The sequence below is a fragment of the Streptomyces sp. WAC 01529 genome (genome assembly GCF_003945545.1).
GTDB classification, from domain to species: Bacteria; Actinomycetota; Actinomycetes; order Streptomycetales; family Streptomycetaceae; genus Streptomyces; species Streptomyces anatolicus.
In genome coordinates, this window is sequence record NZ_CP029617.1 from 1,965,080 (window position 1) to 2,022,750 (window position 57,671).

The following is a 57,671-nucleotide window of genomic DNA, read 5'->3' on the forward strand; positions in this document are numbered from 1 at the left end:
TCGTGCAGCGGGGTCCCCTGGCCCCACTTCGGGTCCGGCAGGGCGGCGGCGCGCTCGCGGTAGAGGACGTAGGGCTGCTTCGGCTCGGCCTCGACGGTGACTTCTCCGCCCGCCACGGAGACGTACGACTCGAAGACGCGCCCCTGGTCGGTGAGCCGGTAAAGGGCGATGCGGGAGCGGCCCGCCCACGCGCGCGGGAGCCGCCAGGTGCTGGTGCCGCCGGTCGGGTTGTAGTGGTACAGCTTGGCGGGGTCGGTGGCCTCGCGGGGCTCCCAGGGCAGGAGGTAGCGGCCGTCTTCGTAGACGACGCGTCCGTCGGTGGTGATGCGCCGCTTGCCTGCGGAGGCGTCGGAGACGGTCGTCCTCGTGGGACCGGAGAAGGTGATCTCGTGGTCGCCCCAGGTCTTGATGGGGTACGCCTGGAGGTACTTGGCGGGCAGCGAGTGGGTCCAGATCAGCTCGTAGAAGGCGTGCCAGTCGGTCTTGCCGACCCAGCCCTCGAAGTTGCCCATGCGGGCGATGCCGAGGAGGGTGGGCCACTTGTCGGCGAAGACGTCCTTCTGGTGGTTGCGGACGAAGCGGATCAGGCGGGAGTTGATGCCGCGCGAGGTGTCGCCGCCGTAGTCGGTCTCGGTCGCCCAGTGCGCCCAGACGGCGGAGCGTTCGAGGCCGTGGCCCCACTCGGTGGTGACGGTCCAGCCCTGTGCGCGCAGGGCCCGCTGGAGGCGGTCGGAGGTCCAGCCGGACTCGCGGAACACGTCGATGTAGAGGGTGTTCAGGCCGCGGCCGGTCTGGGCGCGCAGGTCGGCGAAGCGTTTGATGATGTCTCCGGAGACCAGGTCGCGGCGCTGGTCGATGCGGTAGCTCTGGTCGAGCCAGTCCCACTGCTCGTTGTCCTTGTCGACGAGCTTCTCGGAGAAGGCGTGGGCGACGGGGTAGGACTCGGTGGCGTTGACGTGCACGCCGAAGTCGCTGTGCCACTTGCCGCCCTCGCGGACGAGGGTGTTGAGGTCGTCGAGGCCGCCCGCGCGGGTGTTGTAGTTGCCCGCGTAGTCGGGGTGGGCGGAGTCGTGGCCCTCGGACTGGTAGCCCTTGAGGAGCGTGTACTGGCGCAGCCCGTCGGTGGCCAGGTGGATCCGCTTGACGTCGTCGAGGGTGGCGAGGAACGGGTTGGTGGCCTGTGAGGCGAAGTTGAAGGGGATGTGCGGGACGACCCGCAGATGCTGCTCGTCGGCGCCGAGGGGGTCGACCATGATGTCGCGGAAGGCGATCGCGGCGTCCTGCCAGTCGACCTTGCCGTCGCCGTTGCGGTCGCCGGTGATCACGACGGTGGCGTACGGCAGGGGCTCGGTGGCGTCGACGGGCGCGGTCGCGGCGCGGTGGGTCCACTGCCCCGGCGTCAACCGGGCCTCTACGTGGTCGCCGCTCTTCACGGTCTCGCGCCACAGGCGGCCGTTCTCCCAGGTGGTGCCCGCCTGGGAGGTGGGCTTGTCGTAGCCGGTGTTCGTCTCGATCGCCCCGCCGAGCGTGTCGTGCGCGACGACGGCGTACGCGCATCCCACGGGCGCCTCGGCGGGCGTGTCCTTGCCCGGCCGGACCAGGGTGTCGCCGCTCTTGGCCTTGTCGAGCTGCACCTTCGCGGCGAGGAGTGCGGCGCCGGGCTGGTCGTCGCGTACGGAGAGCAGGGCGAGGCCGGGGATCCGCAGGGTGCCGACGCGCAGCGTGTCGGTGTCGGCGATCCTCGTGACGCGCCAGTGGACCCGGTGGCCCTCGACCGCGATCTCGACGTCGATGCGGGTGCCGCCGTCGAAGGTGAGTACGTACGTGATGCGGGAGCCGCCCGCCGACGCGGTGACCCGCGGGGTGTGCTCGGTCTCGTCGATGAGGACGGGGGTGACGGCGGTGGCGGCGTCCGGCCTGCCGTACAGGAGCGCGCCGCTCGCGCGGTCGGTGTAGGAGACGACGCGCGGGAACGCGGTGGCGACGCGGACGTCCAACGCGCGTGAGCGCAGGACCACTTCGGCCGGAAGGGGCTTGGCCGAAGTCTCCCCGGCGTACGCGCTGGAGCCCACTCCGATGGCGGCTCCCACCCCGGCGAGCGCACCGGTGGCGACGACGGCTCTGCGGCTCGGCCCGGATGTGTCTGGCAGCGGCATGCGGCACCCCTCCATGGGACGGAATCGGTGCCGATCACGATGCGCCGGGCCGGGCGGACGCGCCTATGGACAAAGGAGGGACAGGTGTTGGACTTACCGCCGGGCGGCGGCCCGTGCCGGACACGCCGAAGCGGGGCACCCACGAGGGCACCCCGCCACAGCGGACCAAGCGTCAGGACGTCACAGCCCCGCCGCCGCCTTCTCGATGTCCGCGGCGAATGTCGACACCTCGGTGTAGACACCGGGGAACTGCGGCCGCGCACAGCCGTTGCCCCAGCTCACGATGCCGACCTGGATGTACGCACCGGCGTCGTCCTTGCGGAACATGGGCCCGCCCGAGTCGCCCTGGCAGGTGTCGACGCCGCCCTCGGCGAGCCGGCCGGCGCATATCTCCTCGGCGGGCGTCAGCTCGTTGCCGTACGCGGCCTTGCACTGGGCGTCGCTGACGAACGGGACGGTCGCCTTCAGGAGGTAGCGCTGCTGCGCGCCGCCTTCCCTGGCGGCGCCCCAGCCGGCGACGGTGAAGTCGCCGTTGTTGTACCGGGTGTCCTTGGCGATCTTCAGCGTGGGCAGGTCGATCGGCTTCGCCAGCTTGATGAGCGCCCAGTCCTTGCCCTTGCCGTTGTAGCCGGGGGCCTGGAGGACCTTGGTGGACTTGACCTTGATCGCGGAGGAGCTCCTCAGGTCCACGACGCCGGCGGTGGCGGTGATGCTCGTGTTGTTGCCGGAGCCGTCCACGCAGTGGGCGGCGGTCAGCACGATGTCCTTGGCGTACAGAGAGCCGCCGCAGCCCATCGACAGACGGACCATGAACGGGAACTCACCCTGCTTGGCGGGGGTACCCCCGACGACGCGCTCGCCCGGCTGGGGGCCGGGGTCGGGAGCGGCGGCCGCGGCCACCGGCTGAAGGCTGAGAGCGGCGAGCGCGATCGCACCGAGGGTGGCGGCTCTCTTGGCTCCACGCAGCTTGGTCTTCAATTGTCTTCCCTTCGTGGGGGGTTACTGAGGAAGCGCGCGCGAAGGACCCCTGCCGACCACACCGGTAGGACACCCGGCTGGCATGAGCCCGACAAAGCGTTGCTGCGGATTATGGAGATCGGCGTCCGCTCAGGACAAGGGGCGGTTTCCGGCCACGGCGTCCGCCACGGGCCGTTCCCGGCACGGCAGCCCCCGTACAGTGGAGGTGATTCACGGTGTACCGATGGCTGACATCAGGAGGTACGGGCGTGACGGTCGGCGGCGGTCCTGTGGTGCACGGCTACCCCCATCTGGAGACCGTGCGCGCCGCTCTCACCGCGCTCTACAAACGCCTTTCGTACGACACCGTCCACACCTTCGACACCAGCGTCGCCCCCGCGGACGTGGCCTTCGGCGACCAGGACGACCTCTATCCGGGCGTGCAGCGGGTGGCCCGCGAAATGGTGCGCCACCTGCGGCTGCCCGACGCGCGCGTGATCGTCAGCTTCCGCGAGATGGAGCATGCCGCGTACGTCGAACTGGCGGCGGGGCCCGAGTACTTCATCGAGCTGAACGACCGCTTCCGCACCCATCGGCGGGACATCGGCGCGGCGCTCGCCCACGAGGTGATGCACGTGTATCTGCACCGGCTCGACCTCTCCTTCCCCGGCACCCGCGACAACGAGATCCTCACCGACACCGCCGCCGCCTACCTGGGCGCGGGCTGGCTGCTCCTGGACGCCTACCGCGAGGACGGCGCCTCCTCCCAGAAGCTCGGCTACCTCACGCCGGAGGAGTTCGGTTACGTACTGGCCAAGCGGGCGCTGGCCTTCGGCGAGGCCCCGGAGACGTGGTTCACCAGCGCGCAGGCGTACACGGCGTACACGAAGGGGCTGGCCCAGGCGCGCCGCGACGCGCAGCAGCCGCCGCTGACGGCGGCCGGCTGGGTGGGCAAGCGGCGGTACGCGAAGGACCGGCGGTACGCCCTCGACCACGGCGGCGCGGTCGCGGCGGGCGGCCCCTACTCCTTCTCCCTCGACGGCGGCACGCTGCGGGTCACCTTCCCCTGCCCCACCTGCCACCAGCGGATCCGCGTCCCGGCGCGGGGGCGCGTACGGGCGCGGTGCACGCTGTGCCGGACGGTCCTGGAGTGCGACGCCTAGCGCTTGACGGCCGGCGGCCGGCGGGGGCGCGCTTCACCGGTCCTGGGCGGTCGTCCAGTGTCCGGGGCGGGCGAGAGAGCCGGACAGCTTCGTGCGCTCGTCTCCCCTGGCCGCGTTCACCTGCGACTGCGTGAGGAAGAGCGCGCCGGTGAGGTCGGCGCCGCGCAGGTCCGCGTCGCGCAGGTCCGCGCCGATGAGATCGGCCGTGCGCAGGTCGGCGTCGCGCAGGTCGGCTGCGATGAGGTAGGCGCCGCGGAGGTTGGCGCCCTTGAGGTCGGCGCCCTTGAGCCGGGCGCCGAAGAGGTCCGCTCCCCGGCGGTCCTTCTTCTTGCCGCCGCTGCCCTTGCGCACGAGTTCGCTGGTGCGCAGGAGGAGGGTGTTGACGTCCTGGCGGTGGGCGGCGACGTCGGTCTCGACGACGGTCTCGGGGGCGCCCCGCGTCAGCTCCTCGGTCCTGGCCAGGGCCTTTCTGAGGTCGGAGCGGATCGGCTTCGTCTGCGGAAGCGTGAGCGCCTCGGTCAGGTACCAGAGCAGTTCGTGGAGTTGCCGCATGATCGGGAAGACCTCGAACATCTGCTTGGCGGTGGCCGGATCCTTGCGCCAGTCGCGCCCGCCGAAGGTGTTCTGGGAGACGTGCTGGCCCGCGCCGAAGCAGTCGTAGACGGTGCAGCCCCGGAAGCCCTTGTCCCGTAGGTCGCGGTGGATACCGCAGCGGGAGTCCGCCCGGAGGTTGGCGCAGGGCTTGCCGGCGTCCTTGTCCACGGCGAAGTCGGAGGACGCGGAGAAGGCGAGGGCCACGCAACAGAGCCCGAAGCAGCTGCCGCAGTCGGCGCGGAGGCCGGCGGGGGCGCCTTCGAGCGGTATCAACGCGAGGGTCTCGCGCTCCGGGGCCATAGGGGGCGCTCCTTACTTCCAACTTTCAACGCGGGGTGACGGGTGGGTGGGTGGGGAAGCCCCCGCCGCGAAGCGGCGAAGACCCCCCACGGCGGGAAAGCCGAAGGACTACGCAGCCCGGCGACGACGCCCCTGGGGCGCCCCGCCCCGGGACCGCCGAGGCCGCCGCGAGGCCCCAGCGGGCTGCTGCGGCGCAGGCGTGTCGATGACGACCGGCACCCCGGACGGCTCCCGCGCCCCGGTGATCCGCACCAACTCCTCGTCCGAGGAGGAGACCCGCACCGCCCGGGGCTGGATCTCCGCGTCGGACATCAGCCGCGTCATGTCCCGCTTCTCCTCGGGAAGCACGAGCGTGACGACGCTGCCGGACTCCCCCGCCCGCGCGGTACGCCCGCCGCGGTGGAGGTAGTCCTTGTGGTCGGCGGGCGGGTCGATGTTCACGACCAGGTCGAGGTCGTCGACGTGGATGCCGCGCGCCGCGACGTTCGTGGCGACCAGCGCGGTGACCTGGCCGGTCTTGAACTGGTCGAGCGTGCGGTTGCGCTGCGGCTGGGAGCGGCCGCCGTGCAGGCCGGAGGCGCGTACGCCGTTGGCGAGGAGCCGCTTGGTGAAGCGGTCCACCGCGCGCTTGGTGTCCAGGAACATGATCACGCGGCCCTCGCGGGCGGCGATCCGCATGGCGACGGCCTTCTTGTCCGTCTCGTCGGCGACGTAGAGCACGTGGTGCTCCATCGTCGTCACCGCGCCCGCGGACGGGTCGACGGAGTGCACGACGGGGTCGCTGAGGAACATCCGGACCAGCCGGTCGATGTTCTTGTCGAGCGTCGCGGAGAACAGCATGGTCTGGCCGCCCCGCTCGACCTGCTTGAGCAGCGCGGTGACCTGCGGCATGAAGCCCATGTCGGCCATCTGGTCGGCCTCGTCGAGGACGGTCGTACGCACCCGCGAGAGGTCGCAGTCGCCGCGCTCGATCAGGTCCTTGAGACGGCCGGGGGTGGCCACCAGGATCTCGGCGCCGCGGCGGAGCGTGCCCGACTGCTTGGTGATCGACATGCCGCCGACGACCGTGGCCATGCGGAGGTTGACTGAGGTGGCGTACGGCGTCAGGGCGTCCGTCACCTGCTGGGCCAGCTCGCGCGTGGGGACCAGGACCATGGCGAGCGGCGACTTCGACTCGGCGCGCTGCCCGGCGGTGCGGGCGAGGAGCGCGAGGCCGAAGGCGAGCGTCTTGCCGGAGCCGGTGCGGCCGCGCCCGAGGATGTCGCGCCCGGCGAGGGAGTTGGGAAGGGTGGCGGCCTGGATCGGGAAGGGGGCGGTGACGCCCTGGGCGGCCAGCGTCTTCAGGAGGGCCTCGGGCATGTCCAGGTCGCCGAAGGCCTCGACGGCGGGCAGCGCCGGGGTGAGGCTCTCGGGCAGCGCGAACTCCCCGCCCTGCGCCGGCTTCGGCTTACGGCTTCCGGGCTTCTTCGCGGAGTGCGCGGAGCCCTTCGCCGGGCCCCTGCCCGCGCCGTTCGCCTGGCCCCGGCCCGCGCCGTTCGCCTGGCCCCTCGCCGAGCCGTTCGCCTGGCCGCTGCTCGGCCTGCCCTTACCGGCTGCGTTGGCGGGCCGCTTGCGGGCGGGACGTGCGGGGCGGTCGGAGTTGTTCATGCAGTAATGCCTTCCTGGTCGCTGGACTTTCCGGGACCTCTGAGCCTTCGGTGCGGCTCTGGGCCCCTAGGGCCCGATGACAGCGCAAGCCGAGGCCCGCACCTTCCGGTGCGGGCCTCGGCTGTGAGGTTCGCGCGCTGCGACGATCAGGCAGGAACGATGTTCTCGGCCTGCAGGCCCTTCTGGCCCTGGGTCACCTCGAAGGAGACCTTCTGGCCCTCGACGAGCTCACGGAAGCCGGAGGACGCGATGTTCGAGTAGTGGGCGAAGACGTCGGGGCCGCCGCCGTCCTGCTCGATGAAGCCGAAGCCCTTTTCCGAGTTGAACCACTTAACGGTGCCGGTTGCCATGTCAATCTCCTCAACAGGGGCAGAGTATGGAGAGCCACGGAATTGTGATTCTCCAGCGCTGCATTGACCCCATACCGGAGAGAACCGGAAAAACAATTAATGCGCCCTCGGAGCACTCCCGTCAGGCGCACACAAAGTTCATGGGTACCAAAACTGCAACACATAAAGCCTAACACGATCGCGCGCCCCCTTGTTCCCGCCCCCTCTCGGCCCCTCCCGACCCCTCCCGGCCTTGGCCCTTCCACTCTCAAGGTCACCTCGCTACCTTCTGCCAAACAATCGCTTGGTTGGGTCCCGATGTGTGGGAGGACCGATGCGCGTCCCTCGTACCCGTACCGCCACCGGACTGGCGGCCTTCGCGCTCGCCCTGGGCACCCTGCCCGCCTGGGCGGCCCCCTCCGAAGCCGCCGCGTCCCCCGCGCCCCCCGCGTACGCCACGTACGCCACGTACGCCGCTCACCCGCTGGACACCGTCCGTCACCTCCCGCTCCAGGGCGCGGTCAACGTACGCGACGTCGGCGGATACCGGACCTACGACGGCGAGCGGGTCCGGCACGGCCGGGCCTACCGCGCCGACGCCCTCGGCAAGCTCACCGACGCCGACCTCGGCACCCTCTCCCGGCTCGGTCTGACGAAGGTCATCGACTTCCGCGTGCCCGCCGAGGTGGCGTACGACGGCCCCGACCGGCTGCCCGCCGGGCTCGCCCCCACCTCCAGGCCGATCACCGACAACGGCCTGTTCACCCAGCTCGTCAGCGCGATCGGCTCCCGGGACCCGGTCAAGCAGGAGGAGATGCTGGGCGGCGGCAGGGCGGCCGCCTTCATGCGGGAGGTGTACCGCACCTTCGTCACCGACGACGCCAATCGCGCGGGGTTCGCCGCGACCCTGCGCGACATCGCGGAGAGCCGCTCCCCGCTGCTCTACCACTGCACCGCGGGCAAGGACCGCACCGGCTGGACGACGTATCTGCTGCTGCGGCTGGTCGGCGTGCCGGACAGGACGGCCGTCGGCGACTACCTGGCCTCCAACACCTACCGCGCCGCCCATGACGCGAGGCTGCGCGAGGCGCTGAGGCAGAGCGGGATGATGCGGAACCCGGACCTGATCATCCCGCTGCAAGAGGTACGGACCGACTACCTCGACGCGGCCCTCGCCGAGGCGACCGAGCGGTACGGCGGCCTCCACGGCTATCTGGCCAAGGGCCTCGGCCTCGACCCGGCCACCATCCTGAAACTGCGCCACCGCATGGTCGGCTGAGCCACCGCTGACCCGCGCCAGCAGGCGGGCTACTCCCCCGCCTGCCGCTGGAACGCCGGGAGTTCGAAGATCCGCGTCTTGGCCTCGTCGTCCATCAGCTCGACCAGCGGCATGACCAGCTCCCACAGGTTCCGCTTGTCGACCTCCAGGGCGAGCGCGTCCAGGTCGGAGGCGGGCAGCGCCCCCGCCGCGCCCGCGACGACCTTGCGGGATCCGTCCGGCAGCGCGCCCACGAGGGGCAGGAACTCCGCCCACAGGCCGGTGGCCACCACCGCCCGCACGACCCCGCCGAGGACCTCCGCACCCCGCAGCGAGGGCAGCGCCGCGACCGCCCTGCGCTCCTCCTCGCTCAGGAGCGCGACCAGCGGCAGCAGGGACTCCCACAGGTCCTGCTCCGCCACCGTGGCGACCAGGGAGTCGAGCCGGTCCTCGGGCTGCGCGGCGGCGAGCGAGGCGATGCGGCCCCGCTGCTCCCCCATCACCATGCCCGCGACGGCCAGCGCCTCGGGCCACAGTCCGGCCTCGGAGGCGGAGCCGATCACGGAGGCGAGGCGGTCGGGGCCCATCAGCTCGATGATCCGGCCGAGCCGTTCCGGTTCCTCGATCGCGAAGCCCGTCCTCAGCACGGCGGCGTCGTCGACCTGCGGCAGGATGCGGCGCAGCGCGGAGTCGGGCAGGTGGCCGACGAAGCGGCCCATCGTGAGGTGGTCGCGGCGCTCGGCGAGTGCCACCGCGATGCGGACGACGAGGTTCTCGTCGAGCCGGCCGACGATCCCCGGGATGCGGCGGGGGTCGAGGTGGCCGCAGGACTCGGCGGTGAAGGAGACGGGCAGCTTCTCGATGATGTCGGCGGCGCGGGCCGGTTCGAGCCGTCCGGCGACGGCGGCGGCGAGGCGCGGGCCGAGCGCCTTCTGCGAGATGGCGGCGGCCACCCCGGCGGGTACGAGCTTGGTCGCGGCCGCGATCCGGTCGAGCATGTCGGGTGCCCGGTCGTGGAGGGCCGCGACGCACTGGGCGCGGAAGCGGCGTACGTCGTCGACGGGCAGTGCCTGGAGGAAGGCGAGCGTGTCGGGCTCGACGTCCAGGAGGCGGGCGGTCTTGAGGGTCTCGGCCCTGGCGCGCAGCTTGTCCATGCTGACTCCTCGCTCGCCTCGGCTATCGGAAGAGGATCCGGCGTACGGGGCCGCGGGCGAGGGCGGGCACGAGTTTCAGTGCCTCCTCGGCGGCTTCGGTCAGTCCGGCGGCCCGGCTCGCGCGCTGCCGCTCCAGGGCGTCGGCCAGCACGGTGAGCCGGTCGGGCGTCAACTGGTCGAAGGATGAGGGTGGTTCGTCGCGCAGCTCGGCGCTCAGCCGCTCCCGCGCTGCCCGTGTCTCGGCGCTCACTCGACCTCCCGGGGTGGGTTCGGGAGGTCGAGAGTGGCGCCGTTTTGACTTTTAGTCAATAGAGGCGGCCGGCAGCCCGTGACCGAGCCCGCCGTCAGCCCTTGACCGCGCCCGCCGCGAGGCCCGAGCCCAGCTTCCGGTGCACGATCACGAAGAAGATCATCACCGGCACCGTGACCAGCGTGGAGCTGGCCATGACCGGACCCCAGGAGGTCGAGTTCTCCCCGAAGAACTGGTAGATCCCGACGGCGGCCGTGTACTTGTCGCTGCCCTTCATGAAGGTGTACGCGAAGACGAACTCGTTCCACGCCGTGATGAAGGCGAAGATCGAGGTGGCGACGAGCCCCGGCGCGACCAGCGGCAGCAGCACCGACCAGAACATGCGCGGCCAGGACGCCCCGTCGATGTACGCGGCCTCCTCGACCTCCTTCGGCACGGTGGCGACGAAGCCGCGCAGCGTCCAGATCGCGAAGGGCAGCGAGAGCGCGATGTAGACGATGCTCAGCCCGAGCAGGGAGTTGAGCATGTCGTAGTCCCGCATCTGGATGAAGAGCGGGATGACCAGCGCCTCCAGCGGCACCATCTGCACGATCAGGATCATGATCAGTACGGAGGTGCGGAAGCGGAACTTGAAGCGGGCCACCGCGATGGCCGCGAAGAGCGAGAGGACCCCGGCCGCGACGATCGTGGCGAGGCCGACGAGCGCCGAGTTCAGCAGATACGTACCGAAGTTGCCCTTCTCGAAGACGAACGTGAAGTGTTCGAGGCTGAGGCCGCTGGGCAGCACGTCCGAGCCGCGGGTGAGCGCCTTCGGGTCGAGCGCGGTGGAGATCATCCAGTAGACGGGGAAGAGGGTGAAGACGAGGAGCGCGGCGACGGCGACCGGTAGGCCGATGCGGCTCGCGAGGGTGGTGCGGTTGCGGGCGGTCACAGTTCCTCCTCCCCCTGCCGGAAGAGCGTACGGATGTAGACGACGGTGATGATCAGCAGCAGCACGGTGAGCAGCACCGCGGCCGCGGCGCCCGCGCCGTAGTCGTTCTTGGCGAACGCCTCGATGTAGGAGTAGACGCCGAGGTTGTAGACGTCCGGGTTGGAGCCGTCGCCGCCCGGCATCAGATAGATCTGGGTGAAGACCTTGAAGTCCCAGATGGTGGAGAGGATGGTCACCACCAGGAAGACGGGCTTGATCGTCGGCACGGTGATGTTCCAGAACCGCTGCCAGGCGTTGGCGCCGTCCAGCTCCCCGGCCTCGTACAGCTCCTTGGGGATCGTCATCAGTCCGGCGAGGACGGTGATGGCGACGAACGGGAAGCCGTGGTGGATGACGTTGAGGGTGGCGATGGCGTAGAACGGGCCGCGCTCGGTGAACCAGTTGGTGGTCTCCGGGTCGATCAGGCCGAGGGAGCCCGCGAGCTGGCTCGCCATGCCGTCCTGCGGCTGGAAGAGCCAGATCCATACGTACGTTCCCGTCACCGCCGGCATGGCCCAGGCGGCGAGGATCGCGATGGAGCAGATCAGCCGCCAGGTCGGCCCGAGGCGGTTGAGGAGCAGCGCCACCAGCGTGCCGAGGGCGACGGTCAGGCCGACGCAGGCGACGGCGAAGAAGACGGTGTTGGGCAGGACGGTCTTCCACAGCAGCTCGCCGGTGAGCAGGTCGCTGTAGTGGTCGAAGCCGGTGAACGTCCCTACGCCGCCGCCGAATTTGACCTCGTAGTCCTGGAGGGAGAGCTTGCCGACCTGGATGAGCGGCCAGAGCAGGAGGCCCGCGAGGACCACGAGGGAGGGGGCGAGCAGGAGCCAGGGGCGGGTGAGAGTGGTCAGTCTCTTGCGGCGGCGGGCGGCCTCGGCGCCGCCGTCGGGCCGCGGGGGGCCGCGGCGGGCGGGGGCCTTCGGTCCGCCGTCGACGAGCGTGTCCTTCACGACACTCGCGTCCTTCACAGTCGCGTCCTTCACAGTGCCGAACCAGTCCTCGTTCAGTTGTCCTTGGCGAAGATCGCGTCCATGTCCTTGGCGGCCTTGTCGGCTGCTTCCTGGACGGACGACTTGCCGGTGAGGATCGACTGGACCATGCGCGGGATGACCTTGGAGGCCTGGATCTCGCCGTACGCCTTGGTCTTGGGGACCGTGGCACCGGCCTCCAGCATCTGCTTGGCGAACGGCTCGACCAGCGGGTCCTTCTTCGCCGCGATCTTCTTCAGCTCGGAGTTCTGGCCGGGGAAGTAGTTCGTCTGCTCGGCCCACTTGGCGGCGAACTCACCGGTGGTGAGCATCTTCACGAACTCCCAGGCGAGGTCCTTCTTGTCCGTGTCGAACGTGGACAGATAGGAGCCGCCGAGGAAGGACTTGCTCATGCCGCCGTTCTGGCCCGGGATGGGGACCGCGCCGAGCTTGCCCTTGAGGGACGGGTTCTTGTCGACGATCGCCTTCGGGGTCCAGTTGCCGCCGATGGCCATCCCGATCTGGCTCTTGTTCCAGGCCTCGCCGACCTCCTTCTCCGTCCAGGTGCTGACCTTGGCCGGGGAGACCTTGTCCTTGGTGGCGAGGTCCGTGTAGAACTCGATGCCCTTGACGGCCTCGGGCGAGTTGATGCCGGACTTCCACTTCCCGCCGGACTCGGTGGCCAGTTCGCCGCCCGCGCCCCACACGAAGGGGGCCGCGAACATCTCCGCGCCACCCGCCACCGGGAAGGCGACCAGGTTCGGCTCCTTCTCCTTGAGCGTCTTCGCGGCCGTCCGCAGCTCCTGCCACGTGGTGGGGGGCTTGATGTCGTGCTTGGCGAAGAGGTCCTTGCGGTAGACGAGCGAGCGGACGCCCGCGTACCAGGGCATGCCGTACTGCTTGCCGTCGAGCGTGCCCGCGTCCTTCAGGCCCTCGACCAGGTCGTCGCCGAGCCCCGACTTCTTCACCTCGTCGGTGACGTCGATGAGCGCGTCCGTCCTGGCGAACTGCGGCACCCAGGTCGTGCCGACCTCCGCCACGTCGGGCACCTGGTCGGGACCGCCCTCGATGGCGGTCGTGAACTTCTTCTGGGCGGTGGCCCACTGCTGGTACTCGACCTTGATCTTGGCGCCGGTCTTCTTCTCGAAGGCCTCCCCGGCCTCCTTGAAGAAGGGCCGCGCGTCGGGGTTGGTGCCCTCCATGATCCATACGGTGAGGGTCTTGCCCTTGCCGTCGGTGGCCTTGCCGCCCTCGTCGCCGTCGTCGCCGCCACACGCCGTGGCGGTCAGTCCGAGACTCATGGCGATAGAAACAGCCGCGGTGACACGTCGCTTCATGCCGGCCCCCTCCAGGTTCCGATTGGTGGGAGCGATTGTGGTCACACAGGGCATAGGCGGTCTAGACCCATTGGGATAAGCGGCCGAACCGTAATGACGGTTGCGAGTGACGCAACATGCGCAGATGCCGTTGCGCACCATGCAACCCAGACGTCACACGACGGCGCCCGCCCTGGTCCGGTCGGGGACAAGGCGGGCGCCGCGTCAGTTCCGTACGCCGTTGTACGGGACGTATGGGGGACGGGGCTACGCCATCAAGGCGCGGTCCGTCGGGCGGATCGGGGCCGGAAGATCACTCGCACCGGTGAGGAAGCGGTCAACACCGCGGGCCGCCGAACGGCCCTCGGCGATCGCCCAGACGATGAGCGACTGGCCGCGGCCGGCGTCACCGGCGACGAAGACACCGGGCACGTTCGTCTGGAAGTCGGCGTCGCGCGCCACGTTGCCGCGCTCGTCGAGGTCCAGGGCGAACTGCTCCACCAGGCCGTTCTCGCGGTCGGTGCCGGTGAAGCCCATCGCGAGGGTGACCAGCTGGGCGGGGATCTTCCGCTCGGTTCCCGGCTTCTGGGTCAGCTTGCCGTCGATGAACTCGACCTCGACCAGGTGCAGGAACTGGACGTTGCCGTCCTCGTCGCCCTCGAAGTGCGTGGTCGAGACGGAGTAGACGCGCTCGCCGCCCTCCTCGTGCGCGGAGGTGACCTTGTAGAGCATGGGGAAGGTCGGCCACGGCTGGTGCGGCGCGCGGTCCTCGCCCGGCTTCGGCATGATCTCCAGCTGCGTCACGGAGGCCGCGCCCTGGCGGTGGGCGGTGCCCACGCAGTCCGCGCCCGTGTCGCCGCCGCCGATGACGACGACGTGCTTGCCCTCGGCGGTGATGGGGGGCGCCACGAAGTCGCCCTCCTGCACCTTGTTGGCGAGCGGCAGGTACTCCATGGCGAAGTGGATGCCGTTCAGGTCGCGGCCCGGGACGGGCAGGTCGCGGGAGATGGTGGCACCGGCGGCGATGACCACGGCGTCGTACCGCTTGCGCAGCTTCATCGCGTCGATGTCCCGGCCGATCTCCACGCCGGTGCGGAACTTGGTGCCCTCCGCGCGCATCTGCTCGATACGGCGGTTGATGTGCCGCTTCTCCATCTTGAACTCGGGGATGCCGTAGCGCAGCAGGCCGCCGATGCGGTCGGCGCGCTCGTAGACGGCGACCGTGTGACCGGCGCGGGTCAGCTGCTGGGCGGCGGCGAGGCCCGCGGGGCCCGAGCCGATGACCGCGACCGTCTTGCCGGAGAGGCGCTCCGGGGCCTGGGGCGCCACGTCGCCGCGGTCCCACGCCTGGTCGATGATGGAGACCTCGACGTTCTTGATGGTGACGGCGGGCTGGTTGATGCCGAGCACGCACGCCGACTCGCACGGGGCCGGGCAGAGACGGCCCGTGAACTCCGGGAAATTGTTCGTGGCGTGCAGGCGCTCCTGCGCGGCCGACCAGTCCTCGCGGTAGGCGAAGTCGTTCCACTCGGGGATGAGGTTCCCGAGCGGACAGCCGTTGTGGCAGAAGGGGATGCCGCAGTCCATGCAGCGCGAGGCCTGCTTGGAGATGATCGGCAGCAGGGACCCGGGAACGTAGACCTCGTTCCAGTCCCGCACCCGCTCGCCCACCGGGCGGGTCTTGGCGACCTCACGGCCGTGGTTCAAAAAGCCCTTGGGATCAGCCATTGGTCGCCGCCTCCATCATCTTCTCGGTGATCTCGGCCTCGGAGAGACCGGCTCGCTCGGCGGCGTCCTTGGCGGCGAGCACTGCCTTGTACGTGCTGGGGATGATCCTGCTGAAGCGCTCCACGGAGGCGTCCCACTCGGCGAGCAGCTTCTCGGCGACGGTCGAGCCCGTCTCCTCCTGGTGGCGGCGCACCACGTCGTGCAGCCACTGCTTGTCGGTGTCGTCGAGCGGCTCGACGGCCGCGAGGTTCCCGGCGTTGACGTTGTCGCGGTCCAGGTCGATGACGTACGCGATGCCGCCGGACATGCCGGCCGCGAAGTTGCGTCCCGTCTCGCCGAGGACCACCGCGTGGCCACCGGTCATGTACTCGCAGCCGTGGTCGCCCACGCCCTCGGAGACCACGGTCGCCCCGGAGTTGCGGACGCAGAAGCGCTCGCCGGTGCGGCCCCGCAGGAACAGCTCGCCGCCGGTCGCGCCGTACGCGATGGTGTTGCCGGCGATCGTCGAGTACTCGGCGAGGTGGTCGGCGCCGCGGTCCGGGCGGACGATGATGCGGCCGCCGGAGAGGCCCTTGCCGACGTAGTCGTTGGCGTCGCCCTCCAGGCGCAGGGTGACACCGCGCGGCACGAACGCGCCGAAGGACTGGCCCGCCGAGCCGGTGAAGGTGATGTCGATGGTGTCGTCGGGCAGACCCGCGCCGCCGAACTTCTTCGTCACCTCGTGGCCGAGCATGGTGCCGACCGTGCGGTTGATGTTGCGGATGGCGACCTGGGCGCGCACGGGCTGCGCGTCGGTGGCGCTGGAGGCGGCGAGCGCGTCGGCGGAGAGCTTGATCAGCTCGTTGTCGAGCGCCTTCTCCAGGCCGTGGTCCTGGACCGTGATCTGGTGCCGGACGGCGCCCACGGGCAGCGACGGCACGTGGAAGAGCGGCTCCAGGTCCAGGCCCTGCGCCTTCCAGTGCTTGACGGCCTTCTCGGTGTCGAGGAGTTCGGCGTGGCCGACGGCCTCCTCGATGGAGCGGAAGCCCAGCTCGGCGAGGATCTCACGGACCTCTTCGGCGATGAACTCGAAGAAGTTCACGATGTACTCGGCCTTGCCGGAGAAGCGCTCGCGCAGCGCGGGGTTCTGCGTGGCGATGCCGACGGGGCAGGTGTCCAGGTGGCAGACGCGCATCATGACGCAGCCCGAGACGACGAGCGGCGCGGTCGCGAAACCGAACTCCTCGGCGCCGAGCAGCGCGGCGATGATCACGTCGCGGCCGGTCTTCAGCTGGCCGTCGGTCTGTACGACGATGCGGTCCCGCAGGCCGTTGAGGAGCAGGGTCTGCTGGGTCTCGGCGAGGCCCAGCTCCCAGGGGCCGCCCGCGTGCTTGAGCGAGGTCAGCGGCGAGGCGCCCGTACCGCCGTCGTGGCCGGAGATGAGGACGACGTCCGCGTGGGCCTTGGAGACGCCCGCGGCGACCGTGCCGACGCCGACCTCGGAGACCAGCTTCACGTGGATGCGGGCCTGCGGGTTGGCGTTCTTCAGGTCGTGGATGAGCTGGGCGAGGTCTTCGATGGAGTAGATGTCGTGGTGCGGCGGCGGCGAGATGAGGCCGACGCCGGGCGTCGAGTGCCGCGTCTTGGCGACCCACGGGTAGACCTTGTGGCCCGGCAGCTGGCCGCCCTCGCCGGGCTTGGCGCCCTGCGCCATCTTGATCTGGATGTCGTCGGCGTTGACGAGGTACTCGCTGGTCACACCGAAGCGGCCGGAGGCGACCTGCTTGATGGAGGAGCGGCGCGCCGGGTCGTAGAGGCGGTCGGGGTCCTCGCCGCCCTCACCGGTGTTGGACTTGCCGCCCAGCTGGTTCATGGCGATGGCGAGGGTCTCGTGCGCCTCGCGGGAGATCGAGCCGTACGACATGGCGCCGGTGGAGAACCGCTTGACGATCTCGGAGGCGGGCTCGACCTCGTCGAGGGAGATCGAGGGGCGGCCGGACTTGAAGCCGAAGAGGCCGCGCAGCGTCATCAGGCGCTCGGACTGCTCGTTCACGCGGCCCGTGTACTGCTTGAAGATGTCGTAGCGGCGGCTGCGCGTGGAGTGCTGGAGGCGGAAGACCGTCTCGGGGTCGAACAGGTGCGGCTCGCCCTCGCGGCGCCACTGGTACTCGCCCCCTATGTCCAGGGCGCGGTGCGCCGAGGGGATGCCGGAGGCCGGGTAGGCCTTGGCGTGCCGGGCGGCGACCTCCTGGGCGATGACGTCGAGACCGGCGCCGCCGATCTTCGTCGTCGTGCCGCTGAAGTACCGCTCCACGAAGGCCTGGTCGAGGCCGATGGCCTCGAAGACCTGGGCGCCGCGGTAGGAGGCGACGGTGGAGATGCCCATCTTGGACATGACCTTCAGGACGCCCTTGCCGAGCGCGTAGATCAGGTTCCGGATGGCCTGCTCGGGCTCGATGCCGGGCAGGAACGTCCCCGCGCGGACGAGGTCCTCGACGGACTCCATCGCGAGGTACGGGTTGACGGCCGCGGCGCCGTAGCCGATGAGGAGGGCCACGTGGTGGACCTCGCGGACGTCGCCCGCCTCGACGAGCAGGCCCACCTGGGTGCGCTGCTTGGTGCGGATGAGGTGGTGGTGGACGGCCGAGGTGAGCAGCAGCGAGGGGATCGGCGCGTGCTCGGCGTCCGAGTGCCGGTCGGAGAGCACGATCAGGCGGGCGCCCGCCTCGATGGCGGCGTCGGCCTCGGCGCAGATCTCGTCGATGCGGGCGGCCAGCGCGTCGCCGCCACCGCCGACGCGGTAGAGGCCGGAGAGCGTCACGGCCTTCATGCCGGGCATGTCGCCGTCGGCGTTGATGTGGATGAGCTTGGCCAGCTCGTCGTTGTCGATCACCGGGAAGGGCAGGGTGACGCTTCGACAGGAGGCGGCGGTCGGCTCCAGGAGGTTGCCCTGCGGGCCGAGGGAGGAGTGCAGGGAGGTGACCAGCTCTTCGCGGATGGCGTCCAGCGGCGGGTTGGTGACCTGCGCGAACAGCTGCGTGAAGTAGTCGAAGATGAGGCGCGGGCGCTCGGAGAGTGCCGCGATCGGGGTGTCCGTGCCCATGGAGCCGAGCGGCTCGCCGCCGGTCTTGGCCATCGGCGCGAGGATGATCCGCAGCTCTTCCTCGGTGTAGCCGAAGGTCTGCTGGCGGCGCGTGACGGAGGCGTGCGTGTGCACGATGTGCTCGCGCTCGGGCAGGTCGGACAGCTCGATCTCGCCGGTCTCCAGCCACTCCTGGTACGGCTTCTCGGCGGCGAGGGCGGCCTTGATCTCGTCGTCCTCGACGATGCGGTGCTCGGCGGTGTCGACGAGGAACATCCGGCCGGGCTGGAGGCGGCCCTTGCGGACGACCTTCGCGGGGTCGATGTCGAGGACGCCGACCTCGGAGCCGAGGACGACGAGGCCGTCGTCGGTGACCCAGTAGCGGCCGGGGCGCAGGCCGTTGCGGTCGAGGACCGCGCCGACCTGGGTGCCGTCGGTGAAGGTGACGCAGGCCGGGCCGTCCCAGGGCTCCATCTGCGTGGAGTGGTACTGGTAGAAGGCACGCCGGGCCGGGTCCATGGAGGCGTGGTTCTCCCAGGCCTCCGGGATCATCATCAGCACGGAGTGCGGCAGCGAGCGGCCGCCGAGGTGCAGGAGTTCCAGGACCTCGTCGAAGGAGGCGGAGTCGGAGGCGTCCGGCGTGCAGATCGGGAAGATCCGGTCCAGCTTCTCGGCGCCGAAGAGGTCCGAGGCGAGCTGCGACTCACGGGCGCGCATCCAGTTGCGGTTGCCCTTGACGGTGTTGATCTCGCCGTTGTGCGCGACGAAGCGGTAGGGGTGTGCGAGCGGCCAGCTCGGGAACGTGTTCGTGGAGAAGCGGGAGTGGACGAGCGCGATCGCCGTGGCGAAGCGGCGGTCGGACAGGTCGGGGAAGAACGGCTCCAGCTGGCCGGTGGTGAGCATGCCCTTGTAGACGATGGTGCGGGCGGAGAGCGAGGGGAAGTACGTCCCGGCCTCGCGCTCGGCGCGCTTGCGCAGCAGGAACGCCTTGCGGTCCAGCTCCAGGCCGGTGCTCTCGCCGTCGGCGACGAAGACCTGGCGGAAGACCGGCATGGTCGCGCGGGCGGTGGCGCCGAGGAGTTCGGGGGCGACGGGCACATCGCGCCAGCCGAGGACGGTCAGCCCCTCTTCGGAGGCGATCGTCTCGATCTGTGAGACGGCGGCGTCGGTGGTGCCCGCGGTGTCGACGGGCAGGAAGGCGATGCCGACGGCGTAGGCGCCGGCCGCGGGAAGCTCGAATCCGGCCACCTCGCGCAGGAACGCGTCGGGCACCTGGAGGAGGATGCCGGCGCCGTCACCCGAGTCGGGCTCGGAGCCGGTGGCGCCGCGGTGTTCGAGGTTGCGCAGTACCGTCAGCGCCTGTTCGACCAGGTCATGGCTGGCAACACCGGTCAGGGTGGCCACGAACCCGACACCGCAGGCGTCGTGTTCGTTACGGGGGTCGTACATCCCCTGGGGGGCGGGGCGACCGTCCATGGGCGACCAGGCGTGGGTACGCATCGGCACTCCCGTCGTCGTCGTGGCATATGCAAGAGGCGAGGGACGACGTTGGCCCTGGCGAAATTTCGTGCAGGTTACATGATGGAACGCTTCTCGAAAAGCGGATAGCTCATTCCAACATGTGGACACCGCTCAAGAAGGTGGGAGCGGTTCGAAGGGGACCTTTGCGGACAGATCCATGACCGAGGGCCCTGTGCGCCACAGGCCTCATTGCCCGCAGCGCTTACGGCTCATGCCCGGTGATCACGTATTCGAAACCGCCGAGTAACGGCTACTTATGCAAGACCCCGCATAGCTCTGCACCGCCTCATCCTACGGCCGTACCGAACAGACTGCCCAGGGCGTACGTCACACCCGCGGCCGCCCCGCCGAGCGCCAGCTGGCGCAGTCCGCTGAACCACCACGACCGCGCGGTCACCTTGGCGACCACCGCGCCGCAGGCGAAGAGCCCGATGAGCGCGAGCAGCAGGGCGGGCCACAGCGCGGTGGCACCGAGCAGATACGGCAGTACGGGGAGCAGGGCGCCCAGCGCGAACGCGCCGAACGAGGACACGGCCGCGACGGCCGGCGACGGCAGGCCGCCCGGGTCGATGCCCAGCTCCTCGCGGGCGTGGATCTCCAGGGCCTGCTCGGGATCCTTGGAGAGCTGCCGGGCGACCTCGCGGGCGAGCCCCGGCTCGACGCCCCGCGACTCGTACAGCGCGGCCAGCTCCCGCTCCTCGTCCTTGGGGTGCTTGCGCAACTCCCGGCGCTCGATGTCCAGTTCGGCCTGGACCAGCTCGCGCTGCGAGGCGACGGAGGTGTACTCGCCGGCCGCCATGGAGAAGGCGCCCGCGGCGAGCCCCGCGAGGCCGGTGATGACGAGGGTCTGCTGCGAGACCGAGCCGCCCGCGACACCCGTCATCAGCGCCAGATTGGAGACGAGTCCGTCCATGGCGCCGAAGACGGCGGGGCGCAGCCAGCCGCCGTTGACGTCACGGTGGGTGTGGTTGTCGCGGTGCGCCTCGTGCAGCGTCGCTTCGGTCTCGATGATCGCCATGGTGTGGACCCCCTCAATGTTTGGACGACGTCGAAAGTACGCCCGAAAAAAATCTTCCGCCAGCAAGGAAGGCCGTACTTACCTGCGAAAACGCGCCTTGGCGGGGGCACCGCGGAGGTGGGTCCGGAGGCCCTGGCCCATGGCGATCCCAGGCGCGAAGGAGTGATCTGAGCCGTCGGACGCTCGTGTGAGCACCCGGCGTGGCAGGGATGCATCAAGCACCGCATCCAGCGGTCCGCGCAACAGGGAGGCACGGCATGGCGTCCACCGCATGCGTTCCCTCGGTACCGGCGCCCGGCGACGCCGCCGACCTCCGCGAACGGGCGCGCGGCGCGCTGCTCGGCCTCGCGGTCGGCGACGCGCTCGGCGCACCCGCGGAGAACATGAAACCGTCCGAGATCCGGGCCCGTTGGGGCCGCATCACCGGATACGTCACCGAGAACCCGGCGGGCACGGACGACACCGAGTACGCGATCTTCTCGGGGCTGCTGCTCGCCCGGCACGGCTCCGCGCTCACCGTCGCGCACGTCGAGGCCGCCTGGCACCAGTGGATCGCCGACCTGGACGAGGGGCCGTTTTGCGGCGCCGGCTTCAGCGAGCGCGGCACGCTGGAGAACCTGCGCCGCGGCCTCGCCGCGCCCATCTCGGCCCAGCACCGGCACGCCTGGAGCGACGGCCTCGCGATGCGGGCCGCTCCCTTCGGCGTCTTCGCCGCGGGGCGCCCCGCGGAGGCGGCCAGGCTGATCGCCGTCGACGGCTCGGTCAGCCATGACGGGGAGGGCATCTACGGCGGGCAGGCGGTCGCGGCGGGGGTGGCGGCGGCGATGGCGGGCGCGCGGGTGGACGCCGTCGTGACGGCGGCCCTCTCCGTCATCCCGGACGACTCCTGGACGTCACGCTCGCTGCGGCGGGCGGTCACGGTCGCCCACCGGGGCGAGCGCGCGGTCCGCTCCGCGGTGGTGATCGGGGGTTACCCCTGGACCGACCTCGCGCCGGAGGCGGTGGGGCTCGCCTTCGGGGCGTACGCGGCGGCGCGCGGCGACTTTCGCTGCGCGGTGCTTTCCGCGGTGAACATGGGGCGGGACGCCGATACGACGGCGGCGGTCGCGGGGGCGCTCGCCGGGGCGACGTGCGGGGCCTCCTCCATCCCCGAGCCGTGGGCCCTGGCGATCGGGCCCGCGCGGGGGAGCTGTCTGCCGTCCATGCGGGGGCATCACGTCCTGGACGTGGCGGAGCTTCTCCTTCCTGTGGGGGAGCCCTCGTGAACCCCGACAACCCCGCCGCTTCGCGGCGGATCCCTCCCACCCACCCACCCGTTCACCCCGCGCCATCCAGCGAACCGAAAGACCAGCCGACGCCCGCCCGCACCGCTGTTCCCACCGCACCCGCCGCACCCGCTGTGGGCCGCGCCGCTCCCGCCGTGGGCCGTGCCGCTTCCGCTGTGGGCAGGCGTTCCGCAGGGCGGAACGGGTGGGCACAGCCCCCGGCGCCGGGTGCCGACCAAGCGGGCCCCCGCATCGAAGGCCTGCTCCTAGGGCTGTCCGCAGGCGACGCCGCCGGCTGGCCCGCGGCTCGGCACCGGGCCGCCCGCATGCCCGAGTGGACCCGCCGCCTCACCCGCGAACTGGACACCTTCGCCGAGCAGAACGCCACCACCACCCTCCCCGTCCCCATCGCCCTGAACCAGCCCCCCGAGCCCCTGCGCCTCGGCCCCTCCGACGACGCCGAATGGGCCGCCTTCACCGCCGAGTCCCTGCTCCGCGCGGCGGACGGCACCCTGGACCCCGGTCTGCCCCCGGACCGCAGGGTCCGCGCCGCCCTGGACCTCGCCTGGTCCACCCTCGCCGCCGAGGTCGCCGCCGCCGCGGCCCGCGCCCCCGAGGTGGAGTCCGCCGTACTCCCCCTGCGCGCCCGCATCTCCGTACGCGCGGGCCTCGGCAACCTCGCCGCGGGCCTGCGCCCGCCCGCCACCGGCCACGACAACCCGCACTTCTTCGACGACGCCGCCTGCGTACGCGCCTGCGTGCTCGCCCTCGTCCACCCCGGCGACCCCGAACGGGCCGCCGCCCTCGCGGAGTTCGACGCCCGCTACACCCAGGACGGCGACGGCACGCACGGCGCCCGCGCGATGGCCGCGGCGATCGCGGCGGCCCTCGGCGGCGCCGACGTCGAGCAGGCGGTGGACGCCGCGCTCGCCCAGCTCCCCGAGCACACCGAGATCGGCCGCAACGCCCGGCACGCGGTGAAGCTCGCCCACGACGCCGAGTGCGCCTTCGACCTCGTACCACTCCTTGAACATCAGATCGTCGACCACGTGTACAGCTACGGCATCGCCGCCGCCGAGACCGTTCCGGTGGCCCTCGCCCTGGCCACCGCCGCGCGCGGCCGCATCCGCGAGGCCGTGCCCGCCGCCGCCTGTCTCTCCCGCGTCGCGGACTCGGCGCCCGCCCTCGCCGGAGCGCTGACCGGCGTCCTCGGCACTGCGGCCGCGATCCCCGAGGCCTGGCGCGCGACCTGCCGGACCCTCTCCGGCTGCACGCTCCCCCGCCTCGCCGGCACCGACCTGGTGGAACTCGCCGGGCACCTGGCACACACAGAACTGGCCGCCCCAGGTGGACAATTCCGGCATGAAGCCCATGCAGCCCACGAAGCCCACAGGTAGCGCGATCGGTCTGGCCGACCGCATCACCGGCAGCCTCGTCGGCGCGGCCGTCGGCGACGCCCTCGGCGGTCCCGTCGAGGGGTACGCGCCCGAGCAGATCGCAGAGCGGCACGGCGGCCGCGTCCGGGGCATCGTCGGCCCCTGGAACGGCGACCAGTGGCGCACCGCCCGCCCCATCGCGCCGTACCACAAGGGCGACGGCCACGTCACCGACGACACCTTGCTGACGCACGCGCTCGTCCGGGTCTACGGCACCGTCCGCGACCACCTCGACGCGTACGCCGTCGTCGGCCATCTCGTGCCGGACCTGATGACGACACCGCGCTGGATCCCGGAGCTGGAGGCCGAGGCGATCCCCCTGCACCGGCTCTTCCTCGCCGAGAAGTGGCTCGTCGCCCGCCTCCACTACGGCCATGTCGACCCGCGCGAGGCGGGCGTCGGCAACATCGTCAACTGCGGCGCCGCGATGTACATGGCACCGGTCGGCCTGGTCAACGCCGCGCACCCGCAGGCCGCGTACGCCGAGGCCCTGGACATCGCGGGCGCCCACCAGTCCTCGTACGGCCGCGAGGCGGCGGGCGTCTTCGCGGCGGCCGTGGCGGCGGCCTGCACGCCCGGCGCGACGGCGAACTCGGTCGTCGAGGCGTGCCTGGCGCTGGCCAAGGACGGCACGCGCGCGGCGATCGAGGCGGTGGCCGAAGTGGCCGCGCGCCACCGGGACTTCGAGACGGCCCTGGCCCCCCTGCGCGCCGCCGTCGCCCCCTTCGACACGGTCGGCCCCGACTACCGCTTCCCGTCCCTCGGCGCCCGCCGCCCCTCCCGCCTGCACTCCATCGAGGAGCTGCCCGTGGCCCTCGGCATGCTCCTGGTCGGCGAGGCCGACTACCGCCGCACGGTCCTCGGCTCGGTCAACTACGGCCGTGACTGCGACTCGATCGCGACGATGAGCGGCGCGATCGTGGGCGCGCTGCGCGGGGAGGCCGCGATCCCCGACGAGTGGGCCAAGCGGGTCGCCGAGGCCAGCCGCCTGGACCTGCACGCCCCGGCGGCGGTCCTCACGGAGGTCGCCGAGGAGGTCTTCGCCCGGGACACCGCCCGCCGTCGCGCCCACGAGTCGGCCTTCGCCGCCCTGACGGCCGCCCCGTGATCCGCCTGACCTGGGTCCAGCCGGAGGACCTGATCGGTCATGAGTTCGCCCAGGCGGAGCTGGAGGGGCGTGACGTGTCGTCGGTACGTTCCCGCTGGCTCGCGGCAGGCGGCCACCTGGCCCCCGACCGCGCGGGCGCCTCCCCTGCCCCGGCGCCGCCTCACCTCCGCGCCCTGGCGGAACAGCTCCTGGACGAACTGGCCCTCCCCTCGCCGGGGGAAGTGCCGCGGGGCGTCGCCCCCCGGGACAGTGCACCAGCGAGGACCCCGGACGACCTCCTCCCCCGCCTCCACGCCGCCTGGCTGGGCCGGGCCGCGGGCTGCCTCCTCGGCAAGCCCGTGGAGAAGCTCCCCCTCGCCGGCATCCGAAGCCTCGCCAAGGCGACGGGGAACTGGCCCCTGCACACCTGGTTCACGGAGAAGGGCGTCCCGCCCGCGCTCAAGGCGGCCTACCCCTGGAACAAGCGCTCCGCGCACACCTGCCTCGCCGAGAACATCGACGGCATGCCCGAGGACGACGACCTCAACTACCCCCTCCTGAACCTCCTCCTGCTCCAGCGCCACGGAAAGTCCTTCACCACCACGGACGTGGCCAGGCTCTGGCTGGACGAGCTGCCCGCGGGCCGCACCTTCACCGCCGAGCGCGTCGCGTACCGCAACCTCCTCCAGGGCATCGAACCCCCGCACACCGCCACGCACCGCAACCCCTTCCGCGAGTGGATCGGCGCCCTGATCCGCGCCGACATCCACGGCTGGACCAACCCCGGCGCCCCCGGGGCCGCCGCCGAACAGGCCTGCCGGGACGCGGCGCTGACCCATACGGCGGACGGCGTCCACGGCGCCATGTTCGCGGCGGCCACGATCGCCGAGGCGGCGGCCGGGGGCACGGACATCCACCACTGCCTGCGCACCGGACTCGCCGCCATCCCGCCGGACACCCCACTGGCCCGAGCCATCCGGCACGGCATCCGACTCGCGGCAGAAACAAGGGGCTTCGACGAGGTCGTGGACCGTCTGCACGCCGCCCACGCCACCCACCACTGGGTCCACGTCGTCCCCAACGCCGCCCTCCTCGCCGCCGCCCTCACCCACGCCGACGGCGACTTCACGGGCTCCCTCACCCGAGCCGTCTCCGGCGGCTGGGACACCGACTCGAACGGCGCGACCGCCGGTTCGATCGCGGGCCTGCTCGCGGGCCACCCGGACGTGCTCCCCGCACGCTGGACTGCCCCGCTCAAGAACCGGCTGGCCACGTCCGTGGGCGACTTCGACGGCATCGGCTTCGACACCCTCGCTGAACTCACCGCCCGGGAGGCACACCGCTCATGACACCGAAGCCCCACATCGCCGTACTCGGCAGCGCCAACATGGACCTCGTCGCGTACGTCGCCAGGGCCCCGCGGCGCGGTGAGACCGTGACGGGCCACGAGTTCCGTACGATCCCCGGCGGCAAGGGCGCCAACCAGGCCGTCGCGGCGGCCCGCGCGGGCGCCACCGTCTCGATGATCGGCGCGGTCGGCACCGACGCGTTCGGCGCGCGGCTGCGCTCCACGCTCGAACACTCCGGCGTCGACACGGATCTGCTGCGGACCGTCGAGACGCCGACCGGCACCGCGCACATCGTCGTCGACGACGAGGGCGGCAACTCGATCGTCGTCGTCCCCGGCGCCAACGGCACCGTCAAGGGCCTCACCCCCGGCGACGAGGCCCTGATCAGCTCCGCCAACGCCCTGCTGCTCCAGCTGGAGATCCCGGCCAAGGGGGCACTCGCCGCCGCCCGGGCCGCCCGCCGCCACGGCGTCCGCACGGTCCTCACCCCCGCCCCCGCCCAGCACCTGTCCGACGAACTCCTCGCCGCCACCGACCTGTTGCTGCCCAACGAACACGAGGCCGCCACCCTCACCGGCATCACGGACGACCCACGGGCCGCCGCCCGCTCGCTCCTCTCCCAGGTCCCCGAGGTCATCATCACCCTCGGCTCACGGGGCAGCCTGTACGCGGCACGCGGCGCCGAACCGGTCACGGTCCCCGCCCCCCGGGTCACCGCGGTCGACACGACCGGCGCGGGCGACACCTTCGCGGGGACCCTCGCCGTCGCGCTCGCCGAGGGCAGATCCGTGCCGTCCGCCCTCACCTGGGCGTCGTCCGCGGCCGCGCTCTCCGTGCAGCGTCCGGGGGCATCGGCCTCCATGCCGTACCGCAAAGAGATCGACACCCAGGCCGCCGACGCCGGCACGACGGACGGCGCCCGCTCATGACCCCGCCGCCCACGCCCCCGCCCCTCGCCGGCCTGCGCGTCCTCGACCTGGCCACCCTCTTCGCCGGTCCCCTCGCCGCCACGATGCTCGGCGACTTCGGCGCGGAGGTCGTCAAGGTCGAGCACCCCACTCGCCCCGACCCCTCCCGCGGCCACGGCCCGTCGAAGGACGGCGTCGGCCTGTGGTGGAAGCTGCTCGGCCGCAACAAGCGCACGATGACGCTGGACCTGTCCACACCCGGCGGCCGCGACACGCTCCTGCGCCTCGCCGCCACCGCCGACGTGATCGTGGAGAACTTCCGCCCCGGCACCCTGGAGAAGTGGGACCTCGGCTGGGAGGAGCTGAGCGAGGCCAACCCCCGTCTGGTCCTTGCCCGCGTCACGGGCTTCGGCCAGTTCGGCCCCTATGCCCGCCGCCCCGGCTTCGGCACGCTCGCCGAGGCGATGAGCGGCTTCGCGGCGATCACCGGCGACCCCGACGGGCCCCCGACCCTGCCCCCCTTCGGCCTCGCCGACTCGATCGCGGGCCTCGCCACGGCGTACGCGGTGATGACGGCCCTGACGGCACGTGAGCGCACCGGACGCGGGCAGGTGGTGGACATGGCGATCATCGAGCCGATCCTCACCGTCCTCGGACCCCAGCCGCTCTGGTACGACCAGCTCGGCCACGTTCAGCCCCGCACCGGCAACCGCTCCACGAACAACGCGCCCCGCAACACCTACCGCACCGCCGACGGCCGCTGGGTCGCGGTCTCCACCTCCGCCCAGTCGATCGCGGAGCGCCTGATGCGCCTGGTCGGCCGCCCGGAGCTGATCGCCGAGCCGTGGTTCGCCTCGGGCGCCGACCGGGCCCGGCACGCCGACGTCCTCGACGAGGCGGTCGGCGGCTGGATCGCCCGCCACACCCGCGCGGAGGTGATCGACGCCTTCGAGAAGGCACAGGCGGCGGTCGCCCCCATCCAGGACGTACGTGACGTCATGACGGACCCTCAGTACGAGGCCCTGTCCACGCTCACCACCGTCGACGACCCGGAACTGGGCCCGCTGCGCATGCAGAACGTTCTCTTCCGCCTCTCCGACACCCCCGGCGCGATCCACTGGGCCGGGCGCCCGCACGGCGCGGACACGGACGCGGTCCTGACCGAACTCGGCCTCACCGAACGGGAGATCACCCTCCTCCGCAAGGAAGGCGCCCTGTGACCACTTCCCTCCCCCTCCCCGTGCCCCTCCCCCCGCCTCTCCCCCTGACCTGGCTCTACGTTCCCGGCGACCGGCCCGATGTGGTGGCCAAGGCCCTGCACGCGGGCGCCGACGCGGTCATCGTCGACCTGGAGGACGCGGTCGCCCCCGACCGCAAGGAGTACGCGCGCTCGGCGACGGCGGAACTCCTCTCCGACCCGCAGCCGCCGCCCGTCCCCGTCCACGTCCGCGTCAACGCCCTGGAGAGCCCCCTGGCCGACGCCGACCTCCGCGCGATCGCCCCGCTCCCCGGCGTGGCGGGGCTGCGCCTGCCCAAGGTCGCCTCCCGCGCCGACGTCATCCGCGTCGCGGAGCGCGCGGCCCCTGCCGACGGCGGCTCCCCCACCCTGCACGCCCTCGTCGAATCAGCGCTCGGCCTCGAACACGCCTTCGCCATCGCCACCGCGCACCCGGCGCTGCGCGGCCTCTCCCTCGGCGAGGCGGACCTCCGCGCGGACCTCGGCGTACGGGAGGACGCGGGGCTGGACTGGGCGCGCTCCCGCGTGGTGGTGGCGGCGCGGGCGGCGGGGCTCGCCCCGCCCGGCCAGTCGGTGTACCCGGACACCCGCGACCTCGACGGCCTGGCGGCGTCCTGCGCGCGGGGCCGCGCCCTCGGTTTCCTCGGCCGCGGCGCGATCCACCCCCGCCAGCTCCCGGTGATCGAACAGGCTTACCTCCCCACCGCCGAGGAGATCGAACGGGCGGAGGAGATCACCAAGGCGGCGGCGACGGACGAGGGCGCCCTCGCGCTGCCGGACGGCCGCTTCGTGGACAGGGCGGTGGTGGAGGGCGCGCAGCGGATCCTGACGCTCGCGCAACGCTTGCGGTAGCGCGGGCGCCGGCTGCTGCGGGACAGCGGAACGGGGGCCCCGGATCAAGCGATCCGGGGCCCCCGTCACCGTACGAACGGACGCGCTCAGGCCTTCTTGGCCGACTCGGCCCCTCCGCCGGAAGACGACTCGGCCCCGTCACCGGAAGGCTCGGCCGCCTCCCCCGAAGCCTCCGCCTCGCTCTTGTCCAGCTTCACCCGGTCGGCCTTGTCGTCGCCGCCCGCCTCACCTGAGGTGAGTTCGTCGGAGGCACTCGGTTCCACGATCTCCTCGCGCCCGGGGCGGGTCCTCGCCGACACCACGAGGTAGACCACCGCGAGGACGAAGACCACGATCGCGGTCCACACGTTCAGCCGCAGGCCAAGGAGGTGGTGCGCGTCGTCGACCCGCATGTACTCGATCCAGCCGCGCCCCGCGCAGTACGAGGCGACGTAGAGCGCGAACGCCCGCCCGTGCCCGAGCTTGAAGCGGCGGTCGGCCCAGATGACGAGGAGGGCGACGCCGACGCACCACAGGGACTCGTAGAGGAAGGTGGGGTGGTAGGTGCCGGGGATCCGGCCGTCCTCCGCCGAGGTGATCTTCAGCGCCCAGGGCAGGTCCGTGGGCTTGCCGTACAGCTCCTGGTTGAACCAGTTGCCCCAGCGGCCGATGGCCTGGGCGAGGGCGATGCCGGGAGCCAGCGCGTCGGCCCAGGCCGGCAGGGGGATGCCCCGGCGGCGGCAGCCGATCCACGCGCCGACCGCGCCGAGCGCGATCGCACCCCAGATGCCGAGGCCGCCCTCCCAGATCTTGAAGGCGTCGACCCAGTCACGGCCCTCGCTGAAGTACAGCTGGTAGTCCGTGATCACGTGGTAGAGACGCCCGCCGACGAGGCCGAACGGAACGGCCCACACGGCGATGTCCGCCACGGTGCCTGGCCGGCCCCCGCGGGCGACCCACCGCTTGTTGCCGAGCCAGACGGCCACGAAGACGCCGATGATGATGCAGAACGCGTAGCCGCGCAGCGGAATGGGTCCGAGTTCGACCACACCGCGCGACGGACTGGGGATGAAGGCAAGGTCCATGGCAGGACCGACGCTACCGTGCCGGGCGGCGGGGGCGGCAACCAGCCCGGCTACGGGTCCATAACAGGCGCCCGGCCCGCGGGCCCCGGCGCTAGCGCTTGTCGGCGTCCGCCACCAGCTGCCGCAGCTTCTGCGGGCTCAGGGGATTCTGCTGGCCGTAGATGTTCTTGCCGTTCAGCAGCACGGTCGGGGTGCCCTGGAGCTTCGCGTCCTGGAAGGCCTTGTGCGACTTGGCGACCCAGCTGTCGTGTTTACCGTCCTCGACGCACTTCTTGAAGGAGTCCGTGACGAGGCCGTCGACCTCTTCGGCCAGCTCGATCAACCGGCCGTTCTTGCTGTACGCGTCGTCGGGCTCCGGGGGCTGGTTCTTGAAGAGCACGTCGTGGTAGGCCGGGAACTTGCCGGCGTCCTGGGCGCACGCCGCCGCGTTGGCCGCGCGCAGCGAGCCGCTGCCGCCCATGTTCCCGTCGATGAGGGTGGTCAGGTGGTACTCGACCTTGAGCCGGCCCTTGGCGGCGAGGTCGTTGATCGTCGTGCGGAAGCCGTCCTCGAACTGCTTGCAGGCCGGGCAGCGGAAGTCCTCCCAGATGGTGAGGGTCGACTTCGCGCTCTCCTTGCCGAGCGGGAGCGACAGCCGGTCCTTGCCGTTCGCCCCTTCGGGGACGGAGACCGGGCCCGCCGTGTCGCTCTTGTCGTCGCCGGAACTGGCGGCGAGCACTCCGACCACGGCGGCGAGGCCGAGGACGCCGACCACCGCGGCGCCGACGATCAGCGCACGGCGCTTCTTGTCGCGGGCCTTCTGCCGCTCTCGCTCTTCCGCCAGCCGCTCACGGGCCGATCGCTTTGCCTCACGGTTCTTCTCACTCACACCCCGCCAACGAACCGGGGAGGCGCGAGCGCGCCTCCCCGGTCCAGGTCCACTCGTACGAGTTACGCGCCGCCGCGCACCCCGTCCGCGAGTTCGGCCGCGAGCGCGCGCACGGCGGCGAGCCCGGCGCGCTCGTCCGGGGCGTCCAGCATCCGCTGCACGAAGGCCGAACCGACGATCACGCCGTCGGCGAAGCCCGCCACCTCGGCGGCCTGGCGGGCGTTGGAGACGCCGAGGCCCACGCAGACCGGCAGGTCGGTGGTGGCCTTGGTGCGCCGCACCAGGTCCTGCGCCTGCTCGCCCACCGACTCACGGGTGCCGGTGACACCCATCAGCGACGCCGCGTAGACGAAGCCGGAGCCCGCCGCGGTGATCGTGGCGAGCCGTGCGTCCTTGCTGCTGGGCGCCACGACGAAGACGGTGGCCAGACCGTGCTTCTCGGCGTGCTCGCGCCACAGTCCCGACTCCTGGACGGGCAGGTCGGGCAGGATGCAGCCCGCGCCGCCCGCCTCGGCCAGCTCGGCGGTGAAGCGCTCCACGCCATAGCGGTCGATGGGGTTCCAGTACGTCATGACGAGCACCGGCTTGCCGGTCGCCTCATGGGCCTCGCGGACCGTGCGCATCACGTCGCGGATCTTGAGGCCGCCGCGCAGGGCGATGTCGTCGGCGGTCTGGATGACCGGGCCGTCGAGCACCGGGTCGGAGTGCGGCAGGCCGACCTCGACGATGTCCGCGCCGCCGTCGAAGGCCGCCTTCACGGCCTCGATGCCGCCGTCGACGGTGGGGAAACCGGCGGGCAGGTAGGCGATGAGCGCCGAGCGGCCCTCGGCCTTCGCGGCCGCCAGGGTGTCGTTCAGCAGCTGGATGTTGCCGCCGATGGATGCAGCGCCGCTCACTTGGCGTCCCCCTTGATCTCCGCGCCGGTGGCGGAGGCGTCCGCCTCGACGGTGGCGTCCGTGTCGTACAGGCCGAAGTAGCGCGCGGCCGTGTCCATGTCCTTGTCGCCGCGCCCGGAGAGGTTGACGACGATCAGCCCGTCCTTGCCCAGCTCCTTGCCGATGTCGAGCGCCCCGGCGAGGGCGTGGGCGCTCTCGATGGCCGGGATGATGCCCTCGGTGCGGGACAGGAGCCGCAGGGCCTGCATCGCGGCGTCGTCGGTGACCGCGCGGTACTCGCCGCGGCCGCTGTCCTTGAGGTAGGCGTGCTCGGGTCCGATGCCGGGATAGTCGAGTCCGGCGGAGATCGAGTAGGGCTCGGTGATCTGGCCCTCCTCGTCCTGGAGCACGTAAGAACGGGAGCCGTGCAGGATGCCCGGCTCGCCCGCGGTCAGCGTGGCCGCGTGCTCGCCCGTCTCGACGCCGTGTCCGGCGGGCTCGCAGCCGATGAGGCGTACGTCCCTGTCGGGGATGAAGGCGTGGAAGAGGCCGATGGCGTTGGAGCCGCCGCCCACGCAGGCGACGGCGGCGTCGGGCAGGCGCCCGGCGCGCTCCAGGATCTGCCGCCTGGCCTCGACGCCGATGACGCGGTGGAAGTCGCGGACCATGGCGGGGAAGGGGTGCGGTCCCGCCACGGTCCCGAAGAGGTAGTGGGTGCGGTCCACGTTGGCGACCCAGTCGCGGAACGCCTCGTTGATGGCGTCCTTCAGGGTGCGGCTGCCGGACTTCACGGCGATGACCTCGGCGCCGAGCATGCGCATGCGGGCCACGTTCAGGGCCTGGCGCTCGGTGTCGATCTCGCCCATGTAGATGGTGCATTCGAGGCCGAAGAGCGCGCAGGCGGTGGCCGTCGCGACGCCGTGCTGACCGGCGCCGGTCTCCGCGATGACGCGGGTCTTGCCCATGCGCTTGGTGAGCAGGGCCTGGCCGAGCACGTTGTTGATCTTGTGCGAGCCGGTGTGGTTCAGGTCCTCGCGCTTGAGGAAGACGCGGGCGCCGCCCGCGTGCTCCGCGAAGCGGGGGACCTCGGTGAGGCTGCTCGGCCTTCCCGTGTAGTGGACGAGCAGGTCGTCCAGCTCGGCGGCGAAGGCGGGGTCGCTCTTGGCCTTGTCGTACTCGACGGCCACCTCGTCCACGGCGGCGACCAGGGCCTCCGGGATGAACTTGCCGCCGAAGGCGCCGAAGTAGCCTTCGGCGCTGGGGACTTGACCCTCGGGGTCCGGGATGAAGAACTGGCTGGGCATGGCTGATTCCTCGCTGAGGCGTGGGTTGACGTCTGTCTCGCGTACGCCTTGTCGCCGTTGCCGTTCGAGGACTCGGCGCGACTGCGGCCCGTCGTGGGCTGGTCGCGCAGTTCCTCGCGCCCCTGACGGGGCGCTTTCAGCTCAGGCGGCGCACAAGGCGCCGCGCTGCCATCGCATTCCGGGGATCTGGCCCGGCTCCGAGCCGATGTGGTACCGCACGCGCCTGCCCCGCACGCGCCGCGCGGGCGCCCGGCAGCCGCGGGGGCGGCAGCCGGGTGCGAGGCGGGCGGAGATGGCCATGGGGTGCGGTCAGCCCCGTCCGTGGCGCAGGGCCGGGTGCGCGCCCGCGGCGACGAGGTCGGAGACCGCGGTCTTCGGGTCGCGGCCGGTCACCAGGGACTCGCCCACCAGGACCGCGTCGGCGCCCGCGTTGGCGTACGCGATCAGGTCGTGCGGGCCGCGCACACCGGACTCGGCGATCTTGACGACGCTGTCCGGCAGCTCGGGGGCGATCCGCTCGAACACCGTGCGGTCGACCTTGAGGGTCTTGAGGTCGCGGGCGTTGACGCCGACGACACGGGCGCCCGCGTCCACGGCGCGCTCGGCCTCCTCCTCGTCGTGCACCTCGACGATCGGCGTGAGGCCGATCGACTCGGCGCGCTCGATGAGGGACTCCAGGGCGGGCTGGTCCAGGGCGGCGACGATCAGCAGCGCGAGGTCGGCGCCGTACGCCCGGGCCTCCCACAGCTGGTACGAGGTGACGATGAAGTCCTTGCGCAGCACCGGGATCTCGACCTTGGCGCGGACGGCCTCCAGGTCGGCGAGCGAGCCGCCGAAGCGGCGCTCCTCGGTGAGCACGGAGATGACGGCGGCGCCGCCCGCCTCGTAGTCGGCGGCGAGTCCGGCGGGGTCGGCGATCGCGGCGAGGGCACCCTTGGAGGGGCTGGAGCGCTTGACCTCGCAGATGACCTTGACGCCGTCACCGCGCAGAGCGGCCGCGCCGTCCTTGGCCGCGGGAGCCTTGGCCGCGCGTTCCTTCAGCTCGTCGAGGCTGACGCGCGCCTGCCGCTCCGCGAGGTCGGCACGGACTCCGTCGATGATCTCGTCGAGCACACTCACGCGAGCGGTCCCCTTCCCTGACGGTTGAAGCTGACGATCAATCTGGTCACTGCGATGGTATCCGCAGGAGGGCGAAGGCTCCGCATCCGGTTGACGCCCGTCCCACGACCTGGACATTCACCACCCGTGCGGCCTGCGGGTTCATGGATGCAGCCATGACCCGAACGGCAGATTGCGTACGAGCGTGAAGAGCGCGACCAGCACGCCGAGGCCCCACAGCTGCGCGGCGCCGAGCGCGATCCGCAGCGGCCGTCCGCGCGCCGCCCTGACCACCCAGAGGGCCCATACCGCCGCGAAGAGGACGTATCCGATGACGGCGAGCGCGTTGGCGCCGAGGGCCGCGGCGAGGTCGCCGTGGACGAAGGCGTGGGCGCTGCGCAGGCCCCCGCACCCGGGACAGTAGAGGCCGGTGAGGCGCAGCAGCGGGCAGGCGGGGTAGTGGCCGGGTTCGTTGGGGTCGACGGCGCCGACGTAGGCGAAGGCACCGGCGACGAAGGCGAGCAGACCGGCCGGCACGAGGAGCCGCCCCACCAGGGCGGACGCGCGCCCGCGGGCGGTTTCGGCGCTCTCGGTCTCGGCGGTCACCCGTGCATTGTGCACCGCGCGCGGGGCCGCCGCCCGGGGGCGCACGCGCGAAGAGGCGGCCCCGGCTGCTGCGGGGACCGCCTCTTCTCGTACCGCGTGTCGTACGGCGTATGTCAGCTCTCGGCGCGGATCTCCCGCTGCGGGCGCTTCTCCGCGCCGAGGCCCATGGCGCGCATGACGAGGCCGACAAGGCCGCCGACCACGACGAGGGCCATACCGGCCCAGAACCCGGGCACGTTCGCCATCACCATGAAGGCACCCGCGACGCAGAAACCGATGAAGGCGATGATGACACCGGTCCAGGCGGCCGGGGTGTGTCCGTGGCTGCTGCCCGCCATGACTTGCTCCTCGTTGCTGTATGCGTGGTAGTCGGTGGGAGGCCCACCGCGAGTCGTGCGCTCGCTGCCATTGTCCCGTACTCGCGGGGCCGCTCTGAGCGCGGGGTCAGGCTTCGCGCGTCGGGTCCTCGCCGCGGTCGAGCGCCTTCCACAGTTCCTCGGGCCGTTCCGGGTCCGGGGCGCGGCGGGCCTTGCGGGGGCTCGGTGAGCCGTCGCGTTCGTAGCGCCCCGACATCGCGGGCCAGGAGCGGCCGTAGGTGAGGGCGAGGAGCCCGGCGAGCAGGAGCAGGACGCCCGCGGCCGCCGCGGCGTACGGCCAGCCGGTGTGGCTGAGGCCGCCGATGGTGGCGGCGGCGTCCCCGGAGGCGGTGGCGGCCTTCTCGTCGAGTGCGGCGCTGTCGCGCGCGCCGAGCAGGGCCGCGGCCGCGGTGCCCGCGCCGCTGAGCATGAGCAGCAGGGAGACCAGGACGCGTCCGGTGCGGCGGACCGCGAAGACGGCGACGAGGGCGGCGAGGCCCACTATGGCGAGGGCCGCCGGGACGCCGGTGACGTCACTGCCCTGGGCGGTCAGCGGCAGGTCGCCGCCGGCCACCGACGCCGTTCCGTGGGCCCAGGCCTGGCGGGAGGCGAGCAGCGCGAGGGCCGCGCCGACGGCGCCGAGCAGCAGTGCGGCGGCGATGCTGCGCCTGCTGCCGCGCTGTTCCCGGGTCTCGGGTTCGCGCTCGGTCCGGCGCCCGGTCCCGGCCTCCGGCCGTGTCTCGGGCTGGTCGTCGGTCTTGGCGTCGGTCCGGGGCGGTGGTACTGCGGAAGTCACCTGTCCACTATCCCTCACGGCTCGCGGGGGCGTGCAGGCGGTTGGCCGTGTGGATGGCGCGCAGCACGGCGGCGGCCTTGTTGCGGCACTCGGTGTCCTCGGCGACGGGGTCGGAGTCGGCGACGACACCGGCCCCGGCCTGGACGTACGCCGTGCCGTCACGGAGCAGGGCGGTGCGGATGGCGATGGCGGTGTCGGAGTCGCCCGCGAAGTCGAGGTAGCCGACGCAGCCGCCGTACAGGCCGCGCCGGGACGGCTCCAGTTCGTCGATGATCTGCATGGCGCGGGGCTTGGGGGCGCCGGAGAGGGTGCCCGCGGGGAAGCAGGCGGTGAGCACGTCGAAGGCGGTGCGGCCCTCGGCGACCTGCCCGGTGACCGTCGAGACGATGTGCATGACGTGGGAGTACTTCTCGATGGACATGAAGTCGACGACCTCGACGGAGCCGGGCTCGCAGACCCGGCCGAGGTCGTTGCGCCCGAGGTCGACGAGCATCAGGTGCTCGGCGCGCTCCTTGGGGTCGGCGAGGAGTTCGTCGGCGAGGGCCTGATCCTCCTGCGGGGTGGCGCCGCGGTGCCGGGTCCCGGCGATGGGGTGGACCATGGCGCGCCCGTCCTCGACCTTGACGAGGGCTTCGGGGCTGGAGCCGACGACGTCGAATCCGTCGAGGCGGAAGAGGTACATGTACGGCGACGGGTTGGTGGCCCGCAGCACGCGGTAGACGTCCAACGCGCTTGCCGTGCACGGCGTTTCGAAGCGCTGGGAGGGCACGACCTGGAAGGCCTCGCCGGCCCGGATGCGCTCCTTGATGTCGTCGACGGCTTCCTGGTACTGCTCGCCGCCCCACAGGGCGGTGTACGGGGGCAGCTCGGAGGCCGGGAGCGCGGCCGGGGGCTGGGCGACGGGGCGCGAGAGGTCGGCCTCCATGGCGTCGAGCCGGGCGATCGCGTCGGCGTGGGCCTCGTCGACGCCGGTGTCGAGGTCGTTGTGGTTGATCGCGTTGGCGATCAGCAGGACCGAGCCGTCCCAGTGGTCGAGGACGGCGAGGTCGCTGGTGAGCAGCATGGTCAGCTCGGGGAGCTTCAGGTCGTCCCGCTCGCCCGGGCCGATCTTCTCCAGGCGGCGCACGATGTCGTAGCCGAGGTAGCCGACCATGCCGCCGGTGAAGGGCGGCAGCTGTCCGGCCAGGTCGCGCGGGGTGTGCAGTATGTCGACGGTGGCGCGCAGCGCGGCGAGCGGGTCGCCCGCGGTGGGGACGCCGACGGGCGGGGTGCCGAGCCAGTGGGCCTCGCCGTCGCGGACGGTGAGGGTGGCGGCGCTGCGGACTCCCACGAAGGAGTAGCGGGACCAGCTGCGGCCGTTCTCCGCCGACTCCAGGAGGAAGGTGCCGGGGCGCTCGGCGGCGAGCTTGCGGTAGAGGCCGACGGGGGTGTCGCCGTCCGCGAGGAGCTTGCGGCTGACGGGGATGACGCGGCGGTCGGTCGCGAGCTTGCGGAAGGTCTCCAGGTCCATGGCAGCAGACCCTACTGACCGGGCGCGGGCACGTCGGACAGGGGCAGTACGTCGGAGTCGAAACAGGTGCGCGTGCCGGTGTGGCAGGCGGCGCCGACCTGGTCGACCTGGACGAGGACGGTGTCGGCGTCGCAGTCCAGGGCGACTTCCTTGACGTACTGGAAGTGTCCGGAGGTGTCGCCCTTGACCCAGTACTCCTGGCGGCTGCGGGACCAGTAGGTGCAGCGCCCCGTGGTGAGGGTGCGGTGCAGCGCCTCGTCGTCCATCCAGCCGAGCATCAGCACCTCACCGGTGTCGTACTGCTGGGCGATGGCGGGGAGGAGGCCGTCGGCGCTGCGCCTGAGGCGCGCGGCGATCTCCGGGTCGAGGCCGCTGCTGGGCGGGGGGACGCTGGTCATGGGCCCATTGTGCCGCGCGGGCGCGGGCCGCTCCGCGCACGTCCACTGTCCGGACCGGGAGGACGGTCGTAGGCTTGCCCGTATGTCGACCCATGCGAAGCGTGAACGACTTCTCCTCGCCGATCTGTTGGAGGCGGAGGGGCCCGAGGCCCCCACCCTCTGTGAGGGCTGGAAGACCCGCGATCTCGCGGCCCACGTGGTGGTGCGCGAGCGCCGCGCGGACGCGGCGGGCGGGCTGTTGATCAAGCAGCTGGCGGGCCGCCTGGAGCGGGTGCAGGCCGAGTTCGCCGCGAAGCCGTACGAAGAGCTGATCCAGCTGATCAGGACGGGCCCGCCGCGTTTCTCGCCCTTCAACCTCAAGCAGGTGGACGAGGCCTCGAACTCCGTGGAGTTCTACATCCACACCGAGGACGTGCGCCGGGCGCGCCCCGACTGGACCCCGCGCGACCTCGACCCGGTCTTCTCGGACGCCCTGTGGTCCCGGCTGGAACGGACGGCCCGCCTGGTGGGCCGCAAGGCGCCGGTGGGCCTGGTCCTGCGCCGTCCGAACGGCCAGACGGCGGTGGCCCACCGGGGCACCCCGGTGGTGACGGCCACCGGCGAGCCGTCCGAGCTGCTGCTGTTCGCGTACGGCAGGCAGGACGTCGCCGACGTGGCCCTGGACGGCGACAAGGACGCGATCGCGGCACTCCACGAGACGAAGCAGCTGGGCCTCTAGGGGTAGAGCGCTCGCCGGCTAGCGCACCGGGTGTCCCGCCTCCCGCAGCGTCTCCTTCACCTCGCCGATCCGCAGATCGCCGAAGTGGAAGACCGAGGCCGCGAGGACCGCGTCCGCGCCCGCCGCGATCGCCGGGGGGAAGTGTGCGAGGCGGCCCGCGCCGCCCGAGGCGATGACGGGGACGGTGACGTGCTTGCGTACGGCCTCGATCATCTCGATGTCGTAGCCGTCCTTCGTGCCGTCGGCGTCCATCGAGTTGAGCAGGATCTCGCCCGCGCCCAGCTCCGCGGCCCGGTGCGCCCACTCGACGGCGTCGATCCCGGCGGACTCGCGGCCGCCGTGGGTGGTCACCTCGAAGGAGCCGGACGCCGTGCGCCGCGCGTCCACCGAGAGGACGAGGACCTGGCGGCCGAAGCGCTCGGCGATCTCGCGGATCAGGTCGGGGCGGGCGATCGCCGCCGTGTTCACGCCGACCTTGTCCGCGCCCGCGCGCAGCAGCTTGTCGACGTCCTCGGCGGTGCGCACGCCGCCGCCGACCGTGAGCGGGATGAAGACCTGCTCGGCGGTGCGGCGCACCACGTCGTAGGTCGTCTCGCGGTTGCCGGAGGACGCGGTGATGTCCAGGAAGGTCAGCTCGTCGGCGCCCTCGGCGTCGTAGACCTTGGCCATCTCGACGGGGTCGCCCGCGTCGCGCAGGTTCTGGAAGTTGACGCCCTTGACGACGCGGCCGTTGTCCACGTCCAGGCAGGGGATCACGCGTACCGAGAGCGTCATGCGGGGGCTCCTCGGTAGGCTTCCAGCTCCACCTCGACCAGGATGCGCGAGTCGACGAAGCCGGAGACGACCACCATGGTCATCACCGGGCGCACGGAGTCGAAGACCTCCTTGTGCGCGCGTCCCACCGCCTCGACGTCCCGCGCGTGGGTGATGAGGAGCCGCACGGCGGTCACGGAGTCGGGGCCGAGCCCGAACTCGGCGATCGCCGCGAGCGCGTTGGCGATGGCGACCCGCGTCTGCTCGTAGGGGTCGCCCTCGCCGTGCAGGATGTCGCCCTTGAAGGACGTGGTGCCGCCGACCACGACCCGGTCGCCCGCCGCGACGGCCCGGGCGAAGCCGAAGGCCTCCTCCCAGGGGCTCCCGCTCTGTACTCGTCGTACGCCGCTCATCGGGACACGGCCTCCAGCGCCTCTTCCAGCGTGAACGCCTTCGCGTACAGCGCCTTGCCGACGATGGCGCCCTCGACGCCGAGCGGGACGAGCTCGGAGATGGCGCGCAGGTCGTCCAGCGACGAGACACCGCCGGAGGCGACCACCGGGCGGTCGGTCGCCGCGCAGACGTTGCGCAGCAGCTCCAGGTTGGGGCCCTGGAGCGTGCCGTCCTTGGCGATGTCGGTGACCACATAGCGCGCGCAGCCCTCGGAGTTCAGGCGCTCCAGGGTCTCGTAGAGGTCGCCGCCGTCGCGGGTCCAGCCGCGGCCGCGCAGCGTCGTACCGCGTACGTCGAGGCCGACCGCGATCTTGTCGCCGTGCTCGGCGATGACCTTGGCGACCCACTCGGGGGTCTCCAGGGCGGCGGTGCCCAGGTTGACGCGGGTGCAGCCGGTGGCGAGGGCGGCGGCCAGCGAGGCGTCGTCGCGGATGCCGCCGGACAGCTCGACCTTGATGTCCATGGCGCCCGCGACCTCGGCGATCAACTCGCGGTTGTCACCGGTGCCGAACGCGGCGTCCAGGTCGACCAGGTGCAGCCACTCGGCGCCCGACCGCTGCCAGGCGAGGGCGGCCTCCAGCGGGGAGCCGTAGGAGGTCTCCGAGCCGGACTCGCCGTGGACGAGGCGTACGGCCTGGCCGTCGCGGACGTCGACGGCGGGAAGGAGTTCGAGGGTGCTCACAGGGTTCCGATCCAGTTGGTGAGGAGCTGGGCGCCGGCGTCGCCGGACTTCTCGGGGTGGAACTGCGTGGCGCACAGGGCGCCGTTCTCGACGGCCGCCACGAAGGGCTCGCCGTGCGTGGACCAGGTGACGTGCGGGGCGCGCATCGCCGGGTTCGCGACTTCGAGGGACCAGTGGTGCACGGCGTAGGAGTGCACGAAGTAGAAGCGGGCGTCGTCGTCCAGGCCCTTGAAGAGGGTGGAGCCGGCCGGGGTCTCGACGGTGTTCCAGCCCATGTGCGGGACGATCTCGGCCTTCAGCGGCTCGACCGTGCCGGGCCACTCGTCGAGGCCCTCGGTCTCCACGCCGTGCTCGATGCCGCGCTCGAAGAGGATCTGCATGCCCACGCAGATGCCCATCACGGGACGTCCACCGGCCAGGCGCCGCCCGACGATCCAGTCGCCGCGCGCTTCCCTCAGGCCCCGCATGCAGGCGGCGAAGGCGCCGACGCCGGGCACGAGCAGGCCGTCGGCGTTCATGGCCTTGTCGTAGTCGCGCGTTATCTCCACGTCGGCTCCCGCGCGCGCGAGGGCGCGCTCGGCGGAGCGGACGTTGCCGAAGCCGTAGTCGAAGACGACGACCTTCTTGGGAGTGCTCATCTGTCGTACGCCTCCCGTCAGTTCCAGTAGTCGAGCCGCAGGATGCCCGCCGCCAGACACATCACGGCGGCGATCGACAGCAGCGTGATCAGGCTCTTGGGCATCCCCTGCTTGACGAAGGAGATGATGCCGCCGATCAGGAAGAGACCGACGACGATGAGGATGGTGTTGAGGCCCGTCATCGGTTACAGCGCGCCCTTCGTGGAGGGAAGGATGCCCGCCGCGCGCGGGTCGCGCTCGGAGGCGTACCGCAGGGCGCGGGCCAGGGCCTTGAACTGGCACTCCACGATGTGGTGGGCGTTGCGTCCGTAGGGCACGTGGACGTGCAGGGCGATCTGCGCCTGCGCGACGAAGGACTCCAGGATGTGCCGGGTCATCGTCGTGTCGTACTCGCCGATCATCGGCGCCATCTTCTCGGGCTCGGTGTGCACGAGGTAGGGGCGGCCGGAGAGGTCGACCGTCACCTGGGCGAGCGACTCGTCGAGCGGGACCGTGCAGTTGCCGAAGCGGTAGATGCCCACCTTGTCGCCGAGGGCCTGCTTGAAGGCGGCGCCGAGCGCGAGCGCGGTGTCCTCGATGGTGTGGTGGGAGTCGATGTGCAGGTCGCCCTCGGTCTTGACCGTGAGGTCGAACAGGCCGTGGCGGCCGAGCTGGTCGAGCATGTGGTCGTAGAAACCGACCCCGGTCGACACGTCGACCTTGCCGGTGCCGTCGAGATCGATCTCGACGACGACGGAAGTCTCCTTGGTGGTCCGTTCGACCCGTCCTACGCGGCTCATGCGCCGTGCTCCTTCTTGAGTTCGCGTACCGCATCGAGGAACGCGTCGTTTTCGGCCGGGGTTCCCGCGGTGACCCGCAGCCATCCCGGTACGCCGTTGTCCCGCACCAGGACGCCCCGGTCGAGGATCTGCCGCCACACCCGGTGGGAGTCGGGGAACCGTCCGAACTGCACGAAGTTGGCGTCGGAGTCGGTCACCTCGTAGCCCAGCGCGCGCAGCTCGGTGACGAGGCGGTCGCGCTCGGCCTTGAGCTGCTCGACGTACTTCAGGAGCGTGTCGGTGTGCTCCAGGGCGGCGAGCGCGGTGGCCTGGGTGACGGCCGACAGGTGGTACGGCAGGCGCACGAGCTGCACGGCGTCGACGACCGCCGGGTGGGCGGCGAGGTAGCCGAGGCGCAGCCCGGCCGCGCCGAACGCCTTGGACATGGTCCGCGAGACGACGAGGTTCGGCCGCCCCTCGATCAGGGGGAGCAGCGAGTCGCCGTGGCTGAATTCGACGTACGCCTCGTCGACGACGACGATCGCCCCGGCGGTCGCGGCCTTGGCCTTCTGCGCCGCCTCGTACAGGGCGAGGACCGTGTCGGCCGGGACGGCGCTGCCCGTGGGGTTGTTGGGCGTGGTGATGAAGACGACGTCCGGCTCGTTGTCGGCGATGGCCTGCGCGGCCGCCTCCACGTCGATGGTGAAGTCGTCGTGGCGCGGTCCGGAGATCCAGGCCGTGCCGGTGCCGCGCGCGATCAGGCCGTGCATCGAGTACGAGGGTTCGAAGCCGATGGCCGTCCTGCCGGGGCCGCCGAAGGTCTGCAGGAGCTGCTGGATGACCTCGTTCGAGCCGTTGGCCGCCCAGACGTGGGCGAGGCCGACCTCGTGGCCCGAGGTGCGGGTGAGGTAGCGCGCCAGTTCGGTGCGCAGCTCGACCGCGTCCCGGTCGGGGTAGCGGTTGAGGTCGCGGGCGGCTTCGCGCACGCGCTCGGCGATGCGCTCGACGAGCGGCTCGGGCAGCGGGTAGGGGTTCTCGTTGGTGTTCAGGCGTACGGGCACGTCGAGCTGGGGCGCGCCGTAGGGGGACTTGCCGCGCAGCTCGTCGCGGATGGGGAGGTCGTCGATGCGTACGTCGCTCACTGGCCCGGCACCTTCCATCCGAACCGGGCCTTCAGCGCGGCCCCGTGCGCGGGGAGGTCCTCGGCCTCGGCGAGGGTGACCACGTGGTGGGTGACCTCGGCGAGCGCCTCGCGGGTGTAGTCGACGATGTGGATGCCGCGCAGGAACGACTGGACGGACAGGCCCGAGGAGTGGCAGGCGCAGCCGCCGGTCGGCAGGACGTGGTTGGAGCCCGCGCAGTAGTCGCCGAGGGAGACGGGTGCCCAGGGGCCGACGAACACGGCGCCCGCGTTGCGCACCTTTTCGGCCAGCTCGGCCGCGTCGCGGGTCTGGATCTCCAGGTGCTCGGCTCCGTAGGCGTTCACGACCGCCAGGCCGTCCTCGATGGCGTCGACGAGGACGATCGCGGACTGCTCGCCGCGCAGGGCGGGCTCGATGCGCTCGTCGCGGTGCTTGGCGACGGCGACCTGGGCGGTCAGTTCCCGCTCCACCGCGGCGGCCAGCTCCGCGGAGTCGGTGACCAGGACGGAGGCGGCCAGCGGGTCGTGCTCGGCCTGGCTGATCAGGTCGGACGCCACGTGGGCGGGGTCGGCCGAGTCGTCGGCGAGGACGGCGATCTCGGTGGGGCCTGCCTCCGCGTCGATGCCGATCTTGCCCGTGAAGTAGCGCTTGGCGGCCGCGACCCAGATGTTGCCCGGCCCGGCCACCATGCTCGCCGGGGCGCAGGACTCGGTGCCGTGCGCGAACATCGCGACGGCGGTGGCGCCGCCGGCCGCGTACACCTCGTCCACCCCGAGGAGCGCGCAGGCGGCGAGGATCGTCGGGTGCGGCAGGCCCCCGAACTCCTTCTGGGCGGGTGAGGCCAGCGCGATGGACGGCACCCCGGCCTCCTGCGCCGGGACTGTGTCCATGATCACAGAGGAGGGGTAGACGGCCCGCCCGCCGGGGGCGTAGAGGCCCACGCGGTCGACCGCGACCCACTTCTCGGTGACGACGCCGCCCGGTGCGACCTCGGTGCGCTCGGTGGTGCGGCGCTGCGCCCGGTGCACGATGCGCGCACGCCGGATGGACTCCTCCAGAGCGGCCCTGACCTGCGGGTCCAGCTCATCGAGGGCACGCGTGAGCGCCGCGGCCGGCACCCGGACCTGGTCGAGGCGCACGCCGTCGAATTTCTCGGCGTACTCGATCAGCGCCGCGTCGCCGCGATGATGCACGTCTTCGCAGATGGGCCGCACCTTCTCCAGGGCGGCCGCGACGTCGAAGTCGGCACGGGGCAGCAGGGCGCGCAGGGCGGGGCCCTCGGGGAGGGCGTCGCCGCGCAGATCGATTCGAGAGATCACATGGCCAATTCTCTCAGACCTTCTTTCGACGTCGGTCGCCTGTATCAGTGGCTGATACGGATCCCGCTGGACGCCGTTCACCACTAGCGTTCAGTCGGTCACAGAGCGGGCATGAAACAGGTGTACGAGGCAAGAGTGCACCGCAGGACGGGGAGGCAAGGGCAGTGGTCGACGACGCGGGCACCGGGGACCCGCCGGACGGGCTGACGGCCGCCGAGATCGGCATGTGGCAGGCCTTCCGCAACGGCAGCGTCTACGACCTCAGATCGGGCAACGCCCTCGCGGACGATCCGCACGGCGGGCACCCCTGGGGTCCCGAGCGCAGTGTGCGGGCGCGCATCGTGTGCTGGCTGCTGCTCGACGGCCCGCCGGCGCTCGCGGGCCGGGTCTCCTCGCTGAAGCTTGCCGGGGTGCAGATCACGGACGTGCTCGATCTCGCGGGCGGAACGGTCGTGCCGTACACGGAGATGAAGCACTGCCGCTTCGAGAAGGAGGTCGTGCTCCCCGAGTCCCGCTTCGCCACGCTGCGCCTCGTCGACTGCTCGATCCCGCGCATCGAGGCGGCCCGGCTGCACACGGAGGGCGATCTGCACCTGCCGCGCTGCCGGGTCCACAACGGCATCCGCCTCACCGACGCCCAGATCGGCACCGACCTGCTCCTGAACCAGGCGGTGGTCTACCGCGACCGGCGCGGCCGTTCGATCACCGGCGACGGGCTCGCCGTCGGACAGGACCTCCAGGCCGAGATGATGGAGTCGCACGGCGAGCTGAGCCTGCGCGGCGCGAAGGTCGGCGTCTCGCTGAGCCTGCGCGGCAGCAAGCTGATCAACCAGTACGGGCGGCACGCGCTCAACGCCCCCCAGCTGACCGTCGAGCGCACGCTGTATCTGACCCCGGCCGCCGTCGGCAATCCGCCGCAGACCAGCGGCATGACCCCGGCGCGGGGCACGCGCGTGCAGCGCTTCGAGTGCGAGGGCGGCATCCGTCTCGACGACGGCCGCTTCGGCGACGCCATCGACTTCGCGCAGGCCCGCTTCACGCTCCAGCACGACCAGGAGATCTCGCTGCGCCGCGTCCAGACGCCCGAGCTGCGCTTCCTCGGCGAGGCGCCGCAGCGCGGCAAGGTCGTGCTGTCCGGCGCCAAGGTGGTCAACCTCATCGACAGGGCGGCGAGCTGGCCCGGCCCCGGCGGCCTCCAGATGGGCGGTTTCACCTACGAGAACCTCGTCCCGCTGGGCAGCTTCCCGCTCTCCGGGCGGCTGAGCTGGGTGGCGGCCGCGACCGCCGAGTACAACCCCGAGCCGTACGAGAAGCTCGCCGCCGTCCTGCGCAACGGCGGGGAGGACGCCGACGCCCGCGAGGTCCTCCTCGCCAAGCAGCGGCGCCGCCGCGAGACGCTGCCACTGGCGGCGAAGCTGTGGGGATACGCGCAGGACTGGACGGTCGCGTACGGCTACCGGCCCGGGCGCGCGGCCGTGTGGATGGCGGTGCTGTGGGCGATCAGCGCGGTGGCGTTCTCGCACGCGGACCACCCGGCGATCAAACCGGGCGAGCACCCGCACTGGAACCCGGCGCTCTTCTCCCTGGACCTGCTGCTCCCCGTGATCAACCTCGGCCAGGACAGCTACTGGCAGCTGCGCGGCGGCTGGCAGTGGTTCTCGACGGCGCTGATCCTGCTCGGCTGGGTCCTGGCGACGACGGTGGCGGCGGGGGCGACGCGGCTGCTGCGGCGCAGCTGAGGCCGCCGCCGAACCGTTATCCGGCCGCGGGCAACCTTCCCCTCCCTTTGACCGTCCTCCCTGCGCGACCAACAATTGAGCAACCACGACGGTGACCGGCACCCCGCGTCCGCGGCCCGGTTGAGGCAAAGGAGGGCACGGTGTTGCGTGCCTTCATCCGTACCGCCCGCATGGTCCGGCACACCCCGCGCCTCGCCGCCGGACTGCCGCCGGACGAGGAGGTACTCCTCGACGCGCCCGACGAGCGGCTCGCCCCCGCGCTCGTCGCCGCCGGCCGGGGCGACCACGGCCCGGCCGCCAAGCTGCTCGCCACCACCCGCGAGGCCGCCGAGTGGGAGAACCGCGACCGCTACACCACCCGCCTCGCCGCCTTCGCCCGCTCCCGCCCCGAGTGGTTCGACGACTGGCTCGGCGCCTCCCCGCACGACCCGGACGCCCTGCTCGTCAAGGCCGAACTGGCCGTCGTCCGCGGCTGGGAGTCACCGGCCCGCGCCGAGCTGCTGCGCGAGATGAGCCCGCTGCTCACCGCCGCCGCCGAGGCCGACCCGCGCGACCCGGTGCCCTGGCGGATCGCCCTGGACCACGCGCGCGGCACACACGCCCCGCACACCGTCTTCGAACAGCTGTGGGGGGAGGCGGTGCGCCGCTCCTCGTACCACTACGGCTGCCACGCCTCGGCCCTCCAGTACCTCTCGGCGGCCTGGTACGGCTCGCACCGCGAGTGCTTCGACTTCGCCGAGCGTGCCGCCGCCGACGCGCTGCCCGGCTCGCTGATACAGGCCCTTCCGGCGCGGGCCGCCTTCGCCTATCTGACGAGCCCCTCGGGGAAGGTCCCGCGCGAGCGCCTGGACGCGGCGGCCGACCTCGCGATCGGCCTCTCCCGGGAGTACGAGGCGGCCGACCCCTGGCCCGCCGAGGTCCGCAACCTCCTCGCGTACGTACTGGTGCGCCTGGAACGCTGGGACGACGCCCTGGAACAGCTGCGTCTGATCGGCCCGTACGCCACGTCCTTCCCCTGGGACCGGATGGCCGACGATCCACTTGGCCAGTTCCTGGAGCTGCGCGACGGCGTACGCATCGAAGTGGCGTCGATGACGCCGTTGCGACCGCCGCGCGGACGCGTGCGCTCCGGCGAGCATTAGGCTTGCCGGTCGTGACCATCCGGCTTCCGCTCTTTCCGCTCAACTCGGTGCTGTTCCCCGGCCTCGTGCTGCCGCTGAACGTCTTCGAGGAGCGATATCGCGCCATGATGCGCGACCTGCTCAAGACCCCCGAGGAGGAGCAGCGCCAGTTCGCCGTCGTCGCCATCCGCGACGGCCTGGAGGTGGCGCCCAGCGCCCCCGGCCTCCCCGACCAGACGGCGGTGCCCGAGCACGGGCCCGCCGCGGGCTTCGGCGACGACCCGCTCAAGGCCTTCCACGCGGTGGGCTGCGTGGCGGACGCGGCGACGATCAGGGAGCGCGCCGACGGCGGCTTCGAGGTCCTCGCCACCGGCACGACGCGCGTACGGATCCACTCGGTCGACGCCTCGGGCGCCTTCCTCACCGCGGAGGTCGAGGAGATGCCGGAGGAGTCCGGCGAGGGGGCGGGCACGCTCGCGGAGGGCGTCCTGCGGGCCTTCCGCGCCTACCAGAAGCGGCTGGCCGGGGCGCGGGAGCGCTCGCTCACGACGGGGGCGGAGCTGCCGGACGAGCCGTCCGTCGTGTCGTACCTGGTCGCCGCGGCGGCCGTCCTCGACACCCCGACCAAGCAGCGGCTCCTGGAGGCGCCGGACACCGCGGCGCGGCTGCGGGACGAGCTGGAATTGCTGCGCGCCGAGACCGCGATCATCCGTAATCTGCCCTCGCTGCCCGCGACCGAGCTGACGCGCGGGACGACCAGCCTCAACTGACGGCCTCGACGGAACCGGCCGCGACTGACGTACGCCCTGAACGTAAGGCGAGCACCTTGGCGAAGAAGCAGAAGAATCAGGCGGCCGGCACTCCGGCGACGGTGGCGCTCACCGCGGCGGGCACCGACTTCACCGTCCATGCCTACGAGCACGACCCCGCCCACCCCTCGTACGGCGAGGAGGCCGCCGAGGCCATGGGCGTCTCCCCCGACCGGGTCTTCAAGACGCTGGTCGCCGAGGTCGACGGCGAGCTGACGGTCGCCGTGGTGCCGGTCGCGGGCTCCCTGGACCTGAAGGCGCTGGCCGCCGCGGTCTCCGGCAAGCGCGCCGTGATGGCCGACCCGGCCGCCGCCGAGCGCACCACGGGCTATGTGCGCGGTGGCATCTCCCCGCTCGGCCAGCGCAAGAAGCTGCGTACGGTCCTCGACGCCTCGGCGTCGGCACACGCCACGATCTGCGTCTCGGCGGGCCGCAGGGGCCTGGAGGTCGAGCTGGCGCCGGGCGACCTGGCGAGGCTCACGGAGGCGGTGCTCGCGCCTGTCAGCAGGGCGTGAAAGTGCCCTCGACAGCTGTGCGGGGCGCGACTAGTAACCCAGGGCATGTCGAAGAAGACGCGCATGCGGAAGTGGCGGGCGAAGAAGCGCAAGGCCAATCACGGCAAGCGCCCCGCGTAGGGGTCACCCGAAGGCCCGCGTAGGGGTCACTCAAGGGCCCTCGCTCAGGGAGCCGTGTCCCCGGGGCGCACCTCGTCGTACGGCTCTTCGTAGGGCACCGCGTACGGCTCCGGGTCGCGCGGCCCGAACAGCGCCGTGAGCCCCAGATGCACGGCCAGCGCGGCCACCGGCCAGGCGAGGACCGTGCCCTTGGCCTTGAGTTCCATGGGCGCGTCGAAGACGATTCCCTTGCCGAGGGCCTTGGCGTGCGCGGCGACGTCCGTCTCGGGGCCGAGCAGGACCCCGAGCCCCCACGCGAGCAGGGCGCCGAACAGGGCGCCGAGGGCGAGCCCGGCGACCATCGGGACTCCCCCGCTCCTGCGGACCAGGAAGGCGACGGCACCGCTGACGGCGCCGAAGCCGAGCGAGAGCAGAGTGAACGTTCCGTCGACGCCGATCGCCTGTTCGCCCTCGGTGTCCTTGAGGTAGACCGCCTCGCCGTCCGAGATGAGCGGGACGCGCGGCGCGAGCCAGAGCCACAGCGCGCCGAGCACCAGGCCGCTGAGGGCCACCACGACCATGATCAGTGCGGCCTGCAGCAGTTCCTTCTTCATGCCGGGCCCGTCCTCCTCGAATCCGTGCGGAGGCACACCCGCCGACGGTTGCGCGGGTGCCCGCCAGGGCTCGTTCGAGGGTTCGTCGTGCGGCGGTTGGGAGGGTGTCAGCGGTGCGGTCACCCACACATCGTGCCAGTACTCCCTGTGCGGCGCGTCACCGGACGGCCGCCCGGCGGTACGCCCAGGTGGCCACGGCGAGCGAGGCGACACCGACCCCCGCGCAGACCGCCAGATCGAGGGCGACGACGGCCCAGTCCGGCTCCGGCCCGAACGTACGAGCGAAGGCCTCCACTCCGTACGTGGAAGGCAGCAGGTCACGCGCGTACTGCAACAGCGTCGGCATCCGCTCGGCCGGGAGCACGCCGAGCAGCAGCGCCGCGGACATGCCCATCTGACCGAGCAGCGTGGCCAGTTCGGGCCGCGGCGCGAGCAGGCCGAGCGCGGCGCCGAGTCCCGCGAGGGCGGCGCCGGCGAGCGGGATCACCGCGGCGAGCACCCACAGGTGGGTGAGCGGCAGCCCGAAGAGGCCGCAGCCGACGACGGCCGTGACGAGGGTGCCGGGCACCGTGAAGGAGGCGTACGCGGCGGCCGCGCCCAGCACCACGGCGGCGGGCGGCACGGGCAGGGTGGCGTAGTGGTCGAGCCCGCCGTCGGCGCGGAGCTGCCCGAAGTACTGCGCGAGCAGGTTGAGCGCGACGAACGCCACGACGAGCACGGACGATCCGGCGACGACGGCACGGGCCTCGCCCCCGCCGTCCACGACCCCGCGCATCAGGATCATGATGCCGACGGACTGGAAGGTCGCCACGAAGAGCAGCGGTATCCGCGCGACACGGGCCCGGGAGAGCTGGGCGCGGTAGACGGCACAGAGCGCGGGGAACAGCCGGGCCCGCGGCCCGAGCTCCGCGGGCCCGCCGAGGTCGGCCTCACCCGGCTCCTCGGCCCGCACCACGACTTCAAGCGGAACGGCACTCACCGGAGAACCCTTCTGTCACTGTCACTGCCACCCTGCGTCACGACGGTTCTCCCCCGGCCCCAGCTCACGCCTTCACCAGCCCCCGCCCACTCCCGCCCAGGGCGAGATAGACGTCCTCGAGACTGGGCGTGGCCACCGTGAAGTCGTCCAGCGCGGCGAACGCGCTCCCGCCGGTCACCGCCGCGACAGCGGCCCGAGCCTCCTCGGGAGCGAGCCGCAGGGACCACCGGCGCCCGGACTCCACCGCGGAGGAGCGGAGCGCGGCCACCTCGGGGACGTCCATCGGCGCCCGCTCGCGCCACACCAGTTCCACCCGCACCTCGTCCGCGACCTTCTCCTTGAGCCCGGCGGGGCTGTCACAGGCGATGACCTTGCCCCGGTCGAGCACGGCGACCCGGTCGAGGACGGTCTCCGCCTCGATCACGTTGTGCGTGACGAGCAGCACGGTCGTCCCGCGCTCGGCCCGGCGCCAGTCGATCGCCGCCCACACGGCACGGCGCGCGACGGGGTCCATCCCGGTGGTCGGCTCGTCCAGGACGAGCAGCGGCCGCTCCCCCACCAGCGCGGTGGCGAAGCAGGCGAGGCGGCGCTGCCCGCCGGAGAGCTTCTTCAAAGGCCGCGAGGCCAGCGCGGTGAGTCCGAGTTCCTCCAGGACGGCGTCCCGTTCGGCCCGCGCCCTGCGCACGTCGAGCCCTCGCAGCCGCCCCGTCGTCTCGACGGCCAGCGACACGGTCAGCTCGTCGAGCGCGGTGGACTCCTGCCCGAGGTAGGCGAGGATCCGCGCCGCCCGCTCGGGGTGGCGCACGATGTCGTGGCCGAGGATGTCGACCGTGCCGCTGTCGGGCCGCATCAGCCCGGTCAGCTGGCGTACGAGGGTGGACTTGCCGGCGCCGTTGGGACCGAGCAGCCCGAAGATCTCCCCGCGGCGGACCGTCAGGCAGATGCCGTCGGTGGCGCGGACCTCGGGCGTCGCGGGCCTGCCGCGCCTGCCTCGGGCGGCGGGGTAGGTCTTGACCAGGTCGCGCACCGCGCAGACGGCGTCGATGCCGTGTTCCTGACGGAGTCCCTGTCGGACTGCCGGTGCGGGGCGCGTACTCACGAAGGACGAGACTACGGGGTCCGCGGGCGCGGATGACGCCCGGGGCGCCCCGTACGCCCCGTATCAGTCACCTGCGCGGCCCCCCGCGGGCGCGTGCTCGGCGGCGGTCCGGGCGTCGACCTCCCGCCAGAAGCCGGCCCGGATCGCGTACCTGTCGTGCTCGTCGATCTGGTCGTCCTTGTGGGCGAGCAGGCCGAACCGGGCCGCGTAGCGCAGCAGCTCGCCGTCGATGCGGTGCGGGATGCGGGGGTACATCGTCGACAGTTTCTGCAGGTTGTGCTGTTCGGGCAGGCGCGTCATCCACCGCCGGGCGAACACCTGTCCCACCTCAAAAGGGTCGCCGCCGACCGTGGTGATGTCCTCCTCCCGGTCCGCCCAGCGCTGCTCGGCCGTCGTCAGCTGGGCGAGGGTGGGCAGGGCCGCGGCCTCGGGGCCCTCGGGCGCACCGCCCGGCCGCTCGACCCAGCCCTTGTCGGAGGACCAGCGCAGCGTCGCGCTCGTGGGGTGCTGCGCCGGCTGGGTGCCGGGGCCGCGCAGGGCGGCCAGGTCCTTGGGGGTGGGCACGGCCTTGCCCGGGGGGACGCGCTGTTCGCCGGGCTCCCGGCCGTTGGACGCGGCGTCGGCGTGCCGGGCGGGGGCGGCCTCCTCCTCCGCCCGCTGCGCGGCGGCGGCGAGCGCGGACTCCGGCAGCGGTGCGGAGAGGATGGCGGCGATCTCGGGGCGCGGCGCGGGCGGTGGCGCGCAGATGCCGGTGAGTTCCTTGGGGCGTACGGCCTTGGTGATCCACGCCCGGTCGAGGACGCGCCGCTCGTCGGCCTCGGCGACCAGGTCCTCCGACTGGTTGTAGTCGCCGTCGGCGGCCTGCACGGCCCACAGGTGAACGGCGACGCCGTGCTCCTTGGCGGCCATCATGCCGGGCAGCAGATCCCCGTCACCGGTGACGAGCACGATGTCGGAGCAGGCGCGGTTGCGGGCCAGCTCGGTCAGCTCGGCGTGCATGGCGGCGTCCACGCCCTTCTGCGCCCACCGTCCGTCGCTGCGGGTCAGGGCGCCGAGCCGGACCGTCACGCGCGGCATGACCCGCAGCCGCCGGTGCTCGGGCTGGGGTACGCGGTCGGGGGCCCCGTCGAACCAGTAGATGCGAAGGAGCGGGCGCTGGGTCTCGGATTCCGCGCGCTCGCGCAGGCCCTGGATCAAGGCGGCGTGGTCGACGGTGATCCGGGACCTGGAGGGTTCCCCCGCGAGGAGACTCGCGGCGGCACCCAGCAGATACCCGGCGTCCACCAGGACGATGCAGCGGTCCACGCGATCCACCCTCTTTCCCTGGAGGTTCTCCGGCGTTCCGGGAAGTTCCTGAAAAGTGTCCGGAGGTTCCTGGACGTTCCCTAGAAGGCCCACGAACACACCCTGTGACGAGAAGGAATCAGGGGTGCGGTGCGGGACCGCGTCGGGTTTGCTTCGAGTCTGCCCGACCTGGCGGAGGTTAACGGGCGGAACTCGATCTTCGGCGTGGCGCATCGGGGCATTACTGGGGGAGAGCCCTTATTACGCACGGTAATTATCCGAAATGCGCCGTCTGCCCGCGTATGTGAGTCTGGTCGCGTCATGGCCCCCAGATCCCCCTCAGGAGGAAGATCACCATGGCCAAGAACAAGAATCGCAAGCAGGGCAGCCAGGAGAACCGCGCCTCGGCGGCCGAGCAGGCGTCGGAGCAGGCCAAGTCGGCCGCCGCCGAGGCCCAGTCGCCGATGGAGTCGCAGGCTCAGGGCAGCCCCGCTGATGTTGCCCGTAAGCACCAGCGTCGCTTCGGCCACAACTGACGCACACTGAGGCACACATGAGGGGCGCACCCGGATCGGGTGCGCCCCTCATGCTCTTGCCCGGGGCCGGGCCCGGCCCGCCGCCGAGGGTCCGGCTCAGCCCGCCAGGCAGGACGGGCCGAGCAGCACCTTCAGATCACCGAAGAGCGCCGGGTCCGGCTTCACCCGGTGCCGGTCGAGCCGGAGCACCGTGGTCTTCTGGGCCCCCTGGAGCTTGATCCGCACCTCGCTGTTGCCGCGGTGGTGGCTCAGGACCTCGCCGAGCCGGTGGACCATCGGCGGGCTCACCTTCACGGTCGGGATGGTGATCACCACGGGCGCGTTGGTGCCCGCGTTCGACAGGTCGGGGACCTGGAGCTCCATCGCGACGAGGCGCGGCACGTCCTCGCGCTTGTCGAGGCGTCCCTTGACGAAGACCACGGCGTCCTCGACGAGTTGGGTCGACACCAGCTGGTAGGTGGCCGGGAAGAACATGCACTCGATGGAACCGGCGAGGTCCTCGACGGTGGCGATGGCCCATGCGTTGCCCTGCTTGGTCATCTTGCGCTGGAGGCCGGAGATGATGCCGCCGATGGTGACGACCGAGCCGTCGGAGAAGTCACCGCCGGTGAGCTGCCCGATGCCCGCGTCGGCCTTGTCGGAGAGCACGTGCTCCAGGCCGAAGAGCGGGTGGTCGGAGACGTAGAGCCCGAGCATCTCCCGCTCCTGGGCGAGCAGATACGTCTTCTCCCACTCGTCCTCGGAGAACTCCACGTCGAGCCCGAAGCCCGGCTCGTCGCCGCCGGACTCCTCGCCCATCCCGCCGAAGAGGTCGAACTGCCCCTCGGCCTCCTTGCGCTTGACCGCGACGACGTTGTCGATCATCGGCTCGTACTGCGCGGTGAGGCCCTTGCGGGTGTGCCCCATCGTGTCGAAGGCGCCCGCCTTGATGAGCGATTCCGTGGTGCGCTTGTTGCACGCGGCCGCCTCGACCTTGTCGAGGTAGTCGGGGAAGGAGGTGAACTTCCCCTTCGCCTTGCGCGAGCGGATGATCGACTCCACCACGTTCGTACCGACGTTGCGGACCGCCTCAAGGCCGAAGAGGATCACGTCGTCGCCCTGCGCGGCGAAGTTGTGCACGGACTCGTTCACGTTCGGCGGGAGGACCTTGATGCCCATGCGCCGGCACTCGTTCAGATAGACGGCCGACTTGTCCTTGTCGTCCTTCACCGAGGTGAGCAGCGCGGCCATGTACTCGGCCGGGTAGTTCGCCTTGAGGTAGGCGGTCCAGTAGGTGACCAGGCCGTACGCGGAGGAGTGCGCCTTGTTGAACGCGTAGCCGGCGAAGGGGACCAGGACGTCCCACAGGGCCTGGATGGCCTCGTCGGAGTAGCCGTTCTTCCGGGCGCCCGCCTGGAAGAGGACGAAGTTCTTCTCCAGCTCCTCGGGCTTCTTCTTGCCCATCACGCGGCGCAGGATGTCGGCTTCGCCGAGGCTGTAGCCCGCGACGATCTGGGCGGCCTTCTGCACCTGCTCCTGGTACACGATGAGGCCATAGGTGAGGCCGAGCGTCTCCTTCAGGGGCTCTTCGAGCTCCGGGTGGATCGGCGTGATCTCCTGGCGGCCGTTCTTGCGCTCGGCGTAGTTCGTGTGCGAGTTCATTCCCATCGGGCCCGGCCGGTACAGGGCCGAGACGGCGGAAATGTCCTCGAAGTTGTCGGGCTGCATCTGGCGCAGCAGGGAGCGCATCGGGCCGCCGTCGAACTGGAAGACGCCGAGGGTGTCACCGCGGCAGAGCAGTTCGAAGGTCTTCGGGTCGTCGAGCGGGAGGGAGAGCATCTCCAGCTCGATGCCCTTGTTCGCCTTCACCATCTTGACGGCGTCGTCCATGATGGTGAGGTTGCGCAGGCCCAGGAAGTCCATCTTGAGCAGGCCGAGCGACTCGCACTGGGGGTAGTCCCACTGCGTGATGGTCACGCCGTCGGTGTGCCGCACCCAGATCGGCGCGTGGTCGACGATCGGCTCGCTGGACATGATCACGCCGGCCGCGTGCACACCCATCTGCCGGACCAGGCCCTCCACACCCTTGGCGGTGTCGATGACCTTCTTCACGTCGGGCTCGTTCTCGTACATCCCCCGGATCTCGCCCGCCTCGCTGTAGCGCGGGTGGCTGGGGTTGGTGATGCCGTCGAGGTCGATGCCCTTGCCGAGGACGTCGGCGGGCATCGCCTTGGTGAGGCGGTCGCCCATCGCGTACGGATATCCGAGCACGCGCGCGGAGTCCTTGATGGCGTTCTTCGCCTTGATCTTTCCGTACGTGCCGATCATGGCGACCTTGTCGGCGCCGTACTTCTCCGTCACGTACCGGATCACTTCCACGCGCCTGCGCTCGTCGAAGTCGATGTCGACGTCGGGCATGGAGACGCGCTCGGGGTTGAGGAACCGCTCGAAGATCAGACCGTGCGTGATCGGGTCGAGGTCGGTGATGCCCATGGCGTACGCGACGATCGAACCGGCCGCGGAGCCTCGGCCGGGGCCGACCGCGATGCCGTTGTTCTTGGCCCACATGATGAAGTCGGCGACCACGAGGAAGTACCCCGGGAACCCCATCTGGATGATGATGTCCATCTCGTACTCGGCCTGCTTCTGGCGGTCCTCGGGGACGCCGGCCGGGTAGCGGCGCGCCATGCCGCGGCGGACTTCCTCCTGGAACCAGGTGACCTCGGTGAAGCCCTCGGGGATGTCGAACTTCGGCATCAGGTCGCGCTTCTCGAACATCCCGGTGGTGTCGATCTGCTCCGCGACCAGGAGCGTGTTGCGGCAGCCCTCCTGCCATGCGTCCGAGGAGTCGATCGCGTACATCTCGTCCGTCGACTTCAGGTAGTAACCCGTCCCGTCGAAGCGGAAGCGGTCCGGGTCCGAGAGGTTCTTGCCGGTCTGGATGCAGAGCAGGGCGTCGTGGGCGGTCGACTCATGCGCGTACGTGTAGTGCGAGTCGTTCGTCACCAGGGGCGGGATGCCGAGCTTCTTGCCGATCTCCAGCAGCCCGTCACGGACCCGGCGCTCGATCTCGATGCCGTGGTCCATCAGCTCCAGGAAGTACCGGTCCTTGCCGAAGATCTCCTGGTACTCCGCCGCCGACTTCAGCGCCTCGTCGAACTGGCCGAGGCGCAGTCGCGTCTGGAGCTCACCCGAGGGGCAACCGGTCGAGGCGATCAGCCCCTCGGACCACTGGGAGATCGTCTCCTTGTCCATACGCGGCCACTTCTGGAGCCAGCCCTCCGCGTAGGCGTCCGAGGAGAGGCGGAAGAGGTTGTGCAGACCGGTCTTGTTCGCCGCCCAGATCGTCTTGTGGGTATAACCACCCGAACCCGACACGTCGTCGCGCTTCTGGTGCGGCTGGCCCCACTGGATCTTGCGCTTGTTGCGCCGCGACTCCGGCGCCACATACGCCTCGATCCCGATGATCGGCGTGACCCCCGCCTTCTGGGCCGAGTGGAAGAAGTCGTACGCCCCGTGCAGGTTGCCGTGGTCGGACATGGCGATGTGCGTCATGCCCATCTCATTGCACGCGTTGAACATGTCCTTGAGCCGCGCGGCACCGTCAAGCAGCGAGTACTGGGTGTGCACGTGCAGGTGCGTGAAGGGCGGCTTGGTCACGGTGGGAGGCCTCCGGAGAACGGGTGGTAACGGGCTGCGGACAGTCTTGGGGGACAGCGACGAAGTCTAATCCGGGGCACTGACAGCGGGCGGGCACTCGGGAGTACGGTCGTGCGTTGGAAGAGGCGGAGCGCCTGCCCCACGGGCGGGATCTCCGCCCCGAGGCCCGCACCCCTTGTCACGCACGACTTGTCACGCACGACCCCGCACCAGGAGGCACCCAGCGATGTCGGTCCCGCAGCCCACGGCCGATGAGCGCGGCGAGCAGATCCTCGCCGTCTTCGGCACCGCTTTCGGCGAGCTGCTTGCCGCGGACCCCGCCGCGTTCCGGGTGAAGTTCCGGAAGATGGCCTCCTCCGCCTTCGCGTTCTACCGCGGCACGGCCTGCCTGTTCTACGCCGACCTGGAGCGCGAGCAGCACGGCGGGCCCTATCTGGACGACCGCACGGGCCGGGTCTGGATCCACGGCGACCTGCACGCCGAGAACTTCGGCACGTACATGGACGCCCAGGGCCGCCTGATCTTCAACGTGAACGACTTCGACGAGGCGTACGTAGGCCCCTTCACCTGGGACCTGAAGCGCTTCGCCGCCTCCGTGGCCCTGATCGGCTACTCGAAGGCGCTCAGCGACGAGCAGATCTCCGACCTGGTGCGGACCTACGCGGCGGCGTACCGCGAGCGGATCCATGACCTGGCGACGGGCGCCAAGAGCGACGAGGTGCCGCCCTTCACGCTGGACACCGCCCAGGGCGCCCTCCTGGACGCGCTGCGCGACGCGCGCTCCCTGACCCGCTTCGGGCTGCTCGACTCGATGACCGAGATCCGCGACTTCGAGCGCCGCTTCGCGCCGGGCGGCGGCTCCATCGAGCTGGACGCCGCCACGCGCTACAAGGTCCTCGCGGCCTTCGACGGCTATCTGGAGACGCTGCCGGAGTCCTCGCTCACCCGCCCCGACTCCTACCGCGTCAAGGACGTCGTGGGGCGGCGCGGCATCGGCATCGGCTCCGCGGGCCTGCCCTCGTACAACATCCTCCTGGAGGGCAACAGCGACGCCCTGGAGAACGACGTCGTGATCTACCTCAAGCAGGCCCAGACCCCCGCGGTCTCCCGGCACATCACGGACCCGGCCGTGCGGGAGTACTTCCTGCACGAGGGCCACCGCACGGTCATCTCCCAGCGCGCCCTCCAGGCGCACGCCGACCCGTGGCTCGGCTGGACCGAGCTGGACGGCGCGGGCCAGCTGGTCGCCGAGGTGTCGCCGTACGCGGTGGACCTGGACTGGTCGGACATCGACGACCTGGAGGAGATCTCCGCGGTCGTCGCGGACCTCGGCCGCGCCACCGCCACGATGCACGCGGCGGCGGACGACGAGAGC

At 71.6% G+C, this 57,671-nt stretch carries 52 protein-coding genes (2 of these 52 running past the window's edge); 16 read left to right on the plus strand and 36 right to left on the minus strand.

The window, feature by feature from the left end; all coding sequences use genetic code 11:
- Positions 1–2,156: the 5' portion of an endo-alpha-N-acetylgalactosaminidase family protein gene (locus tag DMA15_RS08900; protein ID WP_125512221.1), read on the minus strand. Its footprint begins 949 nt before the window's first position; 2,156 of the gene's 3,105 nt are visible here — the first part of the coding sequence; it begins with the start codon at positions 2,154–2,156; its stop codon lies off the left edge, out of view.
- Positions 2,157–2,336: 180 nt separating this feature from the next.
- Positions 2,337–3,134: a serine protease gene (locus DMA15_RS08905; protein WP_125512222.1), complete on the minus strand. Its 798-nt coding sequence runs from the start codon at positions 3,132–3,134 to the stop codon at positions 2,337–2,339.
- Positions 3,135–3,382: 248 nt separating this feature from the next.
- Between DMA15_RS08905 and DMA15_RS08910 the strand changes: the two genes are divergently transcribed.
- On the plus strand, positions 3,383–4,276 hold the full coding sequence (locus DMA15_RS08910; protein ID WP_125512224.1) for a hypothetical protein: 894 nt from the start codon (positions 3,383–3,385) through the stop codon (positions 4,274–4,276).
- A gap of 33 nt (positions 4,277–4,309) precedes the next feature.
- Here DMA15_RS08910 and DMA15_RS08915 read toward each other — a convergent pair whose 3' ends face one another.
- The 3 genes from DMA15_RS08915 to DMA15_RS08925 form a co-directional block, all read right to left on the minus strand.
- Complete coding sequence (locus DMA15_RS08915) at positions 4,310–5,170, minus strand: pentapeptide repeat-containing protein (protein ID WP_125512226.1); 861 nt, start codon at positions 5,168–5,170, stop codon at positions 4,310–4,312.
- 108 nt (positions 5,171–5,278) lie between these two features.
- Positions 5,279–6,817 carry a DEAD/DEAH box helicase gene (locus DMA15_RS08920; protein ID WP_125512228.1) on the minus strand — a complete coding sequence of 513 codons (1,539 nt, stop codon included), beginning with the start codon at positions 6,815–6,817 and terminating at the stop codon, positions 5,279–5,281.
- Between the two features lie 146 nt (positions 6,818–6,963).
- The gene (locus tag DMA15_RS08925) at positions 6,964–7,167 is read right to left on the minus strand and encodes a cold-shock protein (RefSeq protein ID WP_055556530.1); all 204 of its coding nucleotides are present in this window, start codon (positions 7,165–7,167) and stop codon (positions 6,964–6,966) included.
- Between the two features lie 313 nt (positions 7,168–7,480).
- Between DMA15_RS08925 and DMA15_RS08930 the strand changes: the two genes are divergently transcribed.
- Positions 7,481–8,425, plus strand: a complete 945-nt coding sequence (locus tag DMA15_RS08930; protein WP_125512230.1) for a tyrosine-protein phosphatase — start codon at positions 7,481–7,483, stop codon at positions 8,423–8,425.
- A 29-nt stretch (positions 8,426–8,454) separates the two neighbouring features.
- On the opposite strand, the gene DMA15_RS08935 is transcribed toward DMA15_RS08930, so the two are convergent.
- The 8 genes from DMA15_RS08935 to DMA15_RS08970 form a co-directional block, all read right to left on the minus strand.
- Entirely contained in the window at positions 8,455–9,558 is a 1,104-nt protein-coding gene (locus tag DMA15_RS08935; RefSeq protein WP_125512231.1) for a hypothetical protein, read from the minus strand.
- A 22-nt stretch (positions 9,559–9,580) separates the two neighbouring features.
- Positions 9,581–9,808, minus strand: coding sequence for a hypothetical protein (locus DMA15_RS08940; protein WP_125512233.1), 228 nt, complete (start codon positions 9,806–9,808; stop codon positions 9,581–9,583).
- 94 nt (positions 9,809–9,902) lie between these two features.
- Positions 9,903–10,739, minus strand: a complete 837-nt coding sequence (locus DMA15_RS08945; protein ID WP_125512234.1) for a carbohydrate ABC transporter permease — start codon at positions 10,737–10,739, stop codon at positions 9,903–9,905.
- Positions 10,736–11,746 carry a sugar ABC transporter permease gene (locus DMA15_RS08950; protein ID WP_240659720.1) on the minus strand — a complete coding sequence of 337 codons (1,011 nt, stop codon included), beginning with the start codon at positions 11,744–11,746 and terminating at the stop codon, positions 10,736–10,738. The genes DMA15_RS08945 and DMA15_RS08950 overlap by 4 nt, the downstream gene beginning before the upstream one ends.
- Positions 11,747–11,781: 35 nt before the next feature.
- Positions 11,782–13,047 (minus strand): sugar ABC transporter substrate-binding protein, encoded by a 1,266-nt coding sequence (locus DMA15_RS08955; RefSeq protein ID WP_240659721.1) that lies wholly within the window; start codon positions 13,045–13,047, stop codon positions 11,782–11,784.
- A gap of 282 nt (positions 13,048–13,329) precedes the next feature.
- Positions 13,330–14,790, minus strand: coding sequence for a glutamate synthase subunit beta (locus DMA15_RS08960; RefSeq protein ID WP_125512238.1), 1,461 nt, complete (start codon positions 14,788–14,790; stop codon positions 13,330–13,332).
- Positions 14,783–19,351, minus strand: coding sequence for a glutamate synthase large subunit (gene gltB / locus DMA15_RS08965; protein ID WP_125512239.1), 4,569 nt, complete (start codon positions 19,349–19,351; stop codon positions 14,783–14,785). Before gltB ends, DMA15_RS08960 begins: the two co-directional genes overlap by 8 nt.
- Positions 19,352–19,658: 307 nt before the next feature.
- On the minus strand, positions 19,659–20,390 hold the full coding sequence (locus DMA15_RS08970; RefSeq protein ID WP_125512241.1) for a VIT1/CCC1 transporter family protein: 732 nt from the start codon (positions 20,388–20,390) through the stop codon (positions 19,659–19,661).
- Positions 20,391–20,647: 257 nt separating this feature from the next.
- On the opposite strand from DMA15_RS08970, the gene DMA15_RS08975 reads away from it, so the two are divergent.
- The 7 genes from DMA15_RS08975 to DMA15_RS09005 all read left to right on the plus strand — a co-directional run bounded on the left by DMA15_RS08975 (position 20,648) and on the right by DMA15_RS09005 (position 28,524).
- Positions 20,648–21,655, plus strand: a complete 1,008-nt coding sequence (locus DMA15_RS08975) for an ADP-ribosylglycohydrolase family protein (RefSeq protein WP_125512243.1) — start codon at positions 20,648–20,650, stop codon at positions 21,653–21,655.
- 134 nt (positions 21,656–21,789) lie between these two features.
- Entirely contained in the window at positions 21,790–23,052 is a 1,263-nt protein-coding gene (locus tag DMA15_RS08980) for an ADP-ribosylglycohydrolase family protein (protein WP_125517486.1), read from the plus strand.
- The gene (locus DMA15_RS08985) at positions 23,027–24,199 is read left to right on the plus strand and encodes an ADP-ribosylglycohydrolase family protein (RefSeq protein WP_125517483.1); all 1,173 of its coding nucleotides are present in this window, start codon (positions 23,027–23,029) and stop codon (positions 24,197–24,199) included. The genes DMA15_RS08980 and DMA15_RS08985 overlap by 26 nt, the downstream gene beginning before the upstream one ends.
- Positions 24,196–25,527: an ADP-ribosylglycohydrolase family protein gene (locus DMA15_RS08990; RefSeq protein ID WP_125512245.1), complete on the plus strand. Its 1,332-nt coding sequence runs from the start codon at positions 24,196–24,198 to the stop codon at positions 25,525–25,527. The genes DMA15_RS08985 and DMA15_RS08990 overlap by 4 nt, the downstream gene beginning before the upstream one ends.
- Positions 25,524–26,456: a ribokinase gene (rbsK, locus tag DMA15_RS08995; protein WP_125512246.1), complete on the plus strand. Its 933-nt coding sequence runs from the start codon at positions 25,524–25,526 to the stop codon at positions 26,454–26,456. The genes DMA15_RS08990 and rbsK overlap by 4 nt, the downstream gene beginning before the upstream one ends.
- Positions 26,453–27,655, plus strand: coding sequence for a CoA transferase (locus DMA15_RS09000; protein WP_125512248.1), 1,203 nt, complete (start codon positions 26,453–26,455; stop codon positions 27,653–27,655). Before rbsK ends, DMA15_RS09000 begins: the two co-directional genes overlap by 4 nt.
- A complete protein-coding gene (locus DMA15_RS09005; RefSeq protein ID WP_240659722.1) occupies positions 27,652–28,524 on the plus strand; it encodes a CoA ester lyase in 873 nt (290 codons plus the stop codon). The genes DMA15_RS09000 and DMA15_RS09005 overlap by 4 nt, the downstream gene beginning before the upstream one ends.
- Before the next feature lie 86 nt (positions 28,525–28,610).
- On the opposite strand, the gene lgt is transcribed toward DMA15_RS09005, so the two are convergent.
- The 10 genes from lgt to hisI all read right to left on the minus strand — a co-directional run bounded on the left by lgt (position 28,611) and on the right by hisI (position 37,399).
- Positions 28,611–29,588, minus strand: a complete 978-nt coding sequence (lgt, locus tag DMA15_RS09010) for a prolipoprotein diacylglyceryl transferase (protein ID WP_125512250.1) — start codon at positions 29,586–29,588, stop codon at positions 28,611–28,613.
- A gap of 91 nt (positions 29,589–29,679) precedes the next feature.
- On the minus strand, positions 29,680–30,456 hold the full coding sequence (locus DMA15_RS09015; RefSeq protein WP_125512252.1) for a thioredoxin domain-containing protein: 777 nt from the start codon (positions 30,454–30,456) through the stop codon (positions 29,680–29,682).
- A 62-nt stretch (positions 30,457–30,518) separates the two neighbouring features.
- Positions 30,519–31,334 carry a tryptophan synthase subunit alpha gene (gene trpA, locus DMA15_RS09020; protein WP_125517491.1) on the minus strand — a complete coding sequence of 272 codons (816 nt, stop codon included), beginning with the start codon at positions 31,332–31,334 and terminating at the stop codon, positions 30,519–30,521.
- A 14-nt stretch (positions 31,335–31,348) separates the two neighbouring features.
- Positions 31,349–32,635 carry a tryptophan synthase subunit beta gene (gene trpB / locus DMA15_RS09025; protein ID WP_125512253.1) on the minus strand — a complete coding sequence of 429 codons (1,287 nt, stop codon included), beginning with the start codon at positions 32,633–32,635 and terminating at the stop codon, positions 31,349–31,351.
- A 309-nt stretch (positions 32,636–32,944) separates the two neighbouring features.
- Positions 32,945–33,754, minus strand: a complete 810-nt coding sequence (gene trpC, locus DMA15_RS09030; RefSeq protein WP_125512255.1) for an indole-3-glycerol phosphate synthase TrpC — start codon at positions 33,752–33,754, stop codon at positions 32,945–32,947.
- Positions 33,755–33,895: 141 nt separating this feature from the next.
- Positions 33,896–34,339: a DUF2752 domain-containing protein gene (locus DMA15_RS09035; protein WP_240659723.1), complete on the minus strand. Its 444-nt coding sequence runs from the start codon at positions 34,337–34,339 to the stop codon at positions 33,896–33,898.
- Between the two features lie 113 nt (positions 34,340–34,452).
- Entirely contained in the window at positions 34,453–34,677 is a 225-nt protein-coding gene (locus DMA15_RS09040; protein WP_125512259.1) for an HGxxPAAW family protein, read from the minus strand.
- 106 nt (positions 34,678–34,783) lie between these two features.
- On the minus strand, positions 34,784–35,491 hold the full coding sequence (locus tag DMA15_RS09045) for a TIGR02234 family membrane protein (RefSeq protein ID WP_125512260.1): 708 nt from the start codon (positions 35,489–35,491) through the stop codon (positions 34,784–34,786).
- Positions 35,492–35,498: 7 nt separating this feature from the next.
- Positions 35,499–37,001, minus strand: a complete 1,503-nt coding sequence (locus tag DMA15_RS09050; RefSeq protein ID WP_125512261.1) for an anthranilate synthase component I — start codon at positions 36,999–37,001, stop codon at positions 35,499–35,501.
- Between the two features lie 11 nt (positions 37,002–37,012).
- Positions 37,013–37,399, minus strand: coding sequence for a phosphoribosyl-AMP cyclohydrolase (gene hisI / locus DMA15_RS09055; RefSeq protein ID WP_125512262.1), 387 nt, complete (start codon positions 37,397–37,399; stop codon positions 37,013–37,015).
- 82 nt (positions 37,400–37,481) lie between these two features.
- Here hisI and DMA15_RS09060 point away from each other — a divergent pair, with 82 nt between their 5' ends.
- A complete protein-coding gene (locus DMA15_RS09060) occupies positions 37,482–38,117 on the plus strand; it encodes a TIGR03085 family metal-binding protein (protein ID WP_125512264.1) in 636 nt (211 codons plus the stop codon).
- An 18-nt stretch (positions 38,118–38,135) separates the two neighbouring features.
- Here DMA15_RS09060 and hisF read toward each other — a convergent pair whose 3' ends face one another.
- Genes hisF through hisD form a run of 8 tightly spaced genes read right to left on the minus strand, consistent with a single transcriptional unit; the run spans position 38,136 to position 43,862 of the window.
- Positions 38,136–38,891, minus strand: a complete 756-nt coding sequence (gene hisF / locus DMA15_RS09065; RefSeq protein WP_125512265.1) for an imidazole glycerol phosphate synthase subunit HisF — start codon at positions 38,889–38,891, stop codon at positions 38,136–38,138.
- Positions 38,888–39,283 carry a Rid family hydrolase gene (locus DMA15_RS09070; protein WP_125512266.1) on the minus strand — a complete coding sequence of 132 codons (396 nt, stop codon included), beginning with the start codon at positions 39,281–39,283 and terminating at the stop codon, positions 38,888–38,890. The genes hisF and DMA15_RS09070 overlap by 4 nt, the downstream gene beginning before the upstream one ends.
- The gene (gene priA, locus DMA15_RS09075; RefSeq protein ID WP_125512267.1) at positions 39,280–40,005 is read right to left on the minus strand and encodes a bifunctional 1-(5-phosphoribosyl)-5-((5-phosphoribosylamino)methylideneamino)imidazole-4-carboxamide isomerase/phosphoribosylanthranilate isomerase PriA; all 726 of its coding nucleotides are present in this window, start codon (positions 40,003–40,005) and stop codon (positions 39,280–39,282) included. Before priA ends, DMA15_RS09070 begins: the two co-directional genes overlap by 4 nt.
- The gene (gene hisH / locus DMA15_RS09080; RefSeq protein WP_125512268.1) at positions 40,002–40,643 is read right to left on the minus strand and encodes an imidazole glycerol phosphate synthase subunit HisH; all 642 of its coding nucleotides are present in this window, start codon (positions 40,641–40,643) and stop codon (positions 40,002–40,004) included. Before hisH ends, priA begins: the two co-directional genes overlap by 4 nt.
- Positions 40,644–40,660: 17 nt before the next feature.
- The gene (locus DMA15_RS36585; RefSeq protein ID WP_055527442.1) at positions 40,661–40,825 is read right to left on the minus strand and encodes a hypothetical protein; all 165 of its coding nucleotides are present in this window, start codon (positions 40,823–40,825) and stop codon (positions 40,661–40,663) included.
- 3 nt (positions 40,826–40,828) lie between these two features.
- Complete coding sequence (gene hisB, locus DMA15_RS09085) at positions 40,829–41,422, minus strand: imidazoleglycerol-phosphate dehydratase HisB (RefSeq protein ID WP_030783956.1); 594 nt, start codon at positions 41,420–41,422, stop codon at positions 40,829–40,831.
- Entirely contained in the window at positions 41,419–42,543 is a 1,125-nt protein-coding gene (locus DMA15_RS09090) for a histidinol-phosphate transaminase (RefSeq protein ID WP_240659724.1), read from the minus strand. Before DMA15_RS09090 ends, hisB begins: the two co-directional genes overlap by 4 nt.
- Entirely contained in the window at positions 42,540–43,862 is a 1,323-nt protein-coding gene (hisD, locus tag DMA15_RS09095) for a histidinol dehydrogenase (RefSeq protein WP_125512270.1), read from the minus strand. The genes DMA15_RS09090 and hisD overlap by 4 nt, the downstream gene beginning before the upstream one ends.
- A 224-nt stretch (positions 43,863–44,086) precedes the next feature.
- Here hisD and DMA15_RS09100 point away from each other — a divergent pair, with 224 nt between their 5' ends.
- The 4 genes from DMA15_RS09100 (at position 44,087) to ybaK (ending at position 48,046) form a co-directional block, all read left to right on the plus strand.
- A complete protein-coding gene (locus DMA15_RS09100) occupies positions 44,087–45,601 on the plus strand; it encodes an oxidoreductase (protein ID WP_240660182.1) in 1,515 nt (504 codons plus the stop codon).
- Between the two features lie 170 nt (positions 45,602–45,771).
- On the plus strand, positions 45,772–46,743 hold the full coding sequence (locus tag DMA15_RS09105; protein WP_125517494.1) for a hypothetical protein: 972 nt from the start codon (positions 45,772–45,774) through the stop codon (positions 46,741–46,743).
- A gap of 2 nt (positions 46,744–46,745) precedes the next feature.
- The gene (locus tag DMA15_RS09110) at positions 46,746–47,492 is read left to right on the plus strand and encodes an LON peptidase substrate-binding domain-containing protein (RefSeq protein ID WP_125512272.1); all 747 of its coding nucleotides are present in this window, start codon (positions 46,746–46,748) and stop codon (positions 47,490–47,492) included.
- A gap of 56 nt (positions 47,493–47,548) precedes the next feature.
- Complete coding sequence (gene ybaK / locus DMA15_RS09115) at positions 47,549–48,046, plus strand: Cys-tRNA(Pro) deacylase (protein ID WP_125512273.1); 498 nt, start codon at positions 47,549–47,551, stop codon at positions 48,044–48,046.
- 164 nt (positions 48,047–48,210) lie between these two features.
- Here ybaK and DMA15_RS09120 read toward each other — a convergent pair whose 3' ends face one another.
- The 4 genes from DMA15_RS09120 to DMA15_RS09135 all read right to left on the minus strand — a co-directional run bounded on the left by DMA15_RS09120 (position 48,211) and on the right by DMA15_RS09135 (position 52,142).
- Positions 48,211–48,882, minus strand: coding sequence for a DUF2567 domain-containing protein (locus DMA15_RS09120; protein ID WP_125512274.1), 672 nt, complete (start codon positions 48,880–48,882; stop codon positions 48,211–48,213).
- Positions 48,883–48,916: 34 nt separating this feature from the next.
- The gene (locus DMA15_RS09125; protein WP_240660183.1) at positions 48,917–49,714 is read right to left on the minus strand and encodes an ABC transporter permease; all 798 of its coding nucleotides are present in this window, start codon (positions 49,712–49,714) and stop codon (positions 48,917–48,919) included.
- A gap of 88 nt (positions 49,715–49,802) precedes the next feature.
- The gene (locus DMA15_RS09130; RefSeq protein ID WP_125517496.1) at positions 49,803–50,783 is read right to left on the minus strand and encodes an ABC transporter ATP-binding protein; all 981 of its coding nucleotides are present in this window, start codon (positions 50,781–50,783) and stop codon (positions 49,803–49,805) included.
- A 117-nt stretch (positions 50,784–50,900) separates the two neighbouring features.
- On the minus strand, positions 50,901–52,142 hold the full coding sequence (locus DMA15_RS09135; RefSeq protein WP_125512276.1) for an NYN domain-containing protein: 1,242 nt from the start codon (positions 52,140–52,142) through the stop codon (positions 50,901–50,903).
- Positions 52,143–52,477: 335 nt separating this feature from the next.
- Between DMA15_RS09135 and DMA15_RS09140 the strand changes: the two genes are divergently transcribed.
- Complete coding sequence (locus DMA15_RS09140; protein WP_125512277.1) at positions 52,478–52,657, plus strand: hypothetical protein; 180 nt, start codon at positions 52,478–52,480, stop codon at positions 52,655–52,657.
- Between the two features lie 96 nt (positions 52,658–52,753).
- On the opposite strand, the gene dnaE is transcribed toward DMA15_RS09140, so the two are convergent.
- Complete coding sequence (dnaE, locus tag DMA15_RS09145) at positions 52,754–56,296, minus strand: DNA polymerase III subunit alpha (RefSeq protein ID WP_125512278.1); 3,543 nt, start codon at positions 56,294–56,296, stop codon at positions 52,754–52,756.
- A 226-nt stretch (positions 56,297–56,522) separates the two neighbouring features.
- Here dnaE and DMA15_RS09150 point away from each other — a divergent pair, with 226 nt between their 5' ends.
- Positions 56,523–57,671, plus strand: partial view of a DUF2252 domain-containing protein gene (locus tag DMA15_RS09150; protein WP_125512279.1) — the 5' portion only. 180 nt of this gene lie beyond the right edge of the window; only the first 1,149 of its 1,329 coding nucleotides appear in the window; the start codon lies at positions 56,523–56,525; its stop codon lies off the right edge, out of view.

Coding starts and splice junctions, on each gene's coding strand:
- DMA15_RS08915 (WP_125512226.1), bottom strand. CDS start 5,170: ATGGCCCCGGAGCGCGAGACCCTCGCGTTGATACCGCTCGAAGGCGCC.
- DMA15_RS08920 (WP_125512228.1), bottom strand. CDS start 6,817: ATGAACAACTCCGACCGCCCCGCACGTCCCGCCCGCAAGCGGCCCGCC.
- DMA15_RS08925 (WP_055556530.1), bottom strand. CDS start 7,167: ATGGCAACCGGCACCGTTAAGTGGTTCAACTCGGAAAAGGGCTTCGGC.
- DMA15_RS08930 (WP_125512230.1), top strand. CDS start 7,481: ATGCGCGTCCCTCGTACCCGTACCGCCACCGGACTGGCGGCCTTCGCG.
- DMA15_RS08935 (WP_125512231.1), bottom strand. CDS start 9,558: ATGGACAAGCTGCGCGCCAGGGCCGAGACCCTCAAGACCGCCCGCCTC.
- DMA15_RS08955 (WP_240659721.1), bottom strand. CDS start 13,047: ATGAGTCTCGGACTGACCGCCACGGCGTGTGGCGGCGACGACGGCGAC.
- DMA15_RS08960 (WP_125512238.1), bottom strand. CDS start 14,790: ATGGCTGATCCCAAGGGCTTTTTGAACCACGGCCGTGAGGTCGCCAAG.
- gltB (WP_125512239.1), bottom strand. CDS start 19,351: ATGCGTACCCACGCCTGGTCGCCCATGGACGGTCGCCCCGCCCCCCAG.
- DMA15_RS08970 (WP_125512241.1), bottom strand. CDS start 20,390: ATGGCGATCATCGAGACCGAAGCGACGCTGCACGAGGCGCACCGCGAC.
- DMA15_RS08975 (WP_125512243.1), top strand. CDS start 20,648: ATGGCGTCCACCGCATGCGTTCCCTCGGTACCGGCGCCCGGCGACGCC.
- DMA15_RS08985 (WP_125517483.1), top strand. CDS start 23,027: ATGCAGCCCACGAAGCCCACAGGTAGCGCGATCGGTCTGGCCGACCGC.
- rbsK (WP_125512246.1), top strand. CDS start 25,524: ATGACACCGAAGCCCCACATCGCCGTACTCGGCAGCGCCAACATGGAC.
- DMA15_RS09000 (WP_125512248.1), top strand. CDS start 26,453: ATGACCCCGCCGCCCACGCCCCCGCCCCTCGCCGGCCTGCGCGTCCTC.
- lgt (WP_125512250.1), bottom strand. CDS start 29,588: ATGGACCTTGCCTTCATCCCCAGTCCGTCGCGCGGTGTGGTCGAACTC.
- trpB (WP_125512253.1), bottom strand. CDS start 32,635: ATGCCCAGCCAGTTCTTCATCCCGGACCCCGAGGGTCAAGTCCCCAGC.
- DMA15_RS09040 (WP_125512259.1), bottom strand. CDS start 34,677: ATGGCGGGCAGCAGCCACGGACACACCCCGGCCGCCTGGACCGGTGTC.
- DMA15_RS09050 (WP_125512261.1), bottom strand. CDS start 37,001: ATGGACCTGGAGACCTTCCGCAAGCTCGCGACCGACCGCCGCGTCATC.
- hisI (WP_125512262.1), bottom strand. CDS start 37,399: ATGACCAGCGTCCCCCCGCCCAGCAGCGGCCTCGACCCGGAGATCGCC.
- DMA15_RS09060 (WP_125512264.1), top strand. CDS start 37,482: ATGTCGACCCATGCGAAGCGTGAACGACTTCTCCTCGCCGATCTGTTG.
- hisF (WP_125512265.1), bottom strand. CDS start 38,891: ATGACGCTCTCGGTACGCGTGATCCCCTGCCTGGACGTGGACAACGGC.
- DMA15_RS09070 (WP_125512266.1), bottom strand. CDS start 39,283: ATGAGCGGCGTACGACGAGTACAGAGCGGGAGCCCCTGGGAGGAGGCC.
- hisH (WP_125512268.1), bottom strand. CDS start 40,643: ATGAGCACTCCCAAGAAGGTCGTCGTCTTCGACTACGGCTTCGGCAAC.
- DMA15_RS36585 (WP_055527442.1), bottom strand. CDS start 40,825: ATGACGGGCCTCAACACCATCCTCATCGTCGTCGGTCTCTTCCTGATC.
- hisB (WP_030783956.1), bottom strand. CDS start 41,422: ATGAGCCGCGTAGGACGGGTCGAACGGACCACCAAGGAGACTTCCGTC.
- DMA15_RS09100 (WP_240660182.1), top strand. CDS start 44,087: ATGTGGCAGGCCTTCCGCAACGGCAGCGTCTACGACCTCAGATCGGGC.
- DMA15_RS09105 (WP_125517494.1), top strand. CDS start 45,772: ATGGTCCGGCACACCCCGCGCCTCGCCGCCGGACTGCCGCCGGACGAG.
- DMA15_RS09140 (WP_125512277.1), top strand. CDS start 52,478: ATGGCCAAGAACAAGAATCGCAAGCAGGGCAGCCAGGAGAACCGCGCC.